Here is a 44,964-nt window from a genome sequence, read left to right as displayed (position 1 = left end):
CGGCGTCGTAGTGGTCGAGGCGGGGGAAGCCGCCGTCGTACAGGTCGCCGGTGAAGACATACGTCGCGCCCGGGTTGTGGGCCGCGTAGCCGCCGGTCGCGAAGAAATGCGGGCTGCCCTGGATCTCCGGGCCCTGCGCCTCGTGCCACTGCTCGTACACCTCGCGCCGGCCGGCGCCGCGGGCGAGCGCCGCCTCCAGTGCGGCGGCGTCGACGTCCGGGCAGTCCGCGGCGATGTCGAGGATCACGGAGTGGACGGCTATGCAGCGGTGCTCGGTGTAGAACGCCCGGCGCAGCGCCGCGTCGAGCTGGTCGGAGCCGCGCAGCCCGCCGACCTCGGGGGCCTTGGCGGCCTGGACGGCCTCCATCGCGGGCAGCACGGTCGAGGGGTACTCCCAGGCGGGCGCGTTCCACAGCCGCCAGCCGAGTTCGGGGCGGTGCGCGCCGAGCATGACGACCTCGGCGTCGACGATGTGCTTGGGCGTGGGCTGGCGGTTGAAGAGCTCCAGCGGGAAGGCCCGGTGGTCGATCAGGAGGTCCTGGCCCCGTTCGACCGCGGCCGCGCGCAGCGTGTGCAGGGCGAGCGAGGCCCAGGGGCAGCCGAGGTCCGACCAGGCGATGACGACGTCGGGGTATCCCCTGCTCGTGGGGGTCCCCCCTGCTCGAGCGAAGCCGAGAGCTTGGGGGAGGAGCCGAGAGCTTGGGGAAGGGTTCGCGTCTCGTGCGGGTGTCATGGGGGCGAGGGTGAGCGTCCTCGGGCGGTCCGTCCAGGGGCGGCGGCACAGTTCGTCACCATGGCGCGAGCTTTCCGGATAAGTTTCCGTTTAGCTCCGGAGTCGTGCACCATGGAGATGCGCGCACAGTCGTGCGGGCACCTCCTGGGGCGGGACGGAGTCAGCTGTGCAGTTCGGAATATTCAGCGTCGGGGACAGGACCACCGACCCGACGAACGGCGCCACGCCGGGCGAGCACGAGCGCATCAAGGCGATGGTGGCGATCGCGGTCAAGGCGGAGGAGGTCGGCTTCGACGTCTTCGCGACCGGCGAGCACCACAACCCGCCGTTCGTGCCCTCCTCGCCGACCACGCTGCTCGGCCATATCGCGGCCCGCACCGAGAACCTCATCCTGTCCACGTCCACGACGCTGATCACCACCAACGACCCGGTGAAGATCGCCGAGGACTACGCGACGCTGCAGCACCTCGCGGACGGGCGCGTGGACCTGATGATGGGCCGTGGCAACACCGGCCCGGTCTATCCCTGGTTCGGGCAGGACATCCGGCAGGGCATCCCGCTCGCCGTGGAGAACTACGCGCTGCTGCACCGGCTGTGGCGGGAGGACGTGGTCGACTGGGAGGGCCGCTTCCGCACGGCCCTGCAGGGCTTCACCGCCACGCCGCGCCCGCTGGACGGAGTGCCGCCGTTCGTCTGGCACGGCTCGATCCGCTCCCCGGAGATCGCCGAGCAGGCCGCCTACTACGGCGACGGGTTCTTCGCGAACCACATCTTCTGGCCCAAGGAGCACACGGCCCGGATGGTCGACCTGTACCGGCGCCGGTACGCGCACTACGGGCACGGCACGCCCGAGCAGGCGATCGTGGGTCTCGGCGGCCATGTGTTCGTGCGGCGCAACTCGCAGGACGCGGTACGGGAGTTCAGGCCGTACTTCGACAACGCGCCGGTCTACGGGCACGGGCCGTCCCTGGAGGAGTACATGCGCGAGACGCCGATGACGGTCGGCTCGCCGCAGCAGATCATCGACCGGACACTGTCCTTCCGGGACTATGTCGGCGACTACCAGCGTCAGTTGTACCTGGTGGACAGCGGCGGACTGCCGCTGAAGACGGTCCTGGAGCAGCTGGACCTGCTCGGGGAGGAGGTGCTTCCGGTGCTCCGCAAGGAGATGGCGGCGCTGAAGCCGGCGGGCGTCCCGGACGGGCCGACGCACGCGGCCCGGGTGGAGAAGAAGCGGAACGAGGAGACAGCAGGGGCGGCGCCCGGCCTGGGGCATTAACCGGGCGCCGGCCCCTTGCTGCCTCGTACAACGATCGTGCGACCGGCCCGGAAGCCGGTCAAAGACGGCGGGCGGAATCTGTCACATGCCGCCCGCCGCTGTCACACCGGTGTGGTCGGACCACACCTCCCGGTGGTCCGACCACACGTGCGAGCACCATCACTATGACGGGAATGCGAACGGCAGAAGCCGGCGGTTCCACCCCGGTGGTCCGGCCACCATCGGACCGCCGAGACGGGTGCCGGGTCCACCTCGTGCCACGCGCCGCGAACGGCGACGGTGGAGGGGCAGCTTGAGGGAGCTGCCCAACCTTGGCAGGAGAGTCGTGAGTGTTGTGAGCACCCCCGTCGCACCCCCCCAGACGACCGTTCCCCGCCCGTCGGGACTGCTTCCCCGAGGACCCCGTCCCGAAGGAACCTCCCCCTCCCCCCGGCGCGCCGCCCGGACCGCGCCGGCGACCGCTGTGCCGAAGTTCGGCGACCCGGTGGCCGACGACGTCTTCGACGACCTGTGTGCCGCGCTCTTCACCTCGTTCCCGCGCCGGGACCAGAAGCTGAAGGCCGAGCAGTACTTACGAGGTCTGCTGACCGCGCAGGGCCGCAAGTCGATCCGGAACATCGCCGCCCAGTTCGGCGGCCCCGCCGCGGAGCAGAGCCTGCACCACTTCATCTCCAGCTCGACCTGGGACTGGCGGCCGATGCGGGCCGCGCTCGCCGGGTTCCTGGAGCGCAGCAGCTGCCCGCAGGCGTGGGTGGTGCGCTCCATGCCGATCCCGAAGGCCGGGGAGCACTCGGTGGGCGTGGACCGCAGCTTCGATCCGGAGCGCGGCCAGGTCTTCCGGGGCCAGCAGGCGTTCGGCGTGTGGTTCGCGGCCGAGGACCTGAGCGTCCCGGTCAACTGGCGGCTGTTCCTGCCGGATCCGTGGGTGAAGGACCGTACCCGGCGGGACCGGGCGGAGGTCCCGGCCGGCGCCGGCGAGGAGACGCTGGAGGAGTGCGGGGTCGCCGCGGCGCTCGAAGTGGCCCGGTGGAAGGGCGTCACCCGCAAGCCGGTGCTGATCGACATCCGCGGCGGCGCGGGGCGCGGGGCGCTGACCCGGCTCTCGGCCGCCGGGCTGCCGGTGGTCGCCCGGATCGGCGCGACCTGCCGGCTGCTGGTCGCGGACCGGGCGCTGCCCGGCTTCGGGGCGGGCCCGCTGCCCGCGCAGCAGATCCTGGAGTCGCTGAAGGCGCTGCGCCGGCCGGTGAGCTGGCTGGACATCGCCGGCGCCGGCCGCACCTCGCGGACCTCGCTGGCGACGGCGGTCCGGGTCGCGATGCCGGGCGCGGTCGGCGAGCGGCCCCGGGCGATGCTGCTTGTGGGCGAGTGGGACGATCCGCGCCGTCCGCTGACCCGGATCTGGCTCACCGACCTGACCGGCCTGCCGGTCGGGCAGGTGCTGCGGCTGACCAAGCTGACCCGGCGGGTGGAGCGCGACTTCACGCACGTCGGCGAGGGCGCGGGGCTGCGGGACTTCGTGGGCCGCTCGTTCCGCGGCTGGAACCGGCACATCACGCTCGCCTCGGCGGCGCACGCGGTGGGCGTGCTCGCGAGCGACTGGGGCGAGGCGTACCGCCCGGCGGTCCGCAGGACCGGCTGATCTGCGGCCGTACGCGGGAACCGGCTGATCTGCGGCCGTACGCAGGCCACGGCCGACCGACCGCCGTACGCGGGACCCTGCCGACCGACCGCCGTACGCAGGCCACGGCCGACCGACCGGCCTTCCGCGGCGCGCCTGCTCTCAGGGCGTGCCGCGGTCCGCTGCCGCGCCGGAGGCGGGGGCGCCGCGCTGTGCGACGAGGACGTCGCGGGTGCGCTGCAGGCGCAGGGCCAGCTGGACCTCCAGGACCCGGCCGGGCTTCTGCCAGTCCGCGCCGAGGAGTTCGCCGATCCGGTCGAGCCGGCGGGAGACCGTGTTCGGGTGGACGTGCAGCTCCTCGGCCGCGTTGGTGGGGCTGCCGCCCGAGGCGAAGTACGCCTCCAGGGTGCGGGTGAGGTCGGTGAACCGCTCGGCGTCGTAGTCGAGGACCGGGCCGATCGCGGACTCGATGAAGCCGTCCACGTCGTGGTCGTCGGAGAGCAGCAGCCCCAGGAAGCCCAGGTCCTGCACGGAGGCGGCCGAGCCGACCCCGTTCAGCGCCGTCAGCGCGTCCAGGCAGCGCATCGCCTCCAGGTACATCCGCGCCACCCCGTCCGGGTTCCGGGCGGGCCCCGCCGCGCCCACCGACACCGGGTGGCCGAGCAGCGGCGTCAGCTCCCCCGACACGGCGCGCGCGGCGGCCGAGGCGTCGAGGCCGGGCAGCAGCAGCACGACGCAGCCGCCGTGCACCGTCTTGAGCCCGGACATGCGGTACGCGTACGAGGACGCCCAGACCACCGCGCGGCCCTGCTCGCCGCCCTCGGGCCGGGCCACCACCAGGACGTGCGGCGTGCTCAGGTCGATGCCGAGCCGGCGCGCGCGCTGCATGATCTGCTGCGGCGAGTGCTGCGGCTCGCCGAGCAGGTCGTCGAGCAGCTCGTCGCGCACCGGGCCCTCGGCGACGGCGGTGGAGCGGCGCATCAGGAGCAGGAACGCGACGGACTGCGCGGACAGTTCGAGCAGCCGCTCGTCCTCCTCGGTCAGCCCGGTCGTGGTCCGTATGACGAGCACCCCGAGGTCCTCGGAGCCGGCGATGATCGGGGCCACCCAGGTGTTCTGCCCGGTGACCACGGGTCTGCGGCCGGCGTGGGCGTCCAGCGACGCCTTCGCCACGGCCTCCTCGTCCAGGTCGGGCAGCTCGCCGCCGGAGGCCAGCGCGCGGCCGCCAGGGTCGCGGATCAGCACCGTGCCGTCGAGCGCGTCGCCCGCGGCCTTGGCCACGTTGCACAGATCCCCGCCGGACAGCACCAGGTTCATGATGCGGCTGTGCGCCTCGCTGACGTGCCGCATCCGGGTCAGGCTGGTCCGGGCGCGGGAGCTGTCCAGTTCGAGCTCGGTGACCTCGGCGCGGGTCTGGTCGAGCAGGCCCGCCTTCACGATGGCGACGGCGGCCAGGTCGGCGAGCGAGCACATCAGGCCGATCTCGTCGGGCGTGTAGTGCCGCACCTGGCGGTCCGCGCCGTACAGCGCGCCGACGGACGAGTCCCCGTTGCGCAGCGGGACCGCCATGATGGCGCGCAGCCCCTCCGCCCGGACCACCTCGTCGACCTCGTCGGAGTGCCGGAAGCGGTCGTCGGCGAGGTAGTCCGCGGACCAGGCGGGCGCGCCCGCGGCGTGGGCGGCGCCGCCGATCCCCCGGTCGTCGGACAGCCGCATCCCGGAGAGCAGCGAGGTGGTGGCGCCCTCGGAGGTGCGGATGTGCGAGACGCCGCCGGGGGCGCGCAGACTCACGTACGCCATGTCGAAGTTGAGCAGGCCGCGGGCGCGCCGGGTGATCACCCGCATCAGCCCGTCCACGTCGTACGGGAACGTCAGGTCCCTGGCCGTGTCGACGAGCGCGGCGAGGCCGGCCTCGCGCTGCTCGCGGCGGCTGGAGGAGGAGGTGATGCCGCGGGCGAGGCCGACGGCCCGCTCCATCCGGTACAGCGCGCCCTCGGACGCGCCCGAGCGGCGGGCCCGGAGCAGCAGGTCCTCGAACTCGCCCGACGGGGCCTGGCGGGCCAGCAGTTCGAGCACGGCCATGAGACCCGCCTCCTCGGCGCCGTGATCCGCCCCGTCCCTGTACACGCCCTGCCCCCACTGTCCGCCCCGTACGGGAACCACCCGGCCCCCGGCTCCCGAGGGCCCAACGATCGGCCCGACCCCTGTGTTCCCCGCCGACCCGCCCCCGACCGGCCTCCGAGCGGCCTCCGAGCGGCCTCGCGCCCGAAGGCATCGCTCCGCTTCGATCAATTTCGATCGGGTCCGCGGAATCTGTCACATGGCCCTGGACGGATCGGATTCAGCCCCTAGGGTGACTGCGTGAAAACGGCGTTGACCGATGTGAATCCACAAGATCCGGCCATGGCCGAGGACATCGCCCCATTGATACGGACATTGCGTCCGGCACTGGGCGCTTCGGCGTTCCGCGAGTTCGCCGAAGAAGCCCATGGCCAGGGCCTCGTCTTCACCGCCGCATATGCCCCGGACGGCCGTTGCGTCGGCGTCGCCACCCATCGGATTCTGGCCACCAGCCGGGGCCGGATGCTCTTCGTCGACGACCTCGTCATCGCGCCGCACGCCAGGTCGGCGGGGGTGGGCGGGCAGTTGCTCGGCGCGCTGCGGGACCGCGCCCGGCGGGCCGGCTGCACCGCCGTCGAACTCGACACCGGCACCGCGAACCACGGCGCGCAGCGCTTCTACCACGCCCGACGGATGCGGATCACGGCCCTTCACTTCGCCCTCGACCTGACGGACGACTTGACCGACCCTGAATCCCCTCATTGACCGTTCACCGGGCTCTTCACGAGGATTTCGACACCGAGGAGAACCATCACCCGCAGGCCCGCACATTCATTACCCGTTCTCCACCCACGAATTCACACGACGAAAGCGCGGGGAGTCCCTATGAGCAGCGGTCACGCGGAAGTCTGCATCGTCGGTGCGGGCCCTCGTGGTCTGTCCGTCCTGGAGCGGCTGTGCGCCAACGAGCGCGTCGCCCCCAGCCACGCCGGCCTGGTCGTCCACATCGTCGACCCGGCCGCCCCGGGCGCCGGCGCCGTCTGGCGGCCCGAGCAGTCCCGGCACCTTCTGATGAACACGGTCGCCTCCCAGGTCACCGTCTTCACCGACGACAGCGCGCAGATCCACGGCCCGATCGAACCCGGCCCGAGCCTGTACGAGTGGGCCCAGGAGCTCGCCGTCCTGTCCGACGCGGGCGCGTCCACCGAGGGGTACGACGCCGCCACCCTCGAGGAGGCCCGCCGGCTCGGCCCCGACTCGTACCCGACGCGCGCCTTCTACGGCCGCTATCTGCACGACTGCTTCCAGCGGGTGGTGGCCCGCGCGCCGGGCCACGTCACGGTGCGGGTGCACCGCTCCCGCGCGGTCGCGATGGCCGACACGCACGGCGTGCCCGGCGGCCCGCAGGGCATCCGCCTGGAGGACGGCACCCGGCTCAACCACCTGGACGGCCTGGTCCTCGCGCAGGGCCACGTGCCGGCCAGGCTCACCGCCCGCGAGGCGCGCACGGCGAGCCTGGCGCGGATCCACAACCTGCGGTACATCACCCCGGCCAACCCGGCCGATCTGGACCTGAGCGGCATCGAGCCGGGCGCGCACGTGCTGCTGCGCGGCCTGGGCCTCAACTTCTTCGACCACATGGCGCTGTTCACGGCCGGCCGCGGCGGCGTCTTCGAGCGCCGCGGCGACCGGCTGGTGTATCTGCCGTCCGGCCGGGAGCCGAAGCTGTTCGCGTCCTCGCGGCGCGGCGTGCCGTACCACGCGCGCGGCGAGAACCAGAAGGGCGCGTACGGGCGTTATCTGCCCAAGCTGCTCACGCCGGAGTTCATCGCCGGGCTGCGCGCCCGGTCGGTGGACGGCGACCGGGTCAACTTCGGCCAGGATCTGTGGCCGTTGATCTCCCGCGAGGTGGAGAGCGTCTACTACGGCACGCTTCTGGAGTCCCTGGACCGCGGCGACGAGCGGGAGGCGTTCACCGAGCGGTATCTGGCCACCGCCGACGACGCCGAACGCAGCGCCCTGGTGAGCAAGTTCGGCATATCCGAGCCGGACCGCTGGGACTGGGAGCGGCTCTCCCGCCCCTACGGGGAGCGGGAGTTCGCCTCCCGCGACGAGTTCCGCGGCTGGCTCCTGCGCCATCTGGAGCGGGACGTCGCCGACGCCCAGGCCGGGAACGTCCAGGGCCCGCTCAAGGCCGCCCTCGACGTGCTGCGCGACCTGCGCAACGAGGTCCGGCTCGCGGTCGACCACGGCGGCCTGGAGGGCAACTCGCACCGGGACGACCTGGAGGGCTGGTACACGCCGCTCAACGGCTTCCTGTCGATCGGCCCGCCGGCCTCCCGCATCGAGGAGATGATCGCGCTGATCGAGGCGGGCGTGCTGGAGGTCACCGGGCCCGGCACGCAGATCCGGCTGGACGCCGGCGCCCCGTCCTTCGTGGCCTCCTCCGACACGGTGCCGGGCCCGCCGGTCCGGGCGAGCGTGCTGATCGAGGCGCGGCTGCCGGAGCCGGACCTGCGGCGCACCGACGACCCGCTGATGCTGCACCTGCTCAACACCGACCAGGCGGCGCCGTACCGGATCACCGGTTCCTGCGGGACGAGCTACGAGACCGGCGGCCTGGCGGTGACGGAGCGGCCGTACCGGATCGTCGACGGCCGCGGCCGGCCGCACCCGCGCCGGTTCGCGTACGGCGTGCCGACCGAGTCCGTGCACTGGGTCACCGCGGCCGGCATCCGGCCGGGCGTGGACTCGGTGACGCTCAGCGACTCGGACGCGATCGCGCGGGCGCTGGTCGCGCTGCCTCCGGCGGCGCAGGTGCCGGCCGGGGTACGGCCGGTGGGCGAGGCCGAGCAGAGCGAGCTCGCGGGCGTGATCGTGTGAACGGGCGCCCGACCCGGCCGTACGACGACGAGGGGCTGCTGTCCCCGGTGCGGGCCGGCGTCCCGGTCGAGGCGGCGGTCGGCGACCCCGCGTGGCTGCAGGCCATGCTGGACGCCGAGACGGCGCTGGTACGGGCGCAGGCCCGGCTCGGCACGGTGCCCGAGGCCGCGGCGCGGACCATCGGCGCGGCGGCCCGCGCGGACCGGCTGGACGTCCGGGCCCTGGCGCTGGCCGCCCGGGAGACCGCGAACCCGGTGGTCGGCCTGGTGCGGGCGCTGACGCGGCTGGTCGCCGAGGAGGACCCGGAGGCGGCGGAGTACGTCCACCGGGGCTCGACCAGCCAGGACATCCTCGACACCGGCGCGATGCTGGTGGCGGTCCGCGCGCTGCGGCTGATCCGCGCGGACCTGGCCCGCGCGGCGGCGGCCCTGGCCTCGCTGGCCCGCCGCCACCGCGACACCCCGCTGGCCGGCCGCACGCTGACCCTGCACGCGGTCCCGACCACGTTCGGCCTGAAGGCGGCCGGCTGGCACCGCCTCCTCCTGGACGCGGACACCCGCCTGGGGCGCGTCCAGGAGTCCCTGCCGACGTCCCTCGGGGGCGCGGCGGGGACGCTGGCGGGGTACGTGGAGTACGCGCGGCTGGCGGCGGAGGCGGGCGGCGAGGGGCGGCTCGCCGGAGCGGCCGCTTCGGGCACGGAGCCGCGGGCCGACGCGGAGCCGGTGCTCGCCGCGGAGGGCGGCGGCGACGCGGGCGGCTTCGACACCGAAACGTACCTGCGCCGCCTCGGCGCCGCGTTCGCGGAAGAGACCGGGCTCGTGGAAGCCGTGTTGCCGTGGCACGCGCTGCGGACGCCGGTCGCCGATCTCGCGGGGGCGCTGGCGTTCGCCGCCGGGGCGCTCGGGAAGTTCGCGGTCGACGTGCAGTCGCTGGCCCGGACCGAGGTCGGCGAGGTCGCCGAGCCGGGCGGGGCGGCCGGGCGCGGCGCGTCCTCGGCGATGCCGCACAAGCGGAACCCGGTGCTCGCCACCCTGATCCGCAGCGCCGCGCTCCAAGTCCCCGCACTATCGGGCGCGTTGACGCAGTGTCTGGTCACCGAGGACGAGCGGTCCGCGGGCGTCTGGCACGCGGAGTGGCAGCTCCTTCGCGAGTGCCTGCGGCTGACCGGCGGGGCGGCGCACACCGCGGTCGAGCTGGCCGAGGGCCTGGAGGTCCGGGAGGAGCGGATGCGGGCCAACCTCGCACTGACCGGCAGTCAGGTCGTCTCCGAGCGGATCGCCGCCGTGCTCGCGCCGCGGCTCGGCAAGGTCGCGGCGAAGGACCTGCTGACCCGCGCCTCCGTGGCCGCGGACCGGGACGGCCGGCCGCTGCCGGAGGTCCTCGCCGACGCCCCGGAGCTGTCCGGCGTGATGTCGGCCGAGGAGCTGGCCGGGCTGTGCGACCCGGCCGGCTACACCGGGGCCGCAGGGCCGCTCGTCGACCGCTCCGTAAAGGGCGAGCGGTGAGCGCCGCCGGCCGCCGGGGGCGGTGGATCGAGGACTGGGACCCCGAGAACGAGACGTTCTGGGAGTCCCGGGGCCGCCGCGTCGCCCGCCGCAACCTCGCCCTTTCCATCGCCTCCGAGCACATCGGCTTCTCCGTATGGAGCCTGTGGTCGGTCCTGGTGCTGTTCCTCTCCCCCGACATCGGCTTCGCCTTCACCCCGGGCGAGAAGTTCCTGCTCGTCGTCACCCCGACGCTCGTCGGCGCGGTGCTGCGGCTCCCGTACAGCCACGCCGTCGCCAAGTTCGGCGGCCGGAACTGGACGGTGTTCGCCACGGCGGTGCTGCTCGTGCCGACGTCGGCGGCCGCGTACTTCGTGCAGCGCCCCGGCACCCCGCTGTGGGTGTTCCTGCTGATCGGCGCGCTCGGCGGAGTCGGCGGCGGCAACTTCGCCTCGTCGATGACCAACATCACCGCGTTCTACCCGCAGCGGTACCAGGGCTGGGCACTCGGCCTGAACGCCGGCGGCGGCAATCTCGGCGTCGCCGTCGTCCAGCTGCTCGGGCTGCTGGTGATCGCGACGGCCGGCGACGCCCACCCGGCGTACGTCGCAGCGGTCTACCTGCCGCTGATCGTGCTGGTCTCGCTGCTCGCAGCGCTGAAGATGGACAACGTGACCGCGGTGCGGCGCGCGGGCGGCGGAATCGCCGAGGCGGTCCGGCACCCGCACACCTGGTGGATCTCGGTGCTGTACATCGGCACCTTCGGCTCGTTCATCGGGTACGGCTTCGCCTTCGGCCTGGTGCTGCAGACCCAGTTCGGCTCGACACCCCTCGAAGCCGCCTCGTACACCTTCCTCGGGCCGCTGCTCGGCTCCCTCGCCCGGCCGTTCGGCGGGCGGGCCGCGGACCGCTGGGGCGGCGCGCCGGTCACCGCGGTGACGTTCGCAGCGATGACGGCCGGCACGGGCGTCCTGCTCTTCGCCTCCCGGCTCGACTCGTTCCCGCTGTTCGTGGCCGGGTTCACGGTGCTGTTCGTGCTCACCGGGCTCGGGAACGGGTCCACGTACAAGATGATCCCGGCGGTCTTCGCCGACCGGGCCGGCCAGAAGGTCACCGACGGCGCGGACGCGGCCGACGCGTTCGCCCGCGCGCGGCGGCTGTCCGGCGCCGTCATCGGCATCGCGGGCGCGGTGGGCGCGCTCGGCGGGGTCGCGGTGAACCTCGCGTTCCGGGCCGCGTACGGGGCGGAGGGCGGCAGCGGCACCCCGGCATTCCTGAGCTTCATCGGCTTCTACGCGGTGTGCGTGGTGCTGACGTGGGCGGTCTATCTGCGGCCCGCTCGGAGCGGGGCGGACGGGGTGCGGCCGCTGCGGAGCTCGGGGGTCACCCGTGTCTGACGGGCTCATACCCGGCACGGTGCGCACGCACTGCCCGTACTGCGCGCTGCAGTGCGGGACGGAGCTGCGCAGCGAGGACGGCTCCGTCTCCGTCGCACCGTCGGACTTCCCGGTGAACCGGGGCGGTCTGTGCCAGAAGGGCTGGACCGCGCCGGAGGTGCTGTCCGTACGGGACCGGCTGCGCACCCCGCTGGTGCGCGGCGCGGACGGCGCGCTTCACCCGGCCGGCTGGGACGAGGCGCTCGACCTGGTCGCCGGGCGGCTGCGGGAGATCCGGCGGGAGTCCGGGCCGGACGCCGTCGCCGTGTTCGGCGGCGGCGGGCTGACGAACGAGAAGGCGTATCTGCTGGGGAAGTTCGCCCGGCTGGCGCTCGGCACCAGCCGGATCGACTACAACGGCCGGTTCTGCATGTCGTCGGCGGCGGCCGCGTCGAACGCGGCGTTCGGGATCGACCGGGGCCTGCCGTTCCCGGTGACCGATCTCGGCGCGGCGGACGTGGTGCTGCTCGCCGGGGCGAACCCGGCCGAGACGATGCCGCCGCTGATGCGGCACCTCGACGGACCCGCGCTGATCGTGGCCGACCCGCGCCGCACGCCGACCGCGGCGCGGGCGAAGCTGCATCTGCGCACCGCCCCCGGCACGGACCTCGCGCTGGCGCTCGGGCTGCTGCACACGGCGGTCCTGGAGGGCCTGGTCGACGAGGCGTACGTGGCGGAGCGGACACGGGGCTTCGAGGAGGCCCGGCGCCGCGCGCTGGCGTGGTCGCCGGAGCGGACGGAACGGGTGACGGGCGTGCCGGCCGCCGCGCTGCGCGAGGCGGTCGGGCTGCTGGCCGGCGCGGACCGGGCGTACATCCTGACCGGGCGGGGCGCGGAGCAGCACAGCAAGGGCACGGACACGGTGGCGGCGTTCGTCAACCTGGCGCTGGCGCTCGGCCTGCCGGGCCGGGAGGGCGGCGGGTACGGCTGCCTGACCGGGCAGGGCAACGGGCAAGGCGGCCGCGAACTGGGCCAGAAGGCCGACCAGTTGCCCGGCTACCGGTCGATCACCGACCCTGCGGCGCGGGAGAAAGTGGCCGCGGTGTGGGGCGTACCGGAGTCGGCGCTGCCCGGGGCGGGCCCGAGCGCGTACGAGCTCCTGGACTCGCTGGGCCGCGACGGCGGCCCGCGCGCGCTCTTCGTCGCCGGCTCGAACCCGGTGGTCTCCGCGCCGCGCGCCGGCTCGGTGACGGAGCGCCTGGCGGCCCTTGATCTGCTGGTCGTAGCGGACTTCGTCCCCTCCGAGACCGCCCGCATGGCGCATGTGGTCCTCCCGGTCACCCAGTGGGCGGAGGAGGAGGGCACCCTCACCAACCTGGAGGGCCGCGTACTGCGCCGCCGCGCCCTGCTGCCCCCGCCGCCGGGCGTGCGCACGGACTTGGAGGTCCTGCACGGCCTGGCGGTCCGCCTGGGCGAACCGGCGGACCGCTACCCGACGGACCCGCGCGCGGTCTTCGAGGAGATCCGGCGGGCGACTTCGGGGGCGCGGGCGGATTATGCGGGGGTCACGTACGAGAGGCTGGATGCGGGGGAGGCGTTGTACTGGCCTTGCCCGGGGGACGGGGGCGGGGACGGACGAGGTCGGGCGCCCCACCCCGGCACCCCGCGGATGTTCCTCGAACGGTTCGCTCATGCCGATGGGCGGGCGCGGTTCGCGGCGGTGGAGTATCGGGAGGCGGCGGAACGGACCTCCGCCGCCTATCCGTTGCTCGGCAGCACCGGGCGGGTGCTCGCGCACTATCAGTCCGGGGCGCAGACCCGGCGGGTGGCGGCGCTCGACGCGGTGGAGCCGGAGGCGTTCGTGGAGGTCCATCCGGACACGGCGCGGCAGGCCGGGCTCACCGAGGGCGAGCCGGCGCGGGTCTCCTCGGCCCGGGGCTCGGTTCTGGCGCGGGTGCGGCTGGTGGCGGACATGCGGACGGACACCGTGTTCCTGCCGTTCCACTTCCCGGGCGACGGACGCGCCAACCTGCTCACCAACCCGGCGCTCGACCCGACCAGCGGCATGCCGGAGTTCAAGGTGAGCGCGGTGCGGATCGAGCCGGAGCCCGCGCGATGACCGGGCGGATCGTGGTCGTCGGCAACGGGCTCGCCGCGCACCGGCTCACCGAGCGCCTCGCCGCGTTCGGGTACGCGGGCTCGGTGACCGTGCTCGGCGCGGAGCCGCGTCCCGCGTACCAGCGTCCGCTGCTGCCCTGGGTGCTGGCGGGCAGCCTGCCGGCCGAGGCGCTCGACCTGCCCGCGCCGCCCGGCGGCGTGACGGTCCGCACCGGCGTACGGGTCACCGGCGCAGACCGGGCGGCCCGTACGGTGACCTGCGCCGACGGCACGGTGGAGCCGTACGACACGCTCGTCCTGGCGACCGGGGCGCGGCATGGACTCACCGGCGACGTGCGGCCCGCGCGCGGCCGGGTCGCCGTCGTCGGCGGGGGCGTCCTGGGCGTGGAGACGGCGGCGGCGCTGCGGCGACGCGGCCATGAGGTGCTGCTCGCGCACGCCGGGCCGTACCCGATGCACCGCGTGCTCGACGCGGTTGCGGGCGAGCGGGTCGCCGCGTACCTGACCGGCCTGGGCGTCGAACTGCGTTGCGGCGTACGGGGCGAGGCGGACGACTCGCTCGGGGCGGACACGGTGGTGCGGTGCACGGGCGCGGTTCCCGACACCGCGGTGGCCCGCGCGGCCGGACTGCCGGTCCGCCGAGGCGTGGTCGTCGACGACCGGCTGTGTACGGCCGACCCGGCGATCCACGCGATCGGCGCGTGCGTGGACGGCGGGGACGGCCTGCTGGCCACGGGGCGGGCGCAGGCGGACCACCTGGCCGCGTTGCTGACCGGTCGCACGACGGCCGCGTACGCTCCCCCGCCGTCGATCCTGCGCCCCCGGCTGCAGGGGCTGGACGTGGCGGTGATGGGCCGCCCGGGCGAGGAGCCCGACGAGGCAGTGACGTTCGCCGACCCGAGCGGCGGCCGGCACGCCCGCCTGGAGCTGACCGGCGGGCGAGTACGGCACGCGGTGCTGGTCGGCCTCCCGGAGGCCATCGCGACGGTGGGCCAGCTGTACGACCAGTCCCGCCCGGTCCCCGGCGACCGCCTGCCCCTCCTCCTGGGCGCCGCTCCGACGTCCGACGACGCCCCGGAATCCTGGCCCGACGCCCACGTCCTGTGCCACTGCAACAACGTCACCAAGGCCGACATCGCCCAAGCCTGGCGCAGGGGCGCCCGCACCCCCGATTCCCTGACGACGGCCACCCGCGCGACCACGGGCTGCGGCGGCTGCACGACCGCCCTCCGCAGCCTGTGCACGGCGTTGGCGCGAAGCAAGGACGGCGACGAACGGCAGCCGGGCCCCGGACCCGGGCTCACAGCCGCCGCACATCGCGGTGAGGCCAGGCGCGCCGTCACCCCCCTCCCCCTCCCGGAGGTCGTGCGATGAGTCGGACGCTGGTCGTCGTCGGGCACGGCATGACCGGGCATCGGCTGCTCACCGAGCTTCACCGGCTCGGGGGCGGTGGGGTGTGGGACGTCGTCGTCCTCGGGGAGGAGGCGCGGGGGGCCTACGACCGGATCAAGTTGTCGTCCGTGCTGGTCGGGGGGTCGCCGGACGCGCTGGCGCTCGCCTCGCCCGCGCGCCGCGTCGAGCTGCGGCTCGGGGTGGGCGTGGCCGGGATCGACCGGGAGGCCGGGGCCGTGCTGTGCGAGGACGGGACGAAGCAGCCGTACGACGCGCTCGTCCTGGCCACCGGCTCGCGGCCGTTCGTGCCGCCGTTCCCCGGACACGCGCTGCCCTGCTGCTTCCCGTACCGCACCGTCGAGGACGTCGCCGCGATCCGCGCCGCCGTCCGCCCCGGCCGCCCCGCGGTCGTCGTCGGCGGCGGCCTGCTCGGCCTGGAGGCGGCCGACGCCCTGGCTCGCCTCGGCATGCACCCGCACGTCGTGGAGCCGGGCCCCGGCCCGATGCCGCTCCAGCTCGACGCGGCCGGCGGCGAGCGCCTCGCCGCCCTCCTGCACGAGCGGGGCGTCACCACGCACTGCGGCACCGGCATCGCCGCCGTCGCGGACGGCGGGCGGACGGCCCTCTCCGACGGCGCCGAGATCGACGCCGCCCTCGTGGTCGTCGCCGCCGGCGTCCGCCCGCGGGACGAACTCGCCGAGCCCGCCGGCCTCCCCCGCGGCGAACGCGGCGGGTTCCTCGTCGACGAGCGGCTGCGCACGACCGACGAGCGGATCTGGGCCGTCGGCGACTGCGCGGCGGTCGCGGGCCGCTGCCACGGCCTCGTCGCGCCGGGCTACCGCATGGCGGAGTCCGTCGCCCGCCAACTGCTCGGCCTGGCGCCCGAGCCGTTCGCCGACACCCCCGTCCCCACCCGCCTGAAGCTGCCCGGCGTCGAGGCGCACAGCTTCGGGGACGTGCACGCCCGCGCCCCCGGGGCCATGGAGTTCGCCGAGTCCGTCCGTACGGAACGCCGCTACCGGAAGCTGGTCCTCGCGCCGGACGGGCGTACCGTCCTCGGCCGGGTGGACGTCGGCCCCACGCGGCGGTGACGTCCGCCTACGGACCGGTCCTTGGCCGATCCTTGGTCGCCACGCGGCACCATCGCGCGCGGGAGGGGCATATGAGCGAAGCACCACCGCGGCCGCCCGCGCCCGAACGCCGGGCCGTGTCCGCCGCCGAACTGCGCCGGCACTGGCTGCCCGCCGTGGACCGGCTCCCCGCCGTCCCGGCCGCCCACCGCCGCCCGGACGTCGGGGTCCGGGGAGCGGCCCGCATCCTCGGGATCGACGAGGCGACGGTACGGCTGCTGGTCGCGGCGGGCCTGCCCGCGACGGAGGCCGGGGGGCTGGGCGCCTGGCCGCGGGACGGCGGCGATGCGGGCGCCTGCGCGGACGATTGCGTGTGGCGCGCCGGGACGGGCAGCGGCACGGACGACCGTACGCGGCACGGCAGTTCCGGCGGCGACGTGGAGACCCGTACGCATCACGACCCTCCGGATCACCACGGCGCGAACGCCGGCGCCCTCGACCGCCACACCCCTTACGCCGCCTCCCCCGACGGCCCCCTCATGGACCGCTACGACCTCATCAACCTCGGCCTGCTCGCCGGAACCGGGCGGTCCGGGCCCGAGGCCGCCGAGTGGCGGTGGGCCGGGCAGGCGGGCGGGGAGCCGGGCGGCTGGATCGCGCCGCGGGCGTTGCGGCTGGCGCTGTCCACGGACTGTTCGGTGCGGTGTGCGGGGCCCGCGCCGGCCGCGCCGCCGGTGACGTCGATCGCCTCCGGGACGACCACCGTGCGGCGGTGGCGGACGCTGGAGCCGGGCGGGCGGGTGCTGGTGGACGTGACGTTGCGCGGGCGGTCGCGGCGGGTGCGGTCGCGGGACGCGCGGGAGGTGTTCGACGAGCTGCACGCGGGGCTGGCCGGCGGGCGGTACCGGTACGCGCGGCTGCCGGCCGCGCTGGCCGCCGATCCGGAGCAGGCCCTGGCCGCAGGCGTCGTCGACGCGGTGACCGCCGCCCTGGTGATGGCCGCGCAGGCCCGGGCCGCGGGCCTGGAGGCCCGGATCCGCAGCGGCTTCCTGCTGGGCCCGGGCGACACCTCGCGCCGCAGCGCGGCGCTGCGGCACACCTGGGCGGAGATCCGGGAGGCGGGCCACTGGCTGCCGCTGGACCCGGTCCAGGCGTACCGGGCCGCCCGGCACCCCGCCGCGCACCCGGACTTCACGGACTTCTGCCGCGGCTCCCGCCCGAACTGGCTGCTGCCCTGGGCGTACGGGACCCACGCCGCCCCCGCCCCACACCTCTGTCCCGACGGCGGCCGCGCGGTGACCTCCTGCCGTCAGCTCCCCCCGCAGCACGGCGACTTCTGACCTGCCTACACCGGCGCGTCCGGGCTCCAGGCCAGCGACGGGGACTCCGCGAGCACCGCCTGGTGCAGCCGGCGCAGCCGCCAGGACGGCTCGACGCCCAGCCGGGTCGCGAGCGTGCGGCGCAGCCGCTCGTACGCCGCGAGGGCGGTCGTGCGCTGCCCGGCGCGGTGCGCGGCGAGCATCAGCTGCGCGCCGAACGCCTCGTGCAGCGGGTGCGCGGCGAGCAGGCCCTTCAGCTCGCCGATCAGGCAGTGGTGGCGGCCCAGCATCAGTTCCGCCTCGATGCGCAACTCGACCGTGTCCAGGCGCAGTTCGTCGAGATAGCAGGTGCGCGCGGCGAGCAGCGGCCCGGCCTCGACGTCCGCGAACGCCGCCGGACCCCGCCACAGCGCCAGCGCCTCGCGCAGGGTGTCGGCGGCCGCTGCGGCGTCGTGCCGGGCGAACGCGGCCCGGGCCCGGGCGAGGAGCCGCTCGAAGTCCCGCAGGTCGAGGCGTGCCCCGTCGAGCCGCAGCAGATAGCCGTAGCCGTCGGGGCACGTGCTGATCCGGGGCAATCGGCGGCGGAGTTCGTACACGTACGTCTGGACGGTCTTGCGGGCGAGCCGGGGCGGGTCCTGCGGCCACAGTTCGTCGATGAACGCCGTCATCGGCGTGGGCCGGTCGGCGTGCAGGAGCAGCACCGAGAGGACGCGCCGGGCCATCCGCGCGGACGGCGCGCGTTCCACGCCGTCCACGCGGACCGTGAGCGGCCCGAGCACGCCGATCTCCGGTCGTCCGCGGGACTCGGCCCGCGGGTCGGTCATACGGCGGCGACCCCTTGCCCCGCGAGCGGCGCGCCCGCCGAACCCACGGCGCCCGCCCCGGCGATGTCCGGCGCCGGCCGGCCCGACACCAGCCCGCCCAGCAACGACCCCACGATCCGCGGCCCGTTCTGCGTGAGCACCGACTCGGCGTGGAACTGCATGGACGCGAAGCGCTCGGCGCGCAGCGCGTGCACCTCGCCGGTGAGCGGGTCGCGGCTGACCTCGATCCGGCCGGCACTGGGGCTGTGCAGGCAGTCCGCCTCGCTGCGCGCCGCGAACGTGTTGTAGAAGCCCACCCGTTCGCGCCTGCCGAAGAGGTCGATCTCCGTCTGCACGCCCTGGTTGGGCACGTCCCGGCGGGCCAGCTCCAGGCCGAGCTGGAGCGAGAGGACCTGGTGGCTGAGGCAGACCGCGAGGAACGGCCGCCGCTCCTCGAGGAGCGTCCCGACGGCCTCCCGCAGATGCTCGATCTTGGGGTGGCCGATCTCGCGCGGGTCGCCGGGCCCCGGGCCCATCACCACCAGGTCGTGGCCGTCGAAGGAGTACGGCTCGTCGAACCGCCGGACCTCCACCTCCGGCCCCATCGCCCGGATCTGACGGGCGATCATGGACGTGAAGGTGTCCTCGGCGTCCACGACGAGGATCCGCTTCCCGGCGAGCACCGGGTCGGGCCGGCCGCGCGCCCCGTCGTCGGCCAGCCAGAAGCCGGCGAGCCCGGTGTTCCGCTCGGCCAGCGCGGCCCGCACCCGGGGGTGCCCGCGGAACCGGCCCGCGCCCTCGTCGGGGGTGAGCGCGGCGATCAGGGACGCGGCCTTGGCACGGGTCTCGGCGACCTCGGAGAGCGGGTCGGAGTGGCGCACCAGCGTCGCGCCGACGCCGATCCGCACCCGCCCGCCTCCGTCGATCTCCGCGGTCCGGATGAGGATCGCGGAGTCCATCGCGTGCCCGCCGTCCGCGTCGCGGCCGATCAGGGCGGCGACCCCGCTGTAGTAGCCGCGGCCCTCCGGCTCGTACGCGGCGATGACCCGGCAGGCGCTCTCCAGCGGCGAGCCGGTCACGGTGGGCGCGAAGAGCGTCTCGCGCAGGATCTCGCGCGGGTCGCGGGCGGTCCGGCCCTCGATGAAGTACTCGGTGTGCGCGAGCCGGGCCATCTCCTTGAGGTACGGGCCCACCACACGGCCGCCGGACTCGCAGATCCGGCCCATCATCTTGAGTTCCTCGTCGACGACCATGTACAGCTCGTCGGCCTCCTTGCGGTCGGCGAGGAAGTCGAGGACGCCGGTCAGGGTGGGGCCGGTCGGCGGGTAGCGGTACGTGCCGCTGATCGGGTTCATCACGGCCGTGCCGGCGTCGAGGCTGACATGCCGCTCGGGGGACGCGCCGACGAAGGTGCGGTCGCCGGTGTGGACGAGGAAGGTCCAGTACGCCCCGGCCTCCCGCTCCAGGAGCCGGCGGAAGAAGGCCAGCGCGCAGGGCAGCCCGTAGTCGGTGATCTCGGCGGTGAAGGAGCGCCGGACGACGAAGTTGGCGCCCACGCCGGTGCCGATCTCCTCGGCGATGATCCGCCGGACGGTGTCGGCGTACGCCTCGTCCGAGGTGTCGGTGCCGAAGCCGCCGCCGGCGAGCCGGATCGGCACGTCGGGCACGGCGCGCAGCACGGCGTCCAGCGACACGGTCTCCTGCTCGGCCACGGTCATGGCGAGCAGCGGCGCGCCGTCGTCGGCGCAGGCGAAGCCGCGTTCGGCGATCTGCCGGTACGGGACGACGACGAGGACGTCGTGCCGGGGGCCGTCGGCGGCGTCCGGCAGCGGGATGTCGGCGAGGGCGGCCGGCGTGGCGACCGGGCCGGTCAGCAGGTCGAGGGCGTCGGGCCCGGTGGCGCTCTCCGGTCGGTGCAGCAGAGCGAAGGGCGGGGCGTCGGCGCCGAGGACGCGGGCGAGCAGTTCCTGGCCGGCGGTCATGCGAGCACCTGCTCGGTCGTGGTGACGACGGCGCAGCGACGGGCCGCGTAGTCGACGGCCTGCCAGTGGTCGGCCTCCGTGAAGTCGCCGAGCGCGTCGGCGACCAGGAAGGTCTCGATGTCGTTGGTGAACGCCTCGACGGCGCTGGCGAGGACGCCCACGTGCGCGTACACGCCGCAGATGATCAGCTGGTCGCGGTTGTGGAACCGCATCCGCTCCAGCAGGTCGGTGCGGAAGAAGGCGCTGTAGCGCCACTTGGTGAGCAGCCAGTCCCCGTCGGCGGGGGCCAGCGGCTCGACGACCTCGCGGTCGGCGGGGGCGGCCTTCATGCCGGGCCCCCAGAAGTCGGCGAGCAGGCCGCGCTCTTCGCTCGACATGCTGCCGGGCTGCGCGGTGTACGCGACGGGGACGCCGCGCGCGGCGCACCGGTCCCGCAGCAGGGCCGAGTTGGCGACGATCCGGTCGCGCAGCGGGGTCGGGAAGGGGGCGAGGAAGTAACGCTGCATGTCGTGGACGAGCAGCACCGCGCGGTCCGGGTCGACGGACCATTTCGGGGTGGCGGGCGGCAGGGCGCCGGCCGTCGGCAGGGGGTAGGCCTCAATGGGCGGTATGCCGGTGGCCATGACCGTCCTCTCGTGACACGTGACTGGGGTTCGGTGGGGCGCGGGAAGCGACGCGCGGACGCCCGGACGCCCGGGCGCGCAGACCGCGGTCAGGCGACGCCCGCGGGCGACGCGCTCAGGCGCCGAGCGACGCGCCGCCGTCGACGGTGAGGTCGTGCAGCGTGATGTGGGCGGCCTGCTCCGACAGCAGGAACAGCACCGCGGCGGCGACGTCCGTGGGAAGCGCGAGCTTGCCGAGCGGGATGCCCACCCGGAACGCGTCGGGGCGGCCCTCGATGGTGCCCTTCGGCCCGGACTCGTCGTGCCACATGGAGCTGAGCATCGGGGTGTCGGTGGAGCCGGGGGCGACCAGGTTGCAGCGGATGCCGTACTGGGCGACCTCCAGGCCCAGCGACTTGGTGAACATCGTCGCGGCGGCCTTGGACGCGGCGTACGCGGCCATGTCGCTGCGCGGGGTCGCGGCGGCGTTGGAGGCGACGGTGACGATCGCGCCGGAGCCGCGCGGGATCATCCGGTCGACGACGGCGCGGGAGACCTGGAAGACGCCGGTGGCGTTGACGGCGAAGGTGGCGGCCCAGTCCTCGTCGCTGAAGGTGCGGACGGGGCCGAGGCGCAGCACGCCGGCGGCGTTCACCAGGTGGTCGATGGGGCCGAGGCGCCGCTCGACCTCGTCGACGGCGGCGGCGACCTGTGCGGAGTCGGTGACGTCGGCGGGGAACGCCTCGACGTTCAGGCCGTCGAGGACGAGCGCGGCGACCCTCGGCTTGAGGGCGGCCTCGTCGCGGTCGACGGCAGCGACGGCGGCGCCGCGCTCGGCGAGCGCGCGCACCACGGCGGCGCCGATGCCGCCGGCGGCGCCGGTGACGAGGGCGGTCTTGCCGCGCAGGGACTGCTCCATGGTCGTGGCCTCCTTCGAGTGGACGGTGCGGCGGTTCACGCGTGCCAGGCCGAGACGACGGAGACGGCCTGGCCGGGGTTGAGCCGGGGGTCGCAGAAGCTGGTGTAGCGCTCGCCGCAGGCGACGGCGTGCTGCTCCTCGTGGACGCATTCGGTGACGTCGTCCGGGGTGGTCTCCAGGTGCAGGCCGCCGGCCACGCCGCCGCCGGCGAGGACGGCGCGCCGGAACTCGGCGATCTCGCGCTCGACGACGGTGGTCAGGCGGGTCTTGAGGCCGCCGGGCGCGGTGACGGTGTTGCCGTGCATGGGGTCGCTGAGCCAGGAGACGGGGTGTCCGGCGGCGCGTACGGCGGCGACGAGCGGCGGCAGTTTGGCGGCGACGTTGTCGGCGCCCATGCGGGCGATGAGGGTGAGCCGGCCGGGGTCGCGTTCCGGGTCGAGCCGGTCGCACAGGGCGAGCAGCTCGTCGGTGGTCATGCTGGGGCCGACCTTGCAGGCGACCGGGTTGGCGACCTCGGCGAGCAGGGCGACGTGCGCGCCGTCGACCTGGCGGGTGCGCTCGCCGATCCACGGGAAGTGGGTGGAGGCGAGGAACAGCCGGCCGTCGTCGTCGCGGCGGAGCATGGGGACCTCGTAGTCGAGGAGCAGGGCCTCGTGGCTGGTCCACACCGGCGGGTCGATGGCGGGGATGTTGGCGGGCCGGCGCCAGCCGAGGTGGCGGATGACGTCGTCGGCGGCCATGTAGCCGGTGAGCAGCCGCAGCGGGTCGGGCCGCCGGCTCTCCGGGTCGGCGGCCGGGCCGTTGACCATGTGGCCGCGGTAGACGGGCAGTTGGACGCCGTCGACCAGCTCGGTGGGCTTGGAGCGGGGCTTGGCGAACTGACCGGCGATGCGGCCGATCCGGATCACCGGCGTGCGGGCGCCCATCTTCATCGCGCCGGCCAGCAGGTCCAGGACGGCGGCCTTGCGGGCGACGTGCGCGGCGGTGGACTCGTCGGGGTCCTCGGCGCAGTCGCCGGCCTGGACGATCACGGCCTCGCCGGCGGCCACCCGCGCGAGATGGGAGTGCAGGGTGCGGATGTCGCGGGGGGTGACGAGCGGCGGGCGGGCGGCGAGTTCCTCGCGTACCCGCTCCACCTGCGAGGCGTCCTCCCACGCGGGCTGTTGCAGGGCCGGCCGACGGCGGATGTCGAGCAGCGTGTTGTCCACGGTGGTCTCCTAGGGAAACAGGGGAGGCGGTGGAACGGGCGTCGATGTCGAAGCGTCGGGGCTGCGGCGCGGGGAAGAATGGCCCGCCGGCCGCGGCGGCCCGCCCGAGCGCGGGCGCCTCCCCGGAATTCCTCCGGGATCATCCGACGCGGCAGGCCGTCCGGACAAAGAAGCGGTTCGGACTAAGTCAAGTAGCCCGAGGGGGTCGAATGCGGACCTATCGGGGGCCGCGGAACGGCCCGGGATGGGCTGTTCCGCGGCCGCCGGGGGTCATCCCTTTTCGACGACGTTCTTGATCCGGGAGAGGGTCTCGGCGACGTCCCGCTTCATCTTCTCGGTCCAGTCGGCGATGAATTTCCGCTTGTCGTCCTCGTCCATGCTCTTGGTGATCTCGTGGATTCCCGGCGAGGCCCAGCCCATGCGGAATGTCTGGCTCAGCAGGCAGCCCTCGCCGGACGGCTCGATCTCGAAGGACCAGACGAGCTCCTGCGGCTCTCCGGTCTTGGAGTGGATCTTCCAGCGGAACGCGCGGCCGGGCTCGGTCTCGACGATCTCCGACTTGGTGTGCCAGACGCCGCGGATGAGCGGGGCCCAGGAGACCACGTCGTCGGCGCGGAAGTTCTCGCCGCGGAAGATCGAACCGACCTGGCCGGGCTCGCCGGAGATCCACTCTCCGTCGCGCAGTTCGGTGCTCCACTCGGCGTGCCGCTTCATGTCGCTGACCGTCGAGTAGATCTCTTCGGCGGTGGCCGCGACGCGAATCTCGGCGCCCAGTTCGAAAAGCGGTCGTGAATCCAGAATCGACTGTGTCATGTCCCGGGATCCTGCCGACGGCCGGAGGGCGGGTTCAAAGGCCCTGTCCTGAATCCGTCAGGTCTCCGCGGCGGCCCGAATCGACCTGACTGAGTACGCGGACGGGCATTGGTCCCGGTCGGCGGCTCGGGCACCATCGCGCCGTCACCGTTCTTCGCCGATCCATTCTTCGCCCTTCCGTCTTTCGGCATTCGCCCACCGGGGGAGTTCGTTCATGTCCCATTCGGGAGCAGTCCATCGAGGAAGCGCCCGGACCGTCGTCACCCGCACCAGTTCGGGACTCGTGTCCGGCGAGCGGACGGGCGGCCTGTGCGTCTTCCGCGGAGTGCCGTACGCCGCTCCCCCGGTGGGCCCGCTGCGCTACCGCTCGCCCCGGCCGGCGCCCGAGTGGCGCGGCGTCCGGGAGGCGACCGCCTTCGGGCCGGTCTCGCTCCAGTCCTGGCTGCCCGGCTCGGCCGAGGACAGCCTGTACGCGAACGTGTGGACGCCGGGCGTCAAGGGCTCCCGGCCGGTGCTCGTCTACATCCACGGCGGCGGCTGGTTCCTCGGCGCGGGCAGCGAGCCGGACTACGACGGCGCCCGGCCCGCGGCCCACGGCGACATGGTCGTCATCACCTTCAACTACCGCCTCGGCGCGCTGGGCTGGGGCCTGCACGAGCACCTCCTCGACGAGGAGACCGACGGCTACTCGAACTGGGGCCTGCAGGACCAGGCGGCGCTGGTCCGCTGGGTCCGGGAGAACGCGGCGGCCTTCGGCGGCGACCCGGACAACATCACCGTGGCCGGCACCTCGGCGGGCGGCTCGTCCGCCTGGCAGCTCGGCCTGATGCCCGAACTGCGGGAGGACATCCGACGGATCGTCCCGTTCAGCGTCAAGCACGTGTGGCGGCCGGCCAGTTCGGCGAGCCCGGCGGAGTCGCGGGAGACGTACGAGCTGCTGGCCCGGAGCCTGGGCACCACCGTGCGCGGGCTGCGCGAGGTCCCCGCGGCGCTGCTCAAGGACGCCTGGGAGAAGATCTTCTCCGGCGCCCCGTCCACCCGCGAGGTCGCCGCCTGGCGCGAGTACCAGGGCCCGGTGGTCGACGGCCGCTGGATGCGCGGGCACGACCACGAGCTGCCGACGCCGGACCTGCCGACGATGGCCGTCTACGCCCGTACCGAGGGGACCTTCTTCACCACCGGACCCGGGTACCCGTACCAGGGCCCGCTGCCCGCCGACGAGGCCCAACTGCGCACCGCGGTCCGGGAGGTGCTGCACAAGGGCGCGGCCCGGGTCACCGACCAGCAGGTGAAGGCGGCGATCTCCGCGTACCGGAGCGCCGCCGAGGCCGACGGGCTGCCGCGGGACCCGGTCGGGCTGTGGAGCGCGATCTGGGGCGACTCGCTGTTCCGCTACCAGATCACCCGGCTCGCGGAGCGGCACGCCCGGGAGCGGCCCGACGTCCCCGGCTACCTGATGGAGTTCGCGCACCCCGTCGCGCCGCCGCTGACCGGCACGCCGCACGAGGCGACCTCCAAGTTCCTGTTCGGCTCGTACGCGAACGAGGTCAACGCCCCGCACTACGGCGCCGGCCCCCAGGAGCGCCTGGTCTCGGACACGCTCATCGAGCTGGTGGCCTCCTTCGCCCGCGGCGAGGCCCCGAACAGCCCGCACGCCCCCGCCTGGCCGGAGTTCTCCCCGGACCGGCGCAGCACCATGATCCTCGGCGGGAAATGCGTCGCCGAGATCGCCGAGCGCACCGCGCTCCGTCAACTCGCCCACTGGGACACCGCCGGCTGGGTTCCCGTGCCGCGCCCCTGACGAATCACCGCTCTCACCCCCCGTGGAAAGGAACTGAGGCGCCATGTGCGGACTCACCGGCTGGGTCGCCTACGACCGCGATCTGACGCTCGGCGGAGACACCACCGAGGCCATGACCCGGACGCTGGAGTGCCGGGGCCCCGACGACAAGGGGATCTGGCTGTCCCGGCACGCCGCCCTCGGGCACCGCCGGCTCTCCGTCATCGACCTGGAGCTCGGCCGGCAGCCGATGCACGCGCTGCCGGACGACGACGGACAGCCGGTGCTCGTCTACACCGGCGAGGTGTACAACTTCCGCGAGCTGAAGGACGAGCTCGAAGGACTCGGGCACGCGTTCCGCACCTCCAGCGACACCGAGGTGGTGCTGCACGCCTACCTGGAGTGGGGCGAGGAGTTCGCGGAGCGGCTCAACGGCATGTACGCGCTGGCGATCTGGGACCCGCGCAGCGAGGAGCTGCTGCTGGTCCGCGACCGGATGGGCGTCAAGCCGCTGTTCTACTACCCGACCGCCGACGGGGTGCTGTTCGGCTCCGAGGCCAAGGCGATCCTCGCCCACCCGGAGGCGGAGGCGGTGGTCGACGCCGAGGGTCTCGCGGAGATCTTCGCCATCATCAACACCCCCGGGCACGCGGTCTTCAAGGGCATGCACGAGGTCGTCCCGGGCACCGTGGTCCGCTTCACCCGGTCCGGCTCGACGACCCGGACGTACTGGGCCCTCGAGGCCCGGCCGCACACGGAGGACCTGGACGCGACGATCGCGCACACCCGGGAGCTCCTGGAGGACATCGTCGAGCGGCAGCTGATCGCCGACGTGAGGGTCGGCACGCTGCTCTCCGGCGGTCTGGACTCCTCCGCGGTGACCGCGCTCGCCGCGAAGGCGCTGCGCGACCAGGGCAGCGACGAGAAGATCACGGCGTTCTCGGTGGACTTCAAGGACCACGGGGAGACGTTCCGCGACAACGGCATCTGGATGGACCCCGACACGCCGTACGCGGTCGACGTCGCCCGGCACGCCGGCGCCGAGCACGTGATCGTGGAGCTGGAGAACCACCACATCCTCGACGAAGAGGTACGCGCCGCCGTGCTGCGCGCCCAGGACCTGCCGGTGTCGACGGGCGACATGGAGCACTCGCTCTACCACCTGTGCAAGGCGCTCAAGGAGCGCGTCACGGTCGCGCTGTCCGGCGAGGCCGCCGACGAGATATTCGGCGGCTACAACTGGTTCTTCGACCGGGAGGCCGTCGACGGGGACACCTTCCCCTGGTACGACGCGTGGCGCCGGCTCGGCGGGCTCGCCACCATGCGCGAGATCGGCCTGTGGGACCGGCTCGGCCTGGACGAGTACGTCAAGCGGCGCTACACCGAGGCGCTGGAGCGCGTGCCGCGCCTGCCGGGGGACTCCCCCGAGGAGGAGCGGATGCGCGAGCTGACCTGGCTCAACATCTGGCACTGGGAGAAGTTCCTGCTGGACCGCAAGGACCGGATCTCGATGGCGGCGAGCCTGGAGGTCCGGGTCCCGTTCACCGACCACCGCCTCGTGGAGTACGTCTACAACGTGCCGTGGGCGATGAAGACCTTCGACGGCAAGGAGAAGAGCCTGCTGCGCGCGGCCTCCGCGCACGTGCTGCCGGACTCGGTCCTGGAGCGGAAGAAGAGCCCGTACCCCTCGACGCAGGACACCGCCTACGTGACGGCGCTGCGCGGCAAGGTCGCCGAGCTCCTGGAGGGCGACTCCCCGGTGCTGAAGCTGGTCTCCCGCGAGGGCGTCCAGAAGCTCCTCGACAAGCCGCTGGAGGAGTACTCCGCGCTCGGCGGCCTGTGGGGCACCCGCGCCGTGATGGAGCGCCTGGTCGAGTTTCACGCCTGGGCCGAGAGCTACCGCGTACGCATCGAGCTCTGACCTCCGCCTCACGCGGAAGCGGCGTCGCGCACGGCCACCGGGCCGGGTGCGGCGCCGCCCACGCGTGTGAGGCCCCCGAACCACCGGCACCACCCGAACCACAGCTGGGAGGTGGTCACATGGCCACTACGTTTCCTTCGCGGCGCGCCCGCATGTTCGTCCTGGAGTTCCTGATCACCGCGGGAATCCTGTTCCTCATCGTCACCAGCGCCCGCTGGATCTTCGCTCCGGACGCGCCGCTCGGCTCCGTGGTCAAGGGCCGGGCGGCGTTCGCATTGATGGCGGTCCTCTTCGGCATCGCCAACACGCTGATCATCCATTACTCGATGACCCGCAGGACCGCCGGGCACATGAACCCGTCGGTGAGCATCGGGCTGTGGCTGCTGCGGGCCTTCCCGGGCCGGGACGTCGTGCCGTTCTGCGTCGCACAGGTCGCCGGCGCGATCGCCGGGACCGCGCTGGGCGGGCTCGTGTGGGGCGGCCCGGCCGTGGAGTCGGTGAACTGGGCGGCGGTCGGGCCCGCGCCCGGCTGGGACTTCTGGGAGGTGCTGACCGCCGAGACCGTCGGACAGCTGATCTGCATGACGCTGGTGGCCGGGCTGCTGATCCGGCCCCGCTGGGAGTTCCTGATCCCCTCCGTGGTCGGCGCCTGCATCGCCGGCTTCATCTTCTTCCTGGGCCCGGTGGCGGGCGGGGCGGTCAACCCGGCCCGCCAGTTCGGGCCCGCGCTGCTGTCCGGGAACACCACGTTCCTCGCCGCGTACCTCATCGGGCCGGTGCTCGGCGCGGTGCTCGCGGCCGCCCTCGCCGCCGGCCTCAAGCCGCCGCATGCGGCCGAGGAGCTCGTCCCCCCGCACGCGCCCGCGGAAAGCACCCGCTGAACGACTACAGGAGACATGGCATGTTGGGAACGTACGGACTGCCCACCGACGTGGACGCGGCGCCGGAGTGGCAGAGCGAGCTGCTCGACCTGGACGCCTACCTCGCCCGGATCGGCTACACCGGCCCCCGCACCCCCACCGTCGACACGCTGCACGGGGTGCTGCGCGCCCACATGGGCGCGATCACCTTCGAGAACATCGACATCGCGCTCGGCCGCCCGGTCTCGATCGACCTCGCGCGGATCCAGGACAAGCTGGTGAGGCAGGGCCGCGGCGGCTACTGCTACGAGAACAATCTGCTGTTCGCCGCCGCCCTGGACCGGCTCGGCTTCCCGGTGACCCGGCTGCTCGCCCGGATCCGGCAGGGCGAGACCAGGCGCCGGTTCCGCTCCCACACGGTGCTGCTGGTCCGCGCGGACGACCGGGTGTGGCTGGCCGACGCCGGCTACGGCTACAGCGGGCTCATGCAGGCGCTGCCGCTGGAGTCGGGAGCCCGCGCGGAGACGGGGGACTGGACCTGGCGGCTGGTCGCCGACGGCCCGGACTGGATCGTCCAGATCCCGCACGAGGACCCGGCGGCCGCGGCGGCCGGCGCCTGGTACGACATGTACGCGTTCCGCCAGGAGCCCCAGTACCGGATCGACTTCGAGGCGGCGCACTACCTCAGCTCGACCAAGCCCGGCTCGCCGTTCGTCGGCCAGGTGATCGCCCAGCGGCAGGAGGAGAAGCAGCGGCTGCTGCTGCTCGACAAGCAGCTGGAGCGGCGCTTCCCGGACGGCACGGCGGAGGTGCTCCGGCTCAGCGCGGCGGACACCGTGCAGGTGCTCCGGGACGCCTTCGGAATCGCACTGACGGACGAGGATTCCCGCGCGCTGCTGCAGTTCTTCGCCGCGAAGTGACTTCCGGCGGCGGGACTTGACGGACTTGTGGGGCGCAATGGTCGGCCCTCCCGGGATTCGGGGATGGTCGGCGGCGGGTCACCCCATCGTTCAGCGTCACCGGAAGAGTCAAGGAGCAGGGCTGTCATGACGAATGTCGCGGTCATCTACTACTCGTCGACGGGCAACGTCCACACCATGGCGGCCGCGGCCGCGAAGGCGGCCGAGAAGGCCGGCGCGGACGTGCGGCTGCGCAAGGTCGCCGAGCTGGCGCCGCAGGCCGTGATCGACACCAACCCGGACTGGGCCGCCCACGCCGAGGCGACCCGTGACATCGAGGTGGCGTCCCTGGACGACCTGGTGTGGGCCGACGTGGTGCTGATCGGCACGCCGACCCGGTTCGGCCAGCCCGCCAGCCAGGTCAAGCAGTTCATCGACACGACCGGCGGCATCTGGGCCGAGGGCAAGCTGGTCAACAAGGTGACGTCCGGCTTCACCTCGACCTCCTCCACGCACGGCGGCCAGGAGTCGACGCTGCTCGCGCTGAACAACACCTTCTACCACTGGGGCGCCATCATCGTGGCCCCCGGCTACGCGGACCCGATCCAGTTCGCCGAGTCCAACGGCAACCCGTACGGCGCCTCCAGCGTCTCGGCGAACCAGGCCGGGAACGTGCACGACGAGAACCTGGGCGCGGTCGAGTTCCAGGCCCGTCGCGCCGTCGAGATCGCGACGGCTCTGAAGAAGGGCCTCGCCGCGGTCTGACACGCACCGCGCGGAGAGCCTCGGAGGGGGCAGGACGAGAGTCCTGCCCCCTCCGTCGTGTCTCCGCGGTCCGGAGAAGCGCGCCTCGTCCGCGCTTCGTCCGCGCCTCGTCCGCGCCTCAGACGAACGCGCCCACCGGCATGCGGACCGCCGGACGGAACGTCATGATCGAGCGCTGCAGCCTGCGCAGCCGGGGCGAGGGCTCCCGGCCGCTCTCCCGTCGCAGTCCGTCACGGAGCCGCTGGTAGACCTCCTGGGCCTCGTCCTGCCGCCCGCAGCGCAGCAGCGCCACGATGAACTGGCAGTGCAGCGACTCGTTGGTGCGGTGCAGGGCGACGAGCTCGGAGAGCTCGGGCACCATCTCCACATGCCGGCCGAGCTGCAGCCGCGCCTCCACCCACTGGTCGAGGGCGCTGAGCCGGGACTCCTCCAGGCGCTCGATCTCGGCCCGCAGGTGCGGGCCCGCGGCCACGTCCGCGAACGGGTCCCCGCGCCACAGCCCCAGGGCCTCGCCGAGCCGGCGGGAGGCGCGCTGAAGGTCGCCGCTCTCCATCGCCCGGTAGCCGGCCCCGGTGGCCCGCTCGAACTGCCAGGCGTCGTGCGAGCCGCCGCCCGTGTCGAGCCGGTAGCCGCCGGGCAGCGAGACGAGGACGGCCTCGGCGGTACGGCGGTCCAGCCAGCTGCTCCCGGGCGGCGGGGGCTCGGAGTTGCGCAGAGCTGTGGTGATCAGGGACCGCAAGCCCTGGATGTGCGCCTGGAGTTCGGCGCGGGCGCCGCGGGGCGCGCCGGAGGGCCAGAGCTCCTCCAACAGGACGGTCGCGGGCACGACCTGGTCGGCCTTCGCTGCGAGCAGAGCGAGGACTTGACGGGGCGCCGCGGCCGTGGCGACGACGGAGACGCCGTTCTCGCGTACCGAGAGTCCACCGAGGATCCGGACGTCCACTGAATTCCCCCTCATCCGTGCGGATCGGCCCTGGATGATTAGAAAAGAGACCGCGAGGCATGTCAATAAGAAACCTGGCGGTATGGAATATGGATCAGGCCAAGTCCGGATAGCTGCCCGATTTATCCCCTCTTACCGCCATCGCGCAAGCGCTTGCGTCCCGAAGAAGCGTACCCCCGGATCCACTATCTGGACCCGGGGGTACGCTTTGATGGAGCCGAGGCAGGGTACGAACAGGCGACGCGCACGTGCACCCGGAGAGAAACCGGGAGGTCGGTATGATTTTGCGACGCACGACAGCCCTGGTGCCAAAGCAGCGTGACGGGGTGTCGTCGGGCGCTAACCCGCCGGAGCCTCGGCCGGACCCAGCGCGCGCAGCCCCCGGCCCGGCTCCATGTCGAGCATCGCGAGCACGGCCGGCACCGCGATGCTGGGCAGCACATGCCGGTAGAGCACGGACGCCCAGTGCTCCATGTTCGTTCGCGAACCGAGCGCCTGCTGCATCAGGTTGAGGCCGGCGTACGCGCCCACGACGAGCGGCGCCGCCTCCTCCGGATCGGCGTGCGGCAGCAGTTCGCCGCGCTGCTTCGCCTCGTTGAGCACCCGCAGGTTGAGCTCGGTCCACTCCCGGTACGGCCCGCTGCGGTTGAGCTCGTGGCCGCCCTGGTCGAGGGTGAGCCGCACGCTGCCGCGCAGCAGCCCGTCGTGGGTGAGCCGGTGCGCGAAGACCATCCCGATGTCGACGAACTCCTGCAGCTTCGACACCTGCGGCAGCGGTTCGGGCGTGGCCGAGACCTGCGCGTCGATCACCGCGTGCGCCAGGTCTTCCTTGGAGTCGAAGTGGAAGTAGAGCGCGCCCTTCGTGACCTGGGCCAGTTCCAGGATGTCGGAGAGCTTGGCGGCCTCGTAGCCGCGCTCGTCGAAGACGGCGGCGGCAGCCTCCAAGATCGCCTGGCGCGTACGGATCGCGCGATCCTGCTTAGCCATGAGGGGTCACGTCCTTAGCTCTTGACTGGCGCCCGCCGGAACGCGAGGCACTGGGGGACCACTGCTCGTACCGCCGTTCATGACGAGGTCCATGACAAGGTCCATGACGAGTTCACGAAGATGTTCACGAGCGGGGAGGTTCATGCGCGCTTCACACCATTGTGAAGCCGCCGTCCACCGGCATGGTGACACCGGTGACGAACGACGCGCGATCGCTGAGCAACCACGCGGCGGCCTCGGCGATCTCCTCGGGCTCGGCCGTCCGCGGCTGCGGCGTCGCGGCGTGCAGCGCCTCCTCGACGCCGGGCACCGCCGCGAACCACTCGGTGACCACCTCGGTACGGGTGGTCCCCGGGGCCACCGAGTTGATCCGTATCCCCTGCGCCGCGTACTCGGCGGCGGCGGCCTTCGTCAGCCCGACGACGGCGTGCTTGGCGGCCACGTACGGGGCGGCGACCGGGGTGGCGAGCAGTCCGCCGACGCTGCTGTTGTTGACGATCGTCCCGCCGCCGGCCGGCAGCATGACCGCGATCTCGTCGCGCAGGCAGTTCCACACGCCGCGCACGTTGACGTCCATGATCCGGTCGTAGAGCTCGTCGTCCATCTCGTGCAGCGGCTCACGGCCGGCTCCCCAGCCGGCGTTGTTGAAGGCCGCGTCGAGCCGGCCGTACGTCGCCACGGCGTGCGCCACGGCCGCCCGGGTGTCGGCGCGGCGGGTGATGTCGGCGACGACGTACTCGGCCTCGGCCCCGCCCTCGCGCAGCTCGGCGACGAGATCCTTGAGCCGGTCCTCGCGGCGGGCGGCGAGGACGACCTTCGCGCCCTCCCGGGCGAAGACCCGGGCGGCCGCGGCCCCGATCCCGCTGCTGGCTCCGGTGATCAGCGCGACTTTGTCGGTCAGCAGGCGGTGGTCTGCGGTCATGGAACGGTCGTCTCCCTCGACTGATGGGTGGGGGTTCGGTGCACGGCGGGTGTCAGGCCGCCCAGACGCGGCCGGCGGCGGCCTCGGCGTCGACGGCGCGCAGCAGAGTCTCGTCGATCGCGTCGAGCGAGTCGACGACATGGCGGACGCCCGCCTTGCGCATCAGCTCGCCCTGGAAGCCGTGGGCGAAGTCGCTGGGGTGGCCGATGAACGCCGCCCCGAGGTCCCGGGCGGTCTCCGCGACCCGGGCCACGTCGTCCACGAACAGCGCCCGGTCGTGGGCGAGTCCGAAGACGTCGGCGGTGATCTCGTGCACCCCGGGGCGGAAGTCGTTTGTGCAGACGTAGCCCGGCTCGTCGAAGAGTTCACCGAAGCAGCCGAGGTACGCGTCGAAGTGGCGCCGGTCCAGGCCGCCGTAGCAGACCGTCCGCAGGCCGAGCGCGCGCAGCCGGCGCAGCAGGGCCTCGGCGCCGTCGAGCACCCGCAGCGGATGGTCGGCGAGGTAGGCCGAGCGCTCCTCGAAGTAGCGCGCCAGGACGTCCTCGGGGCTGTCGGGCAGTCCGGCCGCGGCGCCGAGGGCGCGGGCGGCGGTGAGCTGTCCCTGCGAGAAGATCTCCCGCTCGACCTCGGCGTCGTAGCGGCCGCCCCGGCTGGTGACGAACCGATGGATCACCGGGCTGAACGTGTCGTTGAGCAGCACGCCGTCGATGTTGACGGCCGCGAGCCGTAGGTGACGCAGGGGTTCCACGGGATCTCCAATGGCAGCCGAGACTACGAGCCGGGCACAGCGTGACGAACCGCCTGTCACGGGAGGTTCCGGCCCGGACCGGCCTCTCTCATCTCCGAGAAACAAACCCGACGGTACAGATTTCCGGCGTCTGGAAGATACCCGAAGCGGCTGTGGCTTTGAACCCCGGGGCCCCTCGATACCGGACATGTGCCGCCCTCCGTAACGAAATTGGGACGTCAGAACGGTACTGACCAGACAGGTGGTGCGGCGCAAGGGGGGCGCACGGGGAGCGCAAGGGGAGTGAACAGACCTGACACACCTGGAGTTCAACCCTTGCAAACCGACCCCGAGGTTCGTAACTTGCCGCGCAGCCGGCACCCGAGCTCCAGACGAAGGCCGAGGGGATCCCTCATGCTCCACACGTCCGCACCGTCCGAGAAGGCGATCCACGCCGTGCAGCCGTTCACCTCGACCGTCCCGCGCGAGTACGTCCACCGGGCGGCGATCGCCGAGGTCTTCCTGACGACCGGATGGACGCGCGCGGACGAGGCGCACTTCACGATCGGCGCGCAGTGGCCGCGCGCCCACAGCTTCCTCGGCCCGGTCGGCGGCACGCACTACGACCCGATGATGGTGGCGGAAACGATCCGGCAGGTGGGCGCGCTGCTCGCGCACGTCGGCTTCGACGTGCCGCTCGGCCACCAGTTCCTGATGTGGGAGCTCAACTACCGGGTGGTACCGGGCCTGCTGGCCGTCGGCGGCGCGCCGGCCGAGCTGCGGCTCCACGTGACCTGCACCGACATACGCCGGCGGGCGGGCCGGCTCGCGGGGCTCTCGTACGAGGTGGTCGTCACCGAGAACGGCCGCACCGTCGCCGTCGGCGACGCCCGCTACACCTGCACCAGCCCGGAGGTCTACCGGCGGCTGCGCGCCGACCGGTTGGCCGACCCGTTCCCCGCGCCCGGCCCGCTGCCGGCGCCGGTGGCGCCCGCCGTCGTCGGCCGGTGGAACCCGTCCGACGTGGTTCTCTCCCCCGCCGCGCCGGGCGTCGCGGGCGGCGCCCGCTGGCAGCTGCGGGTGAACACCGACCACCCGGTGCTCTTCGACCACCCGGGCGACCACATCCCCGGCATGGTGCTTCTGGAGGCGGCCCGCCAGGCGGCCCGCAGCCGCGTCCCGCAGGGGCGCGAGATGCTGCCGGCGGCCATGGACAGCACCTTCCACCGGTACGCCGAGTTCGGCAGCCCCGTCTGGATCGAGATCGACCAGGCCGTGGACTATCCGGGCACCTCGGAGAGCCTGCTCTCGGTGACCGGACGGCAGGACGACGAGCTCGTGTTCACGGCGATCACGACGGTCACCGCCCTGCCGACGCGCACGCCGTAGCGCACGACGCAGCGCACGACGCAGCGCACGCCGCAGCTTCTTACGTGAGCGACGCGGCGATCAGCAGGCCGAACCCGGCGGTGATCAGCAGCGTGCGGATCCGGTGCAGGCCGTTCCACCGCTTCTCGAAGGCCGCCCGGACGGCCGCCGGGTCGTCGCCCGCGCCGCCCTCCGAGGCCGCCAGAGCGTTGTTCAGCGGGATGTTGCCCCCGATCGTGACGAGGTGGTTCAGCACCACGCAGACGAGCCCCGCCAGGATCAGCCACTTCTGGGTGTCCGAGCGCCCGTCGATCGGCACCGCGAGCGCGGCCGCCGGGAAGACCACGATCCCGAGGAACACGACGAGGAACACCGGCTTCGGCACGTACTCGTTGATCCGCCGCATGGCGCTCACGAACTCGGCGTCCGTGAGCCGGGCCAGCGCGGGCATGATCCCGGTCTGGAAGATGAGCATGAAACCGGCGTAGAGCCCGGTGCATCCGACGGCGAGAGCGAGCAACGTGGTGGGCATGGCCCCATCATGACGGCACGTCACCCTCTCCGCACGGAATTGCCGTGTGTGACGGGGGTCAGTTCTTGAGGCGGTCCGCCTGCCGGATGGCATCGGCCAGCTCCCGCACCGACGCCGACTCGGCCCGCTCGGCCAGCGCGTACGCCTTCTCGGCCAGCTCCCCGTACCCGGGCGCGCCCGGCAGCTCGCCGCCGCGCAGCCGGTCCGCGAAGTACCCGGCGATCGCCGTCAGCTGCAGGCTGTCGTGCCCGCCGCCCCAGATCGAGCCGGCCAGCGCCCCGGTCTCGACCGAGCCGGTCTGCTCGTGCGGGGCGCGGGTGGCGGGGTCGAGCCAGCGGACGGTCGCGGTGGCGAGGTGGCCGGAGCGGCCCGCGCGGACCTTGACCGCGTACAGCGCCGTGACGGTGTGGCCCGCGCCGACCTCGCCGCCGTCCACCCGGTCGTTGCGGAAGTCCTCGTCGGCGACCTCGCGGTTCTCGTAGCCGATCAGCTGGAAGCGCTCCACGGTCTGCGGGTCGAACGCGACCTGGGCCTTGGCGTCGCGGGCGCGCAGCTCGATGTGGGCGGGGAGCTGGTCGACGAAGACCTTGCGGGCCTGCTCGGGGGTGGAGACGTACGTGGTGTGCCCGTCGCCCTTGTCGGCGAGCTGCTCCATGAACGCGTCCCCGTAGTCGCTGCCCACGCCGACGCCGAAGAGGGTGATGCCGTACGCCCGGCGCTCCTCGTCGATCCGGCGCAGGATGGACGAGGCCTCGGTGTCGCCGGTGTTGGCAAGGGCGTCGGAGAGCAGCACCACCCGGTTGGTCGCGCCCTTGCGGCGGCCCTCGACGGCGACGTCGTAGCCGGTGCGGACGCCCGCCTCGACGTTCGTGGACGAGGTGGTCTCGAGCGCCGACACGACCCCGCGGATGCGGTCCCGGGCGCCGCCCACCCGGGTCATCGGCAGCCGGGTCTCGGCCTCGTCGCTGAAGGTGACCAGGGCGATCGAGTCGTCGTCGCGCAGCTGGCCGGTGAGCACCCCGAGGGACTCCTTGACCAGGTCGAGGCGGCCCGGCTCGGCCATCGAGCCGGAGATGTCGACGACGAAGGTGAGCGCGGCCGGCGGGCGAGGGCCGTGCCGGTCGGCGGCCCGCGTCGCGAGCCCCACCCGGACCAGCGACCAGCCCTCCCGCGTGGTGCGCGCACCGTCCACGGTCACGCCGAAGCCGTCGCCCTCGGGACGCTTGTAGTCGGGGCGGAAGCTGTTGACGAACTCCTCCGGCCGCACGGTCTCCGGCGCGGGCAGCCGGCCCTCGGCGAGGGTGCGGCGGGCGTAGCCGTACGAGGCGGTGTCCACGTCGAGCGCGAAGGTGGAGAGGTAGTCGGGGGCGGGCGCCACGCGCTGCTCGCCCTCGCCCTCGGTCGCGCTGTCGCCGCGGGCGGCGTCCGGCCCGGCGGTCGAGCCGCTGCCGCCGGTGGAACCGCCGCCGCCGACCGTGCCCTTGGGCGCGGTGAGGCCGGGCCCGCCCTTGTCCCTGGCGGAGGTCTCGTGCTGGGCGCCGCCGCCGCAGCCGGTCAGCAGCAGGCCGGCGGCGAGCAACCCGGCCGTGAGTGTCCGTCCCTGTCGTCGACTCATGTCATCTCCCCCTCGTTGTCGCGCACTTGTGAATGTGACGTGCGGGACCGCCCGAAGGAGCAGACGAAGGAGTTGCGGATGGATCTCAATGCGGCAACGGCCCTCTTCCGTGGCAGGGACTCGCCATCACCCCAGCTGGGTCTTGTCACCGTACGGAGTCGCGTGCGTACATGGAGTGGCGCACACCGATTTCTGCGGGGGGTGGTCACGGTGGCGAACATGGCGGGTTCCGTGCTGGGCCGGACGGCGACGACAAAACCGACGTCGGGTGCCGCGGCGCGGGACGGCACCGGTGAGCGGGACGGCGCGGCGATGGCGCTGCGGCCGTCCGGGCGGCCGGTGCGCGGCGTGCGGCAGGTCAGCGCCGCACTGGCCGGTCTCGCCGCCTCCGCGCGGCATGAACTGCTGACCTTCGACGATCCGGCCGCCTCCGCGGGCCGTGCGATCCCCGAGCCGTTCCTGGAGCTGGCAGGAGCGTGCATGCGGACCGCGGCGGAGCGGGCCGGATCGGTCCGGCGGATCGTGCCCCGGCACGCGCTGGCGCAGATCGCCGGGGCGGGGACGGTCCGGGCGGGCCGTGCCCGGCTCACCCAGGCGATCCCGTTCAAGATGATCGTCGTGGACCGTCTGGTGGCGGCGGTCCCGCTCGATCTCGAACTGCTCTACAACGGGCTGCTGCTGATCCGCGACCCGGTGGTCGTCCAGGCCCTCGTCCGCGCCCATCACGCCTGCTGGGACGCGGGCGAGGAGCTGACCGGCGCCGTCGTCCCGCACCGCGAGCTGCCCCCACAGCTGCGGCCGGTCCTCGAGGCGCTGCTCGCCGGACAGACGGACGAGGCGGCCGCCGCCCGGCTCGGCATGTCGGGCCGGACGTACAGCAGAAGGGTCGGTGAGCTGATGAACGCCCTCGGCACGACGAGCCGCTTCCGGGCGGGTGCGGAAGCGGCTCGTCGGGGGTGGTTGTGACCGGCCGGGCGCGGGGCGGGCGCGCGGCCCCGTGCGTCAGGACACGATGTCCTTGCGGGCGAAGCCCCGGAAGGCGAGCGCGAAGAGGATCAGTGCGTACGTCACCGAGACCGCCGCCCCCTTCGCCATGCCGCCCCACTCCAGCTGCGGCTGGAGCGCGTCGGCCCAGGCGAACTGCCAGTGCGCCGGCAGGAAGTCGCGCCAGTCCCCCAGCGCGGTCACCGCGTCCAGGACGTTGCCGATGATGGTCAGCCCGACCGCGCCGCCGACCGCGCCCAGCGGGGCGTCGGTGCGGGTGGACAGCCAGAACGCGAGCCCGGCGGTGACCAGTTGGGAGACGAACACGAACGCGACGGCCACTGCGAGCCGCGGCAGGGTGTCCGCGCTCGCCAGCGCTCCCCCGGTGGGCAGCTTCAGCGGCCCCCAGCCGTAGGCGACGGTGCCCGCCGCCAGGGCGACCAGTGGCAGCAGCACCATCGCCGCCGCGCTGAACCCGAGGCCCACGGCCAGCTTCGACCAGAGCAGCCGGGCGCGCGGCACGGGCGCGGCGAGCAGATAGCGCAGCGAGGACCAGCTGGCCTCCGAGGCGACGGTGTCGCCGCAGAACAGCGCCACGGGGACCACCAGCAGGAACCCGGCCGAGACGAACAGACAGGTCGCGGCGAAGTTGGCGCCGGACGCGGTCGCCGTGTCCATCAGGGTGATCCGGCCGTTGTCCCGCCCGTCCGGGGTGCCGCCGATCCAGAACGCGATCAGCAGCACGAACGGCAGGGCGGCCAGGATCCCGGCCATGACGAGGGTGCGTCGGCGCTTCAGCTGGCGCAGCGCCTCGACGCGCAGCGGCAGCGTGTGCCGGGCCCGGTAGCCGGGCGCGGTCTCCACCAGGGCGGTCATGCGGATCCTCCTCCGATCAGGGTGAGGAACGCGTCCTCCAGTCGGCGGTGCGGGCCCACCCCGGTCAACGGCACGTCGAGGCGGACGAGTTCGCCGATCAGGGCGGTGGGGTCGGCGCCGTCGAGCCGGAGCAGGACGCCGCCCTCGGTGCGGGCCGCGGAGCCGACGCCGGGCAGCGCGCCGATCTTCTCGACGAGCGGCTCGGCGAGTTCGCCGGCGAGGGTGACGAGCAGGGTCTCGCCCGCGCCGGTGATCTCCGCGACCGGACCGGCCTGCACGAGCCGGCCCCGGTCCATGACCACGAGATGGGTGCAGGACTGCTCCACCTCCGACAGGAGGTGGCTGGAGACGATGACGGTCCGGCCGCCGGCCGCGTACCGGATCATCACGTCCCGCATCTCGCGGATCTGCGGCGGGTCGAGGCCGTTGGTCGGTTCGTCGAGGATGAGCAGGTCCGGCAACCCGAGCATGGCCTGGGCGATGGCGAGCCGCTGCCGCATGCCCTGCGAGTAGGTGCGCACGGCGCGGGCGAGCGCGTCGCCGAGTCCGGCGATCTGCAGGGCCTCCTCGATGTGCGCGTCCTCGGCGGGCCTGCCGGTGGCCTTCCAGTACAGGTCGAGGTTGTCCCGGCCGGACAGGTGCGGCAGGAAGCCCGCGCCCTCGACGAACGCGCCGACCCGGGACAGGACGGGCGCGCCGGGCCGGATCGCCTGCCCGAAGACCCTGATCTCGCCGTCGTCCGGGGTGATCAGGCCCATCAGCATCCGCAGGGTGGTGGTCTTCCCGGCCCCGTTGGGGCCGAGCAGACCGAGGACCTGGCCCTGCTCGACGCGGAAGGAGAGGTCCCGTACGGCGTACCGGTCCGTGGCTCCCCGGTACTTCTTGGTGAGCCCGGTGATCTGCAGGGGCACGGAGGCGAGTTCCGGGTCCGGGGCGGGCGCGACGGTGCGGCGGCGGGCGGTCAGGAGCAGGGCGGCGGCGATCAGCGCGCCGGCCGCGGGCAGGCCCCAGACCCACCAGGGAAGGGCGGCCGCCTGGGTGCGCACGGCCGGGGCGGTGGGCACGGTGAGCGCGCTCTTCGGGGTGACGGTGTACGTGGCGGGGGCGGCCGGCGAGGCGTAGCCGAGGTCGGTGGAGGCGAGCACGAGCCGCAGCCGGTGCCCGGCCTCGATCCGGTGGTCGACGGCGGGCAGGGTGAGGTCGACGGTCCGGGCCTTGTGGACGCCCTCGATACGGACGGGGGCGACGAGTTGAGCAGGCAGGACCTGCTGGCGGCCGTCGGGCCCGACGTCGTACACCTTGCCGAACAGGACGGCCTCGCCGCTGTCGGAGGCGACCTCGACGCGGACCGTGGGCGAGCCGGTGAGGTGCAGCGGCTCGGTCAGCGGGCGGGAGTCGAAGGCGGCGTGCTGCCCGGGGAAGTCCAGGGAGAGCCCGACGCCGAGGGCGGAGAAGGAGCCGAGCGCGCCGCCGACGCCGGGGACGGCGGAGATGGCGGGCGGGTTGGCGCCGGCGGGGTTGGCGAACGTACGGGGTCGGCCCGCGAGTTCGACGGCACGGGGGCCGGCGGACAGGCCGGGGTAGCGGTCGGAGGTCGCGCCCCGCAGCATCGCCTGCCCGTCGGTGGAGTCGACGCCGCCGGCCCGGCTGACCCGGAAGGCGGGCCCGGTGTCGGCGTTCGCCTCGCCCTTGAGGTGGCGGTCGAACCAGGCGCCGATCCGGGCCTCGACGCGGTCGGTCTCGCGGTCGCCGCCGTCGTGGCCGCCGGCGATCCAGTCGACGGCGACCGGCGCGCCGTTGGCGGCGATCGTGCGGGCCATGGCATCGGCGTGGGAGAGCGGGAACAGCGAGTCGGCCTGGCCCTGCACGATGAGCGCGGGCGTCTTGATGCGCGCGCCGACGGCGGAGGGGCTGCGCGCTTCGAGGAGGGCGCGGGCGGCGGCGTCGGGCTTCCCGGTGACGGCGACGCGCTGGTACATGGCGCAGAGCTCGTCGGTGAACCGCCCGCACGCGGGCGAGGCGGAGGCGGGCGCGGCGGGCACTCCAGAGGGGACGCCGGGCGCTCCGGCGGACCCGGTCGAGAAGAAGATCCCGCTCCAGAGCTTCTTGAACACCCCTTCGGGGAACAGCGCGTCGGCCAGGTTCCAGTACGTGATCTGCGGGGCGATGGCGTCGACCCGGGTGTCGTACCCGGCGGCGAGCAGCGAGATCGCGCCGCCGTACGAGGCGCCGGTGACGCCGACGCGCGGGTCGCCGGCCTTGTCGAGCCGGACCTCGGGGCGCTCGGCCAGCCAGTCGATCAGCCGCCGGACGTCCTGGACCTCGTGCGCGGGGTCGTTGAGCCCGATCCGTCCGGTGGACCGGCCGAAGCCACGGGCGGACCAGGTGAGCACGGCGTAGCCGTCCCGGGCGAGCTTCTCGGCCTGCTCGCGCACGTCGTCCTTGCTGCCGCCGAAGCCGTGCCCGAGCAGCACGGCGGGCCGCCGGCCGTCGCCTCCGGCGGTGTAGTACGAGGTGTCGATCCGCGCCCCGGGCAGGTCGAGGACCCGGTCGGCACGGTGCACGGGCGGTGGTCGGTCCGAGGCGGCGGCGACCCATGTCCCGCCGCCGGCGAGCACGGCGAGGACGGCGGCGAGCGCGGTCCACCGGGGAAGTCGGAGCTTCATGCGCAAAACACTAAGCGCGCGACCGCCCCGCCGGAGCGACCGTCAGGCGGAGCCGGGCGGCCTCCTTGAGGCGTACGAGGAGGTTCCGCGTACACCCGTCGCGGTATGTGGACGTCGCGTGAGACCCCCTTGTGCCGCACATGTCAACACGGGACTCTGTGGCAGCGCGCACCCCCCACCCCACCGGCCGGCCGGCCCCCTCACCCCGGCATTCCCCCGGACATCGAAAGGTCAGGTGCCCCCCTCCATGACTTTTGCCTCCCCCCGACTCCGCCGCCTCGGAGTGCTCGTCCCCGTCGTCGCGCTCGCCGCCGGGCTCCAGGTCGCCGCCTCGCCGACGGCGCAGAGCGCGGTCGTCGGCGATCTGCGGCTCGTGCCCTCGTCCCTCGCCGTCGAGAACAGCTGGATCGTCGTCCTCAAGGACGGCTCGACGCGTGCGGGCGATCTGGGCGTGACGCCGAAGCACGAGTACCGCTCGGTGCTGAAGGGCTTCTCGGCAACGATGTCGCAGGCGCGGGCCGCGAAGCTCTCCGCCGACCCGCGGGTGGCGTACGTCGAGCAGAACGCGACGGTCCGCATGGCCGACACGCAGCCGAACGCGACCTGGGGGCTCGACCGGATCGACCAGCGGGACCTGCCGCTGTCGAAGACCTACGCCTACGACACGACCGCGTCGAACGTGACCGCGTACATCATCGACACCGGCATACGCACCTCGCACAGCGAGTTCGGCGGCCGGGCGTCGGTCGGCACGGACACCGTGGGCGGCGGGCAGAACGGGCAGGACTGCCAGGGCCACGGCACGCATGTCGCGGGCACGGTCGGCGGCGCGACGTACGGCGTCGCCAAGGGCGTGAAGCTGGTGGCCGTCCGGGTCCTGGACTGCGAGGGCTCCGGCACGACGGCGGGCGTCATCGCGGGCGTCGACTGGGTGACCGCGCACGCCGTGAAGCCGGCGGTCGCCAACATGAGCCTGGGCGGCGGGGCGAACACCTCGCTCGACGACGCGGTGAAGCGGTCGATCGCCTCGGGCGTGACGTACGCCGTCGCGGCGGGCAACGGTCTGCCGATCCTGGGCCTGCCGGCCAACGCGTGCAACTACTCCCCGGCCCGGGTGCCGGAGGCGATCACGGTCGGAGCCACGGACGGCAACGACCGCCGCGCCTCGTTCTCCAACTACGGCACCTGCGTGGACCTGTTCGCCCCGGGCGTGAACATCACGTCGTCCTGGAAGGACAACGACACGGCCGCCAACACCATCTCCGGCACCTCGATGGCCACCCCCCACACGGTAGGCGCCGCAGCCCTCTACCTCGCCACCCACCCCACAGCCACCCCGCCCCAGGTAAGCACCGCCCTCACCGCCAACGCCACCCCCAACAAGATCCAGGACCCCCGCACCGGCTCCCCGAACAAGCTGCTGTACTCGCGGTTCTAGGTCTCTAGATCTCCAGGTCGGCTCCCCGCCCGACGAGACGCCCGAGGAGCTCGGCCCCGGCCGGATACGCCCGCTCCTCGGGCAACAGCCGTCGCGCCCGCTCCGGGTCGCCGGCCCGGACCAGAGCGTGGACCTCGTGCGCGAGCGCCGTGACGTCCCGCACGCCGACCGTCCACTCGTCCGCGTACCGCCGCGCCGCCTCCCCCGCAAGCCCGAGCTGCAGGGAGCGGTGCGGCAGCGCGTTCAGACCCAGATCCCGCTCGGGATCCCACTGCACCCGCGAAGGCGCGCGCCGCAACTCCCGCTGCCAGGAGGCCCGGTCGGTGTGCAGACCGCGGACGTAGTGCGACAGGCAGGCGTGCCGCAGCGCCCAGTCGAAGCCCTCGCGGGTGATCTCCAGGGCGAGGACCGTCTCCTGGCCCTCCTTCAGGCCCCAGCCGCAGCGGTACATCATCCACAGGAAGCTGGGCTTGATCCATGTCATCCGGTCCCGCTTCCAGGCGGCCGGGAAGCGGCCGTCGCGGGCGGCCGGGAGGCCGATGGACGGGCGGTACGCCTGGTAGACGGTGACCGTCGTGTCGGTGTGCAGGGCGCGGATCTGGTGCTTGGGGACGGCGTGCATGGGGTCAGACTGCGGCCCGGTCGGGCGTCTGCGCCAGTGAATTGGGGCGCGGGCGGCCGGCCGGGCCGGGGGGCGGGGGGTTACGGAACGTTGGGGGTTGTCTCGCAGGATTGGGTGGCGGTGTCTGTGCCGGATTCTCCGTCGCAGGTGTCGGGGCCGCCTTCGCCGCCGTCGAGGTCGTCGTCGCCGGGGCCGGCGCGGAGGGTGTCGGCGCCGTCGCCGGCGCGGAGGTCGTCGCGGCCGCCTGCGGTGCCGACCGTGGCGGAGATCTCGTAGTTCGTGTTGTCGCCGAAGATCACGTCGTTGCCGCCGTTGCCCTCGATGCGGTCGTCGCTCGCGGAACTGAGGTTGGCGTCGACCACGGAGCTCTCGCCGACCAGGATTTCGGAGCCGGCGCCGCCGATGATGCGGTCGCGGCCGGAGCCGGTGGCGTAACCGCCGTCGGCGGCACGGATGTTGTGGTCGCCGATCTGCAGACCGCCGTCGGCGCCGCCGTTCAGCGTGTCGTCGCCGCCGTTCCCGCTCGCGTTCTGAGTGGCGTCGCTGTCGCCGATCAGGAAGTCGGTGAAGCCCGCGCCGCCGAGCAGCGTGTCGTCCCCGGCGCCGTCGGCGTCGCCGGCCAGGGCGCGCGAGTCGCCGACCATGTCGTCGTCGGCCCCGCCGCCGTCCAGCTGGTCGCGGCCGCCGCCGGAGGCGTTCCCGCCCATGCTGTCGCCGATCATGGAGTCGCCGCTGTCGCCGCCCTCTAGGCTGTCGTTGCCGCCGCCCGAGGCATTGATCCCGGTGCCGCTCGCGAAGCTGTCGCCGACCAGCACGTCCGAGCCCGGGCCGCCGCGCACCAGGTCGTTCCCGCCGCCCGTCACGTTGCCCGTCGTGCTGTACGTGTCGCCGACCACCCGGTCGCTCTCGGTGCCCCCTTCGAGCTGGTCGTTGCCGAGGCCGCCGGACACGGTGTCGTTCCCGCCGAGGCTGCAGATCCGGTCGTTGCCGCCGAGGCCGTGGATCGTGTCCGCGCCCGAGGTGCCGACGATCACGTCCGCCCCGCTCGTGCCGTTGGTCGTCTGACCCGGTGTGGTGATGACGATCGTGGCCTCACGGCCCAGGCAGGTCGGCTGCGCCGCGCCCGCCTCCGCCGCGCCGAGGCCGAGGACGCCTCCCAGGAGCAGTACACCCGCGCCCCCGCTCGCGGCGGCGCGCCCGAGCCGCGTCCTGACTCCGTGACGACTCCTCGTCATCGCACTTCCCTTCGATCAACAACGGATGTCCGTGCTGATCGATCCCCCGCTCCACCGCTCCGGCTACCCGTCCGGTCGCGGACTGTAGTCGGTTGGCGCAGTCTCGTACGCCCGACGGAAGCACGGAAGCACGGCAGGCCGCGGCCCGTACGGGCCGCGGCCTG

36 protein-coding genes are annotated in these 44,964 nt (G+C 73.6%); 18 read left to right on the top strand and 18 right to left on the bottom strand.

All coding sequences use genetic code 11. From position 1 onward, the window contains the following. Nucleotides 1-733, bottom strand: a 733-nt coding sequence (locus VIU94_RS26585; RefSeq protein ID WP_331914835.1) for a DsbA family oxidoreductase, incomplete at its 3' end; no start/stop codon positions are given. Nucleotides 734-899: 166 nt separating this feature from the next. Between VIU94_RS26585 and VIU94_RS26580 the strand changes: the two genes are divergently transcribed. Both VIU94_RS26580 and VIU94_RS26575 read left to right on the top strand, forming a co-directional pair. After that, nucleotides 900-2,012 carry an LLM class flavin-dependent oxidoreductase gene (locus tag VIU94_RS26580; protein ID WP_331914834.1) on the top strand — a complete coding sequence of 371 codons (1,113 nt, stop codon included), beginning with the start codon at nt 900-902 and terminating at the stop codon, nt 2,010-2,012. Between the two features lie 463 nt (nt 2,013-2,475). After that, nucleotides 2,476-3,651, top strand: a complete 1,176-nt coding sequence (locus VIU94_RS26575; protein ID WP_331914833.1) for an IS701 family transposase — start codon at nt 2,476-2,478, stop codon at nt 3,649-3,651. A gap of 141 nt (nt 3,652-3,792) precedes the next feature. Here VIU94_RS26575 and VIU94_RS26570 read toward each other — a convergent pair whose 3' ends face one another. Next, nucleotides 3,793-5,712 carry a helix-turn-helix domain-containing protein gene (locus VIU94_RS26570; protein ID WP_331914832.1) on the bottom strand — a complete coding sequence of 640 codons (1,920 nt, stop codon included), beginning with the start codon at nt 5,710-5,712 and terminating at the stop codon, nt 3,793-3,795. A 321-nt stretch (nt 5,713-6,033) separates the two neighbouring features. Here VIU94_RS26570 and VIU94_RS26565 point away from each other — a divergent pair, with 321 nt between their 5' ends. From VIU94_RS26565 to VIU94_RS26530, 8 genes are all read left to right on the top strand, one after another. After that, nucleotides 6,034-6,456, top strand: a complete 423-nt coding sequence (locus VIU94_RS26565; RefSeq protein ID WP_331914831.1) for a GNAT family N-acetyltransferase — start codon at nt 6,034-6,036, stop codon at nt 6,454-6,456. Between the two features lie 120 nt (nt 6,457-6,576). Next, nucleotides 6,577-8,574, top strand: a complete 1,998-nt coding sequence (locus VIU94_RS26560; protein ID WP_331914830.1) for an FAD/NAD(P)-binding protein — start codon at nt 6,577-6,579, stop codon at nt 8,572-8,574. Then, complete coding sequence (locus VIU94_RS26555) at nt 8,571-10,079, top strand: lyase family protein (RefSeq protein ID WP_331914828.1); 1,509 nt, start codon at nt 8,571-8,573, stop codon at nt 10,077-10,079. The genes VIU94_RS26560 and VIU94_RS26555 overlap by 4 nt, the downstream gene beginning before the upstream one ends. Next, on the top strand, nt 10,076-11,455 hold the full coding sequence (locus tag VIU94_RS26550; protein WP_331914826.1) for an MFS transporter: 1,380 nt from the start codon (nt 10,076-10,078) through the stop codon (nt 11,453-11,455). The genes VIU94_RS26555 and VIU94_RS26550 overlap by 4 nt, the downstream gene beginning before the upstream one ends. Then, a complete protein-coding gene (locus VIU94_RS26545; RefSeq protein ID WP_331914824.1) occupies nt 11,448-13,553 on the top strand; it encodes a molybdopterin oxidoreductase family protein in 2,106 nt (701 codons plus the stop codon). The genes VIU94_RS26550 and VIU94_RS26545 overlap by 8 nt, the downstream gene beginning before the upstream one ends. Further along, nucleotides 13,550-14,926 carry an FAD-dependent oxidoreductase gene (locus VIU94_RS26540; RefSeq protein WP_331914822.1) on the top strand — a complete coding sequence of 459 codons (1,377 nt, stop codon included), beginning with the start codon at nt 13,550-13,552 and terminating at the stop codon, nt 14,924-14,926. The genes VIU94_RS26545 and VIU94_RS26540 overlap by 4 nt, the downstream gene beginning before the upstream one ends. Then, the gene (locus tag VIU94_RS26535; RefSeq protein ID WP_331914820.1) at nt 14,923-16,035 is read left to right on the top strand and encodes an NAD(P)/FAD-dependent oxidoreductase; all 1,113 of its coding nucleotides are present in this window, start codon (nt 14,923-14,925) and stop codon (nt 16,033-16,035) included. The genes VIU94_RS26540 and VIU94_RS26535 overlap by 4 nt, the downstream gene beginning before the upstream one ends. Nucleotides 16,036-16,106: 71 nt before the next feature. Then, a complete protein-coding gene (locus VIU94_RS26530; protein WP_331914818.1) occupies nt 16,107-17,354 on the top strand; it encodes a transglutaminase-like domain-containing protein in 1,248 nt (415 codons plus the stop codon). 5 nt (nt 17,355-17,359) lie between these two features. Here VIU94_RS26530 and VIU94_RS26525 read toward each other — a convergent pair whose 3' ends face one another. From VIU94_RS26525 to VIU94_RS26500, 6 genes are all read right to left on the bottom strand, one after another. Beyond that, entirely contained in the window at nt 17,360-18,157 is a 798-nt protein-coding gene (locus tag VIU94_RS26525; RefSeq protein ID WP_331914816.1) for an AfsR/SARP family transcriptional regulator, read from the bottom strand. Further along, the gene (locus VIU94_RS26520) at nt 18,154-20,118 is read right to left on the bottom strand and encodes an anthranilate synthase family protein (RefSeq protein ID WP_331914814.1); all 1,965 of its coding nucleotides are present in this window, start codon (nt 20,116-20,118) and stop codon (nt 18,154-18,156) included. The genes VIU94_RS26525 and VIU94_RS26520 overlap by 4 nt, the downstream gene beginning before the upstream one ends. After that, nucleotides 20,115-20,741: an isochorismatase family protein gene (locus VIU94_RS26515; protein WP_331914812.1), complete on the bottom strand. Its 627-nt coding sequence runs from the start codon at nt 20,739-20,741 to the stop codon at nt 20,115-20,117. Before VIU94_RS26515 ends, VIU94_RS26520 begins: the two co-directional genes overlap by 4 nt. A gap of 115 nt (nt 20,742-20,856) precedes the next feature. Continuing rightward, nucleotides 20,857-21,627 carry a 2,3-dihydro-2,3-dihydroxybenzoate dehydrogenase gene (locus VIU94_RS26510; protein ID WP_331914837.1) on the bottom strand — a complete coding sequence of 257 codons (771 nt, stop codon included), beginning with the start codon at nt 21,625-21,627 and terminating at the stop codon, nt 20,857-20,859. Between the two features lie 47 nt (nt 21,628-21,674). Beyond that, nucleotides 21,675-22,847, bottom strand: a complete 1,173-nt coding sequence (locus tag VIU94_RS26505; protein ID WP_331914810.1) for a 3-deoxy-7-phosphoheptulonate synthase — start codon at nt 22,845-22,847, stop codon at nt 21,675-21,677. 270 nt (nt 22,848-23,117) lie between these two features. Further along, nucleotides 23,118-23,660 (bottom strand): SRPBCC family protein, encoded by a 543-nt coding sequence (locus tag VIU94_RS26500; RefSeq protein WP_331914809.1) that lies wholly within the window; start codon nt 23,658-23,660, stop codon nt 23,118-23,120. A gap of 214 nt (nt 23,661-23,874) precedes the next feature. Between VIU94_RS26500 and VIU94_RS26495 the strand changes: the two genes are divergently transcribed. The 5 genes from VIU94_RS26495 to wrbA all read left to right on the top strand — a co-directional run bounded on the left by VIU94_RS26495 (nt 23,875) and on the right by wrbA (nt 29,885). Next, the gene (locus tag VIU94_RS26495) at nt 23,875-25,461 is read left to right on the top strand and encodes a carboxylesterase family protein (RefSeq protein WP_331914808.1); all 1,587 of its coding nucleotides are present in this window, start codon (nt 23,875-23,877) and stop codon (nt 25,459-25,461) included. 43 nt (nt 25,462-25,504) lie between these two features. Next, nucleotides 25,505-27,361 (top strand): asparagine synthase (glutamine-hydrolyzing), encoded by a 1,857-nt coding sequence (gene asnB / locus VIU94_RS26490; protein ID WP_331914807.1) that lies wholly within the window; start codon nt 25,505-25,507, stop codon nt 27,359-27,361. Nucleotides 27,362-27,480: 119 nt separating this feature from the next. Next, a complete protein-coding gene (locus VIU94_RS26485; RefSeq protein WP_331914806.1) occupies nt 27,481-28,242 on the top strand; it encodes an MIP/aquaporin family protein in 762 nt (253 codons plus the stop codon). A 20-nt stretch (nt 28,243-28,262) separates the two neighbouring features. Further along, complete coding sequence (locus VIU94_RS26480; RefSeq protein WP_331914805.1) at nt 28,263-29,141, top strand: arylamine N-acetyltransferase family protein; 879 nt, start codon at nt 28,263-28,265, stop codon at nt 29,139-29,141. Nucleotides 29,142-29,267: 126 nt separating this feature from the next. Beyond that, a complete protein-coding gene (wrbA, locus tag VIU94_RS26475; protein ID WP_331914804.1) occupies nt 29,268-29,885 on the top strand; it encodes an NAD(P)H:quinone oxidoreductase in 618 nt (205 codons plus the stop codon). 118 nt (nt 29,886-30,003) lie between these two features. Here the strand turns inward: wrbA and VIU94_RS26470 are convergent, their stop codons facing one another. The 4 genes from VIU94_RS26470 to VIU94_RS26455 form a co-directional block, all read right to left on the bottom strand. Then, entirely contained in the window at nt 30,004-30,828 is an 825-nt protein-coding gene (locus VIU94_RS26470) for an AfsR/SARP family transcriptional regulator (protein ID WP_331914803.1), read from the bottom strand. Nucleotides 30,829-31,167: 339 nt separating this feature from the next. After that, nucleotides 31,168-31,815 carry a ScbR family autoregulator-binding transcription factor gene (locus VIU94_RS26465; protein WP_331914802.1) on the bottom strand — a complete coding sequence of 216 codons (648 nt, stop codon included), beginning with the start codon at nt 31,813-31,815 and terminating at the stop codon, nt 31,168-31,170. 151 nt (nt 31,816-31,966) lie between these two features. Then, nucleotides 31,967-32,737, bottom strand: coding sequence for a glucose 1-dehydrogenase (locus VIU94_RS26460; protein WP_331914801.1), 771 nt, complete (start codon nt 32,735-32,737; stop codon nt 31,967-31,969). Nucleotides 32,738-32,789: 52 nt separating this feature from the next. Continuing rightward, nucleotides 32,790-33,485: an HAD family phosphatase gene (locus VIU94_RS26455; protein ID WP_331914800.1), complete on the bottom strand. Its 696-nt coding sequence runs from the start codon at nt 33,483-33,485 to the stop codon at nt 32,790-32,792. Nucleotides 33,486-33,878: 393 nt separating this feature from the next. Here VIU94_RS26455 and VIU94_RS26450 point away from each other — a divergent pair, with 393 nt between their 5' ends. Continuing rightward, nucleotides 33,879-34,853: a ScbA/BarX family gamma-butyrolactone biosynthesis protein gene (locus VIU94_RS26450; protein WP_331914799.1), complete on the top strand. Its 975-nt coding sequence runs from the start codon at nt 33,879-33,881 to the stop codon at nt 34,851-34,853. 40 nt (nt 34,854-34,893) lie between these two features. Here VIU94_RS26450 and VIU94_RS26445 read toward each other — a convergent pair whose 3' ends face one another. Both VIU94_RS26445 and VIU94_RS26440 read right to left on the bottom strand, forming a co-directional pair. Then, nucleotides 34,894-35,364, bottom strand: a complete 471-nt coding sequence (locus tag VIU94_RS26445) for an anthrone oxygenase family protein (RefSeq protein WP_331914798.1) — start codon at nt 35,362-35,364, stop codon at nt 34,894-34,896. Between the two features lie 58 nt (nt 35,365-35,422). Continuing rightward, the gene (locus VIU94_RS26440) at nt 35,423-36,979 is read right to left on the bottom strand and encodes a vWA domain-containing protein (protein ID WP_331914796.1); all 1,557 of its coding nucleotides are present in this window, start codon (nt 36,977-36,979) and stop codon (nt 35,423-35,425) included. Nucleotides 36,980-37,198: 219 nt separating this feature from the next. Here VIU94_RS26440 and VIU94_RS26435 point away from each other — a divergent pair, with 219 nt between their 5' ends. After that, the gene (locus tag VIU94_RS26435; protein ID WP_331914795.1) at nt 37,199-37,945 is read left to right on the top strand and encodes a helix-turn-helix transcriptional regulator; all 747 of its coding nucleotides are present in this window, start codon (nt 37,199-37,201) and stop codon (nt 37,943-37,945) included. Nucleotides 37,946-37,981: 36 nt separating this feature from the next. Here the strand turns inward: VIU94_RS26435 and VIU94_RS26430 are convergent, their stop codons facing one another. Then, nucleotides 37,982-38,839 (bottom strand): ABC transporter permease, encoded by an 858-nt coding sequence (locus tag VIU94_RS26430; RefSeq protein WP_331914794.1) that lies wholly within the window; start codon nt 38,837-38,839, stop codon nt 37,982-37,984. Further along, the gene (locus VIU94_RS26425) at nt 38,836-41,505 is read right to left on the bottom strand and encodes an alpha/beta fold hydrolase (RefSeq protein ID WP_331914793.1); all 2,670 of its coding nucleotides are present in this window, start codon (nt 41,503-41,505) and stop codon (nt 38,836-38,838) included. The genes VIU94_RS26430 and VIU94_RS26425 overlap by 4 nt, the downstream gene beginning before the upstream one ends. Nucleotides 41,506-41,752: 247 nt before the next feature. Here VIU94_RS26425 and VIU94_RS26420 point away from each other — a divergent pair, with 247 nt between their 5' ends. Further along, entirely contained in the window at nt 41,753-42,943 is a 1,191-nt protein-coding gene (locus VIU94_RS26420) for a S8 family peptidase (RefSeq protein WP_331914791.1), read from the top strand. 4 nt (nt 42,944-42,947) lie between these two features. On the opposite strand, the gene VIU94_RS26415 is transcribed toward VIU94_RS26420, so the two are convergent. Beyond that, entirely contained in the window at nt 42,948-43,565 is a 618-nt protein-coding gene (locus tag VIU94_RS26415) for a DUF4291 domain-containing protein (protein ID WP_331914790.1), read from the bottom strand. A gap of 80 nt (nt 43,566-43,645) precedes the next feature. Next, on the bottom strand, nt 43,646-44,800 hold the full coding sequence (locus VIU94_RS26410; RefSeq protein WP_331914789.1) for a calcium-binding protein: 1,155 nt from the start codon (nt 44,798-44,800) through the stop codon (nt 43,646-43,648). Nucleotides 44,801-44,964 lie beyond the last annotated feature (164 nt).

Origin of the sequence: Streptomyces sp. (assembly GCF_036566765.1) — a bacterium.
Classification (GTDB): domain Bacteria; phylum Actinomycetota; class Actinomycetes; order Streptomycetales; family Streptomycetaceae; genus Streptomyces.
This window is presented reverse-complemented; position numbering and strand designations above follow the sequence as displayed.

Excerpts from the sequence above, each read along its gene's own strand:
- VIU94_RS26570 (WP_331914832.1), bottom strand. The coding sequence starts at position 5,712 with ATGGCCGTGCTCGAACTGCTGGCCCGCCAGGCCCCGTCGGGCGAGTTC.
- VIU94_RS26565 (WP_331914831.1), top strand. The coding sequence starts at position 6,034 with ATGGCCGAGGACATCGCCCCATTGATACGGACATTGCGTCCGGCACTG.
- VIU94_RS26560 (WP_331914830.1), top strand. The coding sequence starts at position 6,577 with ATGAGCAGCGGTCACGCGGAAGTCTGCATCGTCGGTGCGGGCCCTCGT.
- VIU94_RS26540 (WP_331914822.1), top strand. The coding sequence starts at position 13,550 with ATGACCGGGCGGATCGTGGTCGTCGGCAACGGGCTCGCCGCGCACCGG.
- VIU94_RS26535 (WP_331914820.1), top strand. The coding sequence starts at position 14,923 with ATGAGTCGGACGCTGGTCGTCGTCGGGCACGGCATGACCGGGCATCGG.
- VIU94_RS26530 (WP_331914818.1), top strand. The coding sequence starts at position 16,107 with ATGAGCGAAGCACCACCGCGGCCGCCCGCGCCCGAACGCCGGGCCGTG.
- VIU94_RS26525 (WP_331914816.1), bottom strand. The coding sequence starts at position 18,157 with ATGACCGACCCGCGGGCCGAGTCCCGCGGACGACCGGAGATCGGCGTG.
- VIU94_RS26520 (WP_331914814.1), bottom strand. The coding sequence starts at position 20,118 with ATGACCGCCGGCCAGGAACTGCTCGCCCGCGTCCTCGGCGCCGACGCC.
- VIU94_RS26515 (WP_331914812.1), bottom strand. The coding sequence starts at position 20,741 with ATGGCCACCGGCATACCGCCCATTGAGGCCTACCCCCTGCCGACGGCC.
- VIU94_RS26500 (WP_331914809.1), bottom strand. The coding sequence starts at position 23,660 with ATGACACAGTCGATTCTGGATTCACGACCGCTTTTCGAACTGGGCGCC.
- VIU94_RS26495 (WP_331914808.1), top strand. The coding sequence starts at position 23,875 with ATGTCCCATTCGGGAGCAGTCCATCGAGGAAGCGCCCGGACCGTCGTC.
- asnB (WP_331914807.1), top strand. The coding sequence starts at position 25,505 with ATGTGCGGACTCACCGGCTGGGTCGCCTACGACCGCGATCTGACGCTC.
- VIU94_RS26485 (WP_331914806.1), top strand. The coding sequence starts at position 27,481 with ATGGCCACTACGTTTCCTTCGCGGCGCGCCCGCATGTTCGTCCTGGAG.
- VIU94_RS26480 (WP_331914805.1), top strand. The coding sequence starts at position 28,263 with ATGTTGGGAACGTACGGACTGCCCACCGACGTGGACGCGGCGCCGGAG.
- wrbA (WP_331914804.1), top strand. The coding sequence starts at position 29,268 with ATGACGAATGTCGCGGTCATCTACTACTCGTCGACGGGCAACGTCCAC.
- VIU94_RS26465 (WP_331914802.1), bottom strand. The coding sequence starts at position 31,815 with ATGGCTAAGCAGGATCGCGCGATCCGTACGCGCCAGGCGATCTTGGAG.
- VIU94_RS26460 (WP_331914801.1), bottom strand. The coding sequence starts at position 32,737 with ATGACCGCAGACCACCGCCTGCTGACCGACAAAGTCGCGCTGATCACC.
- VIU94_RS26450 (WP_331914799.1), top strand. The coding sequence starts at position 33,879 with ATGCTCCACACGTCCGCACCGTCCGAGAAGGCGATCCACGCCGTGCAG.
- VIU94_RS26445 (WP_331914798.1), bottom strand. The coding sequence starts at position 35,364 with ATGCCCACCACGTTGCTCGCTCTCGCCGTCGGATGCACCGGGCTCTAC.
- VIU94_RS26440 (WP_331914796.1), bottom strand. The coding sequence starts at position 36,979 with ATGAGTCGACGACAGGGACGGACACTCACGGCCGGGTTGCTCGCCGCC.
- VIU94_RS26435 (WP_331914795.1), top strand. The coding sequence starts at position 37,199 with ATGGCGGGTTCCGTGCTGGGCCGGACGGCGACGACAAAACCGACGTCG.
- VIU94_RS26430 (WP_331914794.1), bottom strand. The coding sequence starts at position 38,839 with ATGACCGCCCTGGTGGAGACCGCGCCCGGCTACCGGGCCCGGCACACG.
- VIU94_RS26425 (WP_331914793.1), bottom strand. The coding sequence starts at position 41,505 with ATGAAGCTCCGACTTCCCCGGTGGACCGCGCTCGCCGCCGTCCTCGCC.
- VIU94_RS26420 (WP_331914791.1), top strand. The coding sequence starts at position 41,753 with ATGACTTTTGCCTCCCCCCGACTCCGCCGCCTCGGAGTGCTCGTCCCC.
- VIU94_RS26415 (WP_331914790.1), bottom strand. The coding sequence starts at position 43,565 with ATGCACGCCGTCCCCAAGCACCAGATCCGCGCCCTGCACACCGACACG.
- VIU94_RS26410 (WP_331914789.1), bottom strand. The coding sequence starts at position 44,800 with ATGACGAGGAGTCGTCACGGAGTCAGGACGCGGCTCGGGCGCGCCGCC.